At 53.2% G+C, this 57671-nt stretch carries 48 protein-coding genes (2 of these 48 only partly in view); 24 read left to right on the top strand and 24 right to left on the bottom strand.

The genetic code is table 11. The features are described 5' to 3' along the window. A protein-coding gene (locus Pr1d_RS12765) for an aldehyde dehydrogenase family protein (protein WP_148073891.1) crosses the window boundary here: on the bottom strand, positions 1 to 1456 show its 5' portion. 29 nt of this gene lie to the left of the window's left edge; only the first 1456 of its 1485 coding nucleotides appear in the window; it begins with the start codon at positions 1454 to 1456; its stop codon lies beyond the left edge, outside the window. Between the two features lie 812 nt (positions 1457 to 2268). Between Pr1d_RS12765 and Pr1d_RS12760 the strand changes: the two genes are divergently transcribed. Continuing rightward, positions 2269 to 3654: a vanadium-dependent haloperoxidase gene (locus Pr1d_RS12760; protein ID WP_148073890.1), complete on the top strand. Its 1386-nt coding sequence runs from the start codon at positions 2269 to 2271 to the stop codon at positions 3652 to 3654. Between the two features lie 133 nt (positions 3655 to 3787). Here Pr1d_RS12760 and Pr1d_RS12755 read toward each other — a convergent pair whose 3' ends face one another. The 5 genes from Pr1d_RS12755 to Pr1d_RS12735 all read right to left on the bottom strand — a co-directional run bounded on the left by Pr1d_RS12755 (position 3788) and on the right by Pr1d_RS12735 (position 7625). Continuing rightward, on the bottom strand, positions 3788 to 4789 hold the full coding sequence (locus Pr1d_RS12755; protein ID WP_168205209.1) for a GNAT family N-acetyltransferase: 1002 nt from the start codon (positions 4787 to 4789) through the stop codon (positions 3788 to 3790). 140 nt (positions 4790 to 4929) lie between these two features. Next, a complete protein-coding gene (locus Pr1d_RS12750) occupies positions 4930 to 5871 on the bottom strand; it encodes a lysophospholipid acyltransferase family protein (RefSeq protein WP_168205208.1) in 942 nt (313 codons plus the stop codon). 160 nt (positions 5872 to 6031) lie between these two features. Continuing rightward, positions 6032 to 6340 (bottom strand): hypothetical protein, encoded by a 309-nt coding sequence (locus Pr1d_RS12745; protein WP_148073887.1) that lies wholly within the window; start codon positions 6338 to 6340, stop codon positions 6032 to 6034. Beyond that, positions 6337 to 6543, bottom strand: coding sequence for a DUF433 domain-containing protein (locus Pr1d_RS12740; protein WP_148073886.1), 207 nt, complete (start codon positions 6541 to 6543; stop codon positions 6337 to 6339). Before Pr1d_RS12740 ends, Pr1d_RS12745 begins: the two co-directional genes overlap by 4 nt. 35 nt (positions 6544 to 6578) lie before the next feature. Further along, on the bottom strand, positions 6579 to 7625 hold the full coding sequence (locus Pr1d_RS12735) for a Gfo/Idh/MocA family protein (RefSeq protein ID WP_148073885.1): 1047 nt from the start codon (positions 7623 to 7625) through the stop codon (positions 6579 to 6581). 143 nt (positions 7626 to 7768) lie between these two features. Between Pr1d_RS12735 and Pr1d_RS12730 the strand changes: the two genes are divergently transcribed. Then, complete coding sequence (locus tag Pr1d_RS12730) at positions 7769 to 8233, top strand: tRNA (cytidine(34)-2'-O)-methyltransferase (protein WP_148073884.1); 465 nt, start codon at positions 7769 to 7771, stop codon at positions 8231 to 8233. Positions 8234 to 8849: 616 nt separating this feature from the next. Here Pr1d_RS12730 and Pr1d_RS12725 read toward each other — a convergent pair. From Pr1d_RS12725 to Pr1d_RS12715, 3 genes are all read right to left on the bottom strand, one after another. After that, entirely contained in the window at positions 8850 to 9773 is a 924-nt protein-coding gene (locus Pr1d_RS12725; RefSeq protein WP_148073883.1) for an SUMF1/EgtB/PvdO family nonheme iron enzyme, read from the bottom strand. 479 nt (positions 9774 to 10252) lie between these two features. After that, positions 10253 to 11833 (bottom strand): IS110 family transposase, encoded by a 1581-nt coding sequence (locus Pr1d_RS12720; protein WP_148073882.1) that lies wholly within the window; start codon positions 11831 to 11833, stop codon positions 10253 to 10255. Between the two features lie 121 nt (positions 11834 to 11954). Then, positions 11955 to 12935 (bottom strand): transposase, encoded by a 981-nt coding sequence (locus tag Pr1d_RS12715; protein ID WP_148073881.1) that lies wholly within the window; start codon positions 12933 to 12935, stop codon positions 11955 to 11957. 1210 nt (positions 12936 to 14145) lie between these two features. Here Pr1d_RS12715 and murB point away from each other — a divergent pair. Next, a complete protein-coding gene (gene murB / locus Pr1d_RS12710) occupies positions 14146 to 15024 on the top strand; it encodes a UDP-N-acetylmuramate dehydrogenase (RefSeq protein ID WP_148073880.1) in 879 nt (292 codons plus the stop codon). Between the two features lie 37 nt (positions 15025 to 15061). Further along, positions 15062 to 16054, top strand: coding sequence for a cell division protein FtsQ/DivIB (locus Pr1d_RS12705; RefSeq protein ID WP_148073879.1), 993 nt, complete (start codon positions 15062 to 15064; stop codon positions 16052 to 16054). Positions 16055 to 16132: 78 nt separating this feature from the next. On the opposite strand, the gene Pr1d_RS12700 is transcribed toward Pr1d_RS12705, so the two are convergent. Next, on the bottom strand, positions 16133 to 16369 hold the full coding sequence (locus Pr1d_RS12700; protein ID WP_315853135.1) for a carbon storage regulator: 237 nt from the start codon (positions 16367 to 16369) through the stop codon (positions 16133 to 16135). Between the two features lie 223 nt (positions 16370 to 16592). Between Pr1d_RS12700 and Pr1d_RS12695 the strand changes: the two genes are divergently transcribed. The 3 genes from Pr1d_RS12695 (at position 16593) to Pr1d_RS12685 (ending at position 19746) form a co-directional block, all read left to right on the top strand. Further along, on the top strand, positions 16593 to 17534 hold the full coding sequence (locus Pr1d_RS12695; RefSeq protein WP_148073878.1) for a thiamine-phosphate kinase: 942 nt from the start codon (positions 16593 to 16595) through the stop codon (positions 17532 to 17534). Then, a complete protein-coding gene (gene tsaE / locus Pr1d_RS12690; RefSeq protein WP_148073877.1) occupies positions 17531 to 18028 on the top strand; it encodes a tRNA (adenosine(37)-N6)-threonylcarbamoyltransferase complex ATPase subunit type 1 TsaE in 498 nt (165 codons plus the stop codon). The genes Pr1d_RS12695 and tsaE overlap by 4 nt, the downstream gene beginning before the upstream one ends. A gap of 215 nt (positions 18029 to 18243) precedes the next feature. After that, entirely contained in the window at positions 18244 to 19746 is a 1503-nt protein-coding gene (locus tag Pr1d_RS12685) for an MFS transporter (RefSeq protein WP_148073876.1), read from the top strand. Between the two features lie 12 nt (positions 19747 to 19758). On the opposite strand, the gene hslU is transcribed toward Pr1d_RS12685, so the two are convergent. Beyond that, positions 19759 to 21105: an ATP-dependent protease ATPase subunit HslU gene (hslU, locus tag Pr1d_RS12680; protein ID WP_148073875.1), complete on the bottom strand. Its 1347-nt coding sequence runs from the start codon at positions 21103 to 21105 to the stop codon at positions 19759 to 19761. Beyond that, the gene (gene hslV, locus Pr1d_RS12675) at positions 21102 to 21635 is read right to left on the bottom strand and encodes an ATP-dependent protease subunit HslV (RefSeq protein ID WP_148073874.1); all 534 of its coding nucleotides are present in this window, start codon (positions 21633 to 21635) and stop codon (positions 21102 to 21104) included. Before hslV ends, hslU begins: the two co-directional genes overlap by 4 nt. A gap of 420 nt (positions 21636 to 22055) precedes the next feature. Between hslV and Pr1d_RS12665 the strand changes: the two genes are divergently transcribed. Further along, positions 22056 to 22619 (top strand): isochorismatase family protein, encoded by a 564-nt coding sequence (locus Pr1d_RS12665; RefSeq protein ID WP_238476697.1) that lies wholly within the window; start codon positions 22056 to 22058, stop codon positions 22617 to 22619. Between the two features lie 7 nt (positions 22620 to 22626). Here the strand turns inward: Pr1d_RS12665 and Pr1d_RS12660 are convergent, their stop codons facing one another. Beyond that, a complete protein-coding gene (locus Pr1d_RS12660; protein ID WP_148073871.1) occupies positions 22627 to 23451 on the bottom strand; it encodes a dimethylarginine dimethylaminohydrolase family protein in 825 nt (274 codons plus the stop codon). A gap of 42 nt (positions 23452 to 23493) precedes the next feature. After that, the gene (locus Pr1d_RS12655) at positions 23494 to 24753 is read right to left on the bottom strand and encodes an ornithine cyclodeaminase (RefSeq protein WP_148073870.1); all 1260 of its coding nucleotides are present in this window, start codon (positions 24751 to 24753) and stop codon (positions 23494 to 23496) included. A gap of 273 nt (positions 24754 to 25026) precedes the next feature. Here Pr1d_RS12655 and Pr1d_RS12650 point away from each other — a divergent pair, with 273 nt between their 5' ends. From Pr1d_RS12650 to Pr1d_RS12630, 5 genes are all read left to right on the top strand, one after another. Further along, on the top strand, positions 25027 to 26151 hold the full coding sequence (locus Pr1d_RS12650; RefSeq protein WP_148073869.1) for a hypothetical protein: 1125 nt from the start codon (positions 25027 to 25029) through the stop codon (positions 26149 to 26151). 39 nt (positions 26152 to 26190) lie between these two features. Next, a complete protein-coding gene (gene ade / locus Pr1d_RS12645; protein ID WP_148073868.1) occupies positions 26191 to 27825 on the top strand; it encodes an adenine deaminase in 1635 nt (544 codons plus the stop codon). Between the two features lie 4 nt (positions 27826 to 27829). Next, positions 27830 to 28267 (top strand): nucleoside deaminase, encoded by a 438-nt coding sequence (locus Pr1d_RS12640; protein WP_148073867.1) that lies wholly within the window; start codon positions 27830 to 27832, stop codon positions 28265 to 28267. An 84-nt stretch (positions 28268 to 28351) separates the two neighbouring features. After that, entirely contained in the window at positions 28352 to 29401 is a 1050-nt protein-coding gene (locus tag Pr1d_RS12635) for a type II secretion system F family protein (protein WP_148073866.1), read from the top strand. A 122-nt stretch (positions 29402 to 29523) separates the two neighbouring features. Then, positions 29524 to 30090, top strand: a complete 567-nt coding sequence (locus Pr1d_RS12630; protein WP_148073865.1) for a nucleotidyl transferase AbiEii/AbiGii toxin family protein — start codon at positions 29524 to 29526, stop codon at positions 30088 to 30090. A gap of 10 nt (positions 30091 to 30100) precedes the next feature. Here the strand turns inward: Pr1d_RS12630 and Pr1d_RS12625 are convergent, their stop codons facing one another. Both Pr1d_RS12625 and Pr1d_RS12620 read right to left on the bottom strand, forming a co-directional pair. Then, complete coding sequence (locus Pr1d_RS12625) at positions 30101 to 31219, bottom strand: WD40/YVTN/BNR-like repeat-containing protein (protein WP_148073864.1); 1119 nt, start codon at positions 31217 to 31219, stop codon at positions 30101 to 30103. A 75-nt stretch (positions 31220 to 31294) separates the two neighbouring features. Continuing rightward, positions 31295 to 31564, bottom strand: coding sequence for a ubiquitin family protein (locus Pr1d_RS12620; protein WP_148073863.1), 270 nt, complete (start codon positions 31562 to 31564; stop codon positions 31295 to 31297). A gap of 103 nt (positions 31565 to 31667) precedes the next feature. On the opposite strand from Pr1d_RS12620, the gene Pr1d_RS12615 reads away from it, so the two are divergent. Further along, complete coding sequence (locus Pr1d_RS12615) at positions 31668 to 32513, top strand: hypothetical protein (protein WP_148073862.1); 846 nt, start codon at positions 31668 to 31670, stop codon at positions 32511 to 32513. 21 nt (positions 32514 to 32534) lie between these two features. Here the strand turns inward: Pr1d_RS12615 and Pr1d_RS12610 are convergent, their stop codons facing one another. Then, positions 32535 to 33326: a DUF1570 domain-containing protein gene (locus tag Pr1d_RS12610; RefSeq protein WP_148073861.1), complete on the bottom strand. Its 792-nt coding sequence runs from the start codon at positions 33324 to 33326 to the stop codon at positions 32535 to 32537. A gap of 395 nt (positions 33327 to 33721) precedes the next feature. Here Pr1d_RS12610 and Pr1d_RS12605 point away from each other — a divergent pair, with 395 nt between their 5' ends. From Pr1d_RS12605 to Pr1d_RS12595, 3 genes are all read left to right on the top strand, one after another. Beyond that, a complete protein-coding gene (locus Pr1d_RS12605; RefSeq protein WP_148073860.1) occupies positions 33722 to 36055 on the top strand; it encodes a mechanosensitive ion channel domain-containing protein in 2334 nt (777 codons plus the stop codon). 35 nt (positions 36056 to 36090) lie between these two features. Next, positions 36091 to 37239 carry a magnesium/cobalt transporter CorA gene (corA, locus tag Pr1d_RS12600; protein WP_148073859.1) on the top strand — a complete coding sequence of 383 codons (1149 nt, stop codon included), beginning with the start codon at positions 36091 to 36093 and terminating at the stop codon, positions 37237 to 37239. A 99-nt stretch (positions 37240 to 37338) separates the two neighbouring features. Beyond that, the gene (locus Pr1d_RS12595; RefSeq protein ID WP_148073858.1) at positions 37339 to 38670 is read left to right on the top strand and encodes a dihydroorotase; all 1332 of its coding nucleotides are present in this window, start codon (positions 37339 to 37341) and stop codon (positions 38668 to 38670) included. Here the strand turns inward: Pr1d_RS12595 and Pr1d_RS12590 are convergent. Beyond that, the gene (locus Pr1d_RS12590; RefSeq protein WP_148073857.1) at positions 38649 to 39911 is read right to left on the bottom strand and encodes a hypothetical protein; all 1263 of its coding nucleotides are present in this window, start codon (positions 39909 to 39911) and stop codon (positions 38649 to 38651) included. The two genes, Pr1d_RS12595 and Pr1d_RS12590, sit on opposite strands and share 22 nt — an antisense overlap. Positions 39912 to 40218: 307 nt before the next feature. On the opposite strand from Pr1d_RS12590, the gene Pr1d_RS12585 reads away from it, so the two are divergent. The 3 genes from Pr1d_RS12585 to Pr1d_RS12575 all read left to right on the top strand — a co-directional run bounded on the left by Pr1d_RS12585 (position 40219) and on the right by Pr1d_RS12575 (position 42926). Next, positions 40219 to 41118 carry an SDR family NAD(P)-dependent oxidoreductase gene (locus tag Pr1d_RS12585; protein WP_148073856.1) on the top strand — a complete coding sequence of 300 codons (900 nt, stop codon included), beginning with the start codon at positions 40219 to 40221 and terminating at the stop codon, positions 41116 to 41118. A gap of 22 nt (positions 41119 to 41140) precedes the next feature. Further along, positions 41141 to 41716 (top strand): tRNA-(ms[2]io[6]A)-hydroxylase, encoded by a 576-nt coding sequence (gene miaE, locus Pr1d_RS12580; RefSeq protein WP_148073855.1) that lies wholly within the window; start codon positions 41141 to 41143, stop codon positions 41714 to 41716. A 142-nt stretch (positions 41717 to 41858) separates the two neighbouring features. Next, complete coding sequence (locus Pr1d_RS12575; RefSeq protein ID WP_148073854.1) at positions 41859 to 42926, top strand: 3-isopropylmalate dehydrogenase; 1068 nt, start codon at positions 41859 to 41861, stop codon at positions 42924 to 42926. Positions 42927 to 43009: 83 nt separating this feature from the next. On the opposite strand, the gene Pr1d_RS12570 is transcribed toward Pr1d_RS12575, so the two are convergent. Next, complete coding sequence (locus tag Pr1d_RS12570) at positions 43010 to 43765, bottom strand: SGNH/GDSL hydrolase family protein (protein ID WP_148073853.1); 756 nt, start codon at positions 43763 to 43765, stop codon at positions 43010 to 43012. Positions 43766 to 43818: 53 nt separating this feature from the next. Further along, the gene (locus Pr1d_RS26490) at positions 43819 to 44349 is read right to left on the bottom strand and encodes a prepilin peptidase (protein WP_261343818.1); all 531 of its coding nucleotides are present in this window, start codon (positions 44347 to 44349) and stop codon (positions 43819 to 43821) included. 134 nt (positions 44350 to 44483) lie between these two features. Here Pr1d_RS26490 and Pr1d_RS12560 point away from each other — a divergent pair, with 134 nt between their 5' ends. Next, entirely contained in the window at positions 44484 to 47981 is a 3498-nt protein-coding gene (locus Pr1d_RS12560) for an acyl-[ACP]--phospholipid O-acyltransferase (RefSeq protein WP_148073852.1), read from the top strand. Positions 47982 to 48417: 436 nt separating this feature from the next. Here Pr1d_RS12560 and Pr1d_RS12555 read toward each other — a convergent pair whose 3' ends face one another. Together Pr1d_RS12555 and Pr1d_RS12550 are read right to left on the bottom strand one after the other, a co-directional pair. After that, positions 48418 to 48936, bottom strand: a complete 519-nt coding sequence (locus Pr1d_RS12555) for an REP-associated tyrosine transposase (RefSeq protein ID WP_210417970.1) — start codon at positions 48934 to 48936, stop codon at positions 48418 to 48420. A 1187-nt stretch (positions 48937 to 50123) separates the two neighbouring features. Next, positions 50124 to 50933 carry a hypothetical protein gene (locus Pr1d_RS12550; protein ID WP_148073851.1) on the bottom strand — a complete coding sequence of 270 codons (810 nt, stop codon included), beginning with the start codon at positions 50931 to 50933 and terminating at the stop codon, positions 50124 to 50126. A 499-nt stretch (positions 50934 to 51432) separates the two neighbouring features. Between Pr1d_RS12550 and Pr1d_RS12545 the strand changes: the two genes are divergently transcribed. Next, positions 51433 to 52587, top strand: a complete 1155-nt coding sequence (locus Pr1d_RS12545; RefSeq protein ID WP_168205207.1) for a HEAT repeat domain-containing protein — start codon at positions 51433 to 51435, stop codon at positions 52585 to 52587. 70 nt (positions 52588 to 52657) lie between these two features. Here Pr1d_RS12545 and Pr1d_RS12540 read toward each other — a convergent pair whose 3' ends face one another. Further along, positions 52658 to 54148, bottom strand: coding sequence for an SH3 domain-containing protein (locus Pr1d_RS12540; protein WP_148073849.1), 1491 nt, complete (start codon positions 54146 to 54148; stop codon positions 52658 to 52660). A 235-nt stretch (positions 54149 to 54383) separates the two neighbouring features. Between Pr1d_RS12540 and Pr1d_RS12535 the strand changes: the two genes are divergently transcribed. After that, positions 54384 to 56285 (top strand): serine/threonine protein kinase, encoded by a 1902-nt coding sequence (locus Pr1d_RS12535; RefSeq protein ID WP_168205206.1) that lies wholly within the window; start codon positions 54384 to 54386, stop codon positions 56283 to 56285. An 11-nt stretch (positions 56286 to 56296) separates the two neighbouring features. On the opposite strand, the gene Pr1d_RS12530 is transcribed toward Pr1d_RS12535, so the two are convergent. Continuing rightward, complete coding sequence (locus tag Pr1d_RS12530) at positions 56297 to 56533, bottom strand: hypothetical protein (protein WP_148073847.1); 237 nt, start codon at positions 56531 to 56533, stop codon at positions 56297 to 56299. Between the two features lie 404 nt (positions 56534 to 56937). Between Pr1d_RS12530 and hemL the strand changes: the two genes are divergently transcribed. Beyond that, a protein-coding gene (gene hemL / locus Pr1d_RS12525) for a glutamate-1-semialdehyde 2,1-aminomutase (RefSeq protein ID WP_148073846.1) crosses the window boundary here: on the top strand, positions 56938 to 57671 show its 5' portion. It continues 565 nt past the right edge of the window; 734 of the gene's 1299 nt are visible here — the first part of the coding sequence; it begins with the start codon at positions 56938 to 56940; its stop codon lies off the right edge, out of view.

Raw genomic sequence — 57671 nt, 5'->3', positions numbered from 1 at the left:
ACTCGGTATAAGCAGCCAAACCGGCTTCGCCCAGTTCGCGACCTAGGCCGCTCTCCTTAAACCCACCGAAAGGTGCGGCTGCGTCGAACACGTCGTAGCAATTTACCCAGACCGTGCCGGCGCGAAGTTTATTGGCAAAACGGTGAGCCTTACCGATATCGCGAGTCCAGACAGCGGCGGCCAGACCAAAATTGGTGGCGTTGGCTCGATGAGCAATCTCGTCAACATCGCTGAATTTCAGCACGCTGAGGACGGGACCAAAGATCTCCTCTTTGGCAATCCGCATGTCGTCCTTCACATTCGTGAACAAGGTTGGCTCGATGAAGTACCCTTTGTCGCCGTGCCGTGATCCGCCATTGACTAATTTCGCTCCGTCCTCCTTGCCATATTCAACGTACTGGAGAATCTTGTCGAACTGGGCCTGGTCGACCTGTGGACCTTGCTCTGTTTCAGGATCGAATGGGTCGCCCACGCGACGAGACTTGTTCATATCCTGGAGCCGGTCCACAAATTCATCGTGAATCTTGTCCTGAACAAACAGTCGACTACCGGCACAACAACATTGCCCCTGGTTGAAGTACAGGGCAAAGTGGGCACCGTTGATCGCCGCGTCCAAGTCGGCATCGGCAAAGACCACGTTGGGGCTTTTGCCACCTAGTTCGAACGTAACCCGCTTCATCGTCTCCAGGGCTGTGCGCTGAATGATCTTGGCAGTTGTTCCCTCCCCTGTGAATGCAATCTTATCGACGCCAGGGTGGGCTACTAACGCAGCGCCGGCAGTTGGACCATAGCCAGGAACGACATTGATTACCCCATCAGGGATTTCAGCCTTCTGTGCCAGGTAGGCCATCCGCAAACAAGTAAGCGGTGTTTGCTCGGCGGGCTTCATCACGATGGTGCAACCAGCGGCCAGCGCCGGGCCCCACTTCCAGGCAGCCATCAAGGCAGGAAAATTCCAAGGAATGATCTGCCCTACGACTCCAACAGGCTCTCGTCGCGTGTAGCAAAAGAAGTCGCCATTGATGGGGATCGTGGAACCCTGAATCTTGTCGGCCCAGCCGGCATAATATCGAATGCATTCGATCACAAGTGGAATGTCGGCCGCACGCGAATCGCTGATTGGCTTACCATTGTCCAGTGTTTCCAAGGCGGCCAATTCTTCCGCTTCCGCTTCAAGAAGATCGGCCAGCTTGTACATCAGTCTACCCCGCTCGCGGGCATCCATTTGCGACCACTCGCCCCCATCAAATTGCGCCCGAGCGGCATCAACAGCCAGATCAATGTCGGCCTTGTCCCCCTCGGCAACCTTGGCTATCACTTCCTCGGTTGCAGGATGGATCGTGTCAAAAGTCTTCCCGCTGGCCGCGTCGAGCCATTTACCCCCGATGAAACACTGGGTTTGCTGTACTTTAGGACGCGCAACTTTCTTCGCCGGTTTTTCAGTGGCAGTAGCCATATTCAGGTTACCTCCTGCAAGAACGAGTGATTTGAGAAGCAACCGGCGGCGAGCCTAGCAGCCGCGTGCGCCGGCACAATTCTTATTGTAACCCTCTAAAGCAAGGATCGCCTAGCGGGGATTTCCACATCGACCGGCTAAAGGTTAGGCTCTTGCTTCAACTGGATACCCAATTGGCCACGCATAGCCGATACTAAATTACTCGGCATCAGACACTTCCCATATCTCAGTAGATTGAGTCGTTCCTAGATCCAATACTTATTGTCATTGCCTCCCGATAGGGACTGGATTGCAACTGGCTCGGAAATGAAAAGGAAATCAGGCTGTACGATTTCATTCGCTAGATACTGCAAGCTCTAGACCTCGAAATGCCCCTACGACCCGCATATTGCAACCGTCTCTCCCGCAGGCATAGTAGGTTTCTACGCCAAAACCGCGAGTTGAGATAGAAATGGCTTGTGATACCGTATGTGTGAATTTATACTAGAGGCATAGTATTTGATGCCTGGGAGTAAGTTCCTTTTTGTTGGGACATCTTGGGTTCTTTACTCTTCGATCGGTCAAGTTATCGCGAGTCTACGATTTTCTAGCTAACAAGTTATGAAGGAACGCTAAGAAGTCAATCTGCCTGACATCCTGGTTTGTTCGCCTCTTAACTTTCTCTGTCTCCTTCCTGTAGCATCGCATGACAGGAAACTTTCCTCTATCTACTCGCATAGAGGCTTTTCCCCAAAGAGACTAGCCCAAAGGGACATCTGTCAGGCAGTTGTACTGAATGCACCACACATTGTTCATTGCAAAGGCCCCCTCTGATGAATCTCACTTCCATTGCACGAAACTTCATGGTTTTCGTTGTTACAGCACTCCCAGCACATGCCGATGTCGTACTGGATTGGAACCAAGTCACCTCCGACGTGCTGGTTGCCAATAGCAGCCTTCAAAACCCTGGGATGGCATCCAGAACGATGGCCATGGTGAATCTTGCCATGTACGATAGCCTCGCGATGATGAAGCCGGGGGGAACGATGTTCTATGACCATGGAAACGGCCACGTTTCTCCGGGCATGACGGCCTCAGGAAAAGCAGCGGCAGCCAAAGCTGCTCATACGGTATTGAGTGCGATCTACCCTGACTTACAGAACTCTCTAGACGCCAGCCTGCTATCGAGCCTTAGCAACATTAGCGACGGTGCAGACAAGTCAACTGGCATCGCTATGGGGCAAACAATCGGACAGTCAATTCTACAACGCCGCGCGAATGACGGTTATAATGCCTCGTCTCAATACTTGCCCACTAATGCAGTGGGGCATTGGCAGCCGGATCCGCTCAATCCGGGGCAGGAGGCTTGGGGGCCTGCCTGGGGAGAAATGAAGACATTCTCTTTGCACTCCAATACTCAGTTTATGCCGCCCCCCATGCCTGATCTTACCAGCCAAGCGTACGCTGATGCTTTCAATGAGGTCAAAGAATTAGGATCGCTCAACAGTAGCACTCGAACTACTGAGCAGACGAACATTGGCCTCTTTTGGGCGTATGACCGGGTTGGCATGGGCACACCGATGCGACTCTTCAACAAAGTGCTTCGCACGATCGCCATCCAACAAGGCAATTCGGAAAAGGAAAACGCAGAACTCTTCGCAAAAGCGAGCGTTGCTATGGCCGATGCCGGAATTGTTGCCTGGAATTCAAAATTTGAATTCGATCTCTGGCGACCAGTTACTGGGATTCGACAGGCGGACCAGGATGGAAACCCACTTACCGAAGCAGATCCTAACTGGATACCGCTCGGGGCTCCAGCGGGAGGTGGCAATGATTTCACGCCCCCCTTCCCAACCTACCTTTCTGGCCACGCTACCTTTGGAGGAGCACTGTTTGGCACCCTGATCGAGTTTTACGGCACCGACAACATCAGCTTCGAACTGACTTCCGAGGAAGTGCCAGGAATGACTCGCACATTTTCATCTCTGAGCGAAGCGATGGCTGAAAATGGTCGTTCTCGTGTCTATCTAGGAATTCACTGGAACTTCGACGATACCGTAGGACAAGCCACGGGGCAACAAATTGCTCAATTCATCAGCGGCAGCCCATTCATTGCGGCTGTCCCAGAGCCTTCCATGGCGATGCTCTCGTCGATGGCAATTGTCTTCTTCGTCGCGTCGCGCCGCAGAGTTCGCTTGGAAAAAAGTCCTTGGGCTTGATGAATCTGGCATGAAACCATTTGGTCACGATATGCCATCTGCCCAAGAACATCTGCCCGAGATGTCGCCGCTTCATGCATATGGGTTTGATTCGTCAAACCACTCGACAGCGATCAGAACTGATTGCAGCGGGCTATCCAACAACTGATGATAGCATTGAATCTGGGGAGTTGCTGAATTGTACGGCATTCTTACGGAAGACAAATCCGTGATCGACTTCAGTAAAGCCGAGACTCCCGTAAAGACCGAGGGCCGCCTCATTAGTCGACATCGTTTGCGCTTCGATTGTGGCTACTCCCCGCCGGCGTAAGAGGCGAAATGCTTCGCCAAGCAGATAACTCGCGCAACCTTGTCGCCGCCAACCGAGGTCGACCTGCAGATCGAACATGCCGGCGGTGCAGATGCCCCAACATGCTGACAGAGGTTGCACATCCCAGAAGGAGGCCGAGGCAATGACCTTTCCGCTGGACTTGTCATACAAGCGGAAGCGGTCTCTTTGCTGGGAGCCCCACACACATGCTTCCCACCAATTGCAACTCAAAGGATCGACCGTCTCTTCGAATCGCGTTTGCCGACCAAGCTGTCGCACCTTGCGAGAGACAGGCAGACGGAAACGGACTAAATCACACTGCAAAATCGAGATCTGCCCGCACTCGGAATAATTGCGACGCAAACAAGCGTCGCGCAAGAGTCGGTTCGACTCGAGTACGCCGGGAATTTCGCTGCCACCGTACAAGCCAAGGTAAAACGAATTGAGCGGTTTCACGCCACCGGCATAGATGACCGTAGCTCCCGCGGACCGGAGATAGTCCTCGCTGGCTTCCAGGAGTGCATCCACCAGGGCCTCGTCTTCGTAGCCCGAGCGAATCATCAAGAGATGTGTGGTCCCCATACTTGTATCGAGACCCGTCCCGTCATCATTGGGACCAAACCCAGCGTGAACAAAACCGACGGGAAGCCCGTCTTTGGTGGCGATGATCAAGCCCTCACGATCAAAGTGGGCCTTCGAAAAAACGGCAAACTCCAAGATCGGCGCCGAGATCGGTTGCAGAACACCCCGTTGAGGAGGCTGGCTGCGCCAGATCTCCGCCAAGTGGGGAGGATCCGTGTTGCGAAAGGACCGAAGTTGATACACGCTTTTAACCGTCGTGTCAGGAGGCGGGAGGGGGAATATGGCGGGAACACTACCAATGACGATTATGGCAGGCTTGCGCAATTCGGCAAGTCTTTTGCCCTCAGAACTTGCTGCTTAGCATGATTTTTTCTCGTTTGTGACTAGGCTGCTTGTTGCTGAACCCGTGGCTTGCGATTTCTCCGTCGATCCGAGGGATCCCCCTTCCAGCGTCGATGGACCCACCAGTATTGATCGGGATGCTGGCGAACCATCATTTCCAGGTTGTGTGTGTACCAATCTGTCAGCAGAGGCACTGTTGGCAATTGGAAATCAGCGGCTGCCGGATCGGCAATGGCCGCGATTTCCATGCGGAATTCGAGCGGGTTCTCCCCGCGCAAGGCAGCACTGACGGCCGTCGGCGCAGAACTTCCTAGCGAAAAGACGGCAACTGCTTTGTGGGTCGATGCTGGTTTGCCAAAGAATTCAACCCAACACCCCCCTTTGCCAGCAAACTGGTCTCCCAAGAGGACCAGAGTCCCCCCCTGCTGGAGGAGTTCGGTAATTTGCGGGCCGCTTCCGTGCTTGGGAAGCATGTACTGGCCGGTCGCTCCGCGGAACCGATTCACGAACTCGTCGAGAAAGACATTATCCAGCGGCCGGGCAATTGTGTGTGTCTCGAAACCATGCAGGGCCAAGAGATAGCCACCCAACTCGAAGTTCCCCAAATGGCCCGAGATGATCACCATCGGCCGCTCAGAAATCAGATGGCGAACGATGTCTCGCATGCGCGAAATTGAGGAATGCTGTCGCCAATTGGTGCGGTGAAGCTTGCGAGGCGCATGGGCGATTTCGCAAATCATCAAGAACAAGTGTTTCCACATCGCCAGGGCAATGCGGTCTCGCACTTCTTGAGGGGCGTCCGGAAACGCAATGCGGAGATTCTCTTCGACGACTCCACGACGCAGCTTCAGTCCGTGCCAGCAAAGCCAACCCAATTGAATTGAGAGGGTCTTCAACGTGCTCAGTGGCAGCGCCTGCACAGCACAAATCAACAGCCGCACAACGAGGTAGAGGACAAAATCGATAGTCAGCTTTTTACTCACCTGGGCGCCTCCTTCCTTGTTTGCAGGAGGAAGCATTGTGCAGGAAAATGTCCGATCGATGAAGGCCGATTTGACAGGCACCATTCCCAAGAGACAAGCTAGCACATGACATGATAGAGCGCATGAACTAAAATTGCTGACTGCATGACCTTACGTCATTTCAACTTATGACATAGCTTTCAGTAAGTGCTCCGTGAACTGCTTCGACGACTTTAGACCCTAGCGGCTCAAGAATTGGCCAACAGTTCGTGGGCAATTCGACAAGTGCAAGTCTTCGAGCTGAAAGATTCTGCTGATAACGCAAATTCTTGTCGGCAAGGATGAGAACGTCAAAGTCCGCATCGGCACGGGAGACAAGTTCACCGTTTTCTATGCCGGTCCAACCGAGTCGCTGGATGGTAGCAACCTGATCGTCTGGGAAAAACTTACACAGAGGCGCAGGCACATTTTCGTCGAATAGAATTCTCAAGAATCTCGACGTCCTACGAGCCTTAGAAACTGCTCGGCATCCTCGCGGCGCACTGAGGGAAAGAATTCGATAAATGTCTCGATAGAGAATCCGTCATCTAGATAATCTAAGAGCGTCTGCACCGGAACTCGCGTGCCATGGAATACTACGGCACCTCCCATGACGCTAGGGTCGGAAGAGATAGGGCTTTCAACAATGCTCATAGTTCAATTCTAGACCCGTCTCCTGCACACTGCAACTATAACGGCAGCTTCACCGTCTTGCCTGATTTGGCAGCTTTGTAGATTCCAACAACGATCTCTACCGAGCGGCGGCCCTCAGGGCCATCCACGGCGGGGGACCGGTCCTCTTTGATAGCACTCACAAAATCGCGAAACTGGGCGGCATGGCCATGATGTCCAATGGCTGAAGGGTCAGCAGCCCCACCCCCGGTACTACGACTCTCCTTCATCGCTTTGAGAATAGCGGCATCTGCACGAGTTTTCTTCGCGAAGTCCCAGACTTTGAGGTCTTCTTCCTCAAGCACAGCGGTTCCCTGATCGCCATGCAATTCAATCCGTTTTAGATACCCGGGATACACTGCCGTGCTGGCCTCGATAACTCCTAAGGCCCCATTGGCAAACTTAAGCGTGGCTGTTGCCACATCTTCGACCTCAATTCTCTCGTGGGCCAAGGTCGCTATCTGGGCTTGAATCTCCGTCACTGGCCCCATCAACCAAGTCAGCAAGTCCACCGTATGAACAGCCTGATTCATTAGCGCCCCGCCGCCGTCGAGCTTCCAGGTCCCCCGCCAGGCGCCGCTATCGTAATACTCTTGCGTACGAAACCATTTAACGTAGGCATCGCCTAGCGTCAGCCGGCCGAATCTGCCTTCGTCCACAGCACGTTTCATTTTCACCGAAGAATCATGGAACCGCGAGGGAAAAATCGTTGCCAGTTTAACTCCGCTCTTTTCACACGCGTCAATAATGCGGTCGCAACGCTGGAGAGTTATCTCCAGGGGCTTCTCGACGATCACATGTTTTCCTGCCTTCGCCGCAGCGACAGCCGGCTCCATATGGGCCCCACTGGGCGTGGCCACGCTCACGGCATCGACTGCCGGGTCGGCGAGCATCTTCTTAAGATCGCTGTATGCTGTACACCCTACTTCACTCGCAAATGCCTCGGCTCTCTCAGCTATTCGGTCGCAACACGCGACAAGTTTTGCGCCTCGGACTTCAGCGATTGCGCGGGAATGAAACTGACTGATCATGCCGGTGCCGACGATGGCGATACCAAGAGACATGGGCAAGGCTCCTTTGCGGGTATATTATCTAGACTCGAACAGAACTATTTCCAGTGAGGTGGATAAGATAGCACATGGTGGCTCTTCCTTCGAGTCGTTAGGGCCTTATCGGAACTCAATAACTTTTTTTCAGAGTTTAGTCGGTGTCCTACGAACCCAGATTTCACGTCGTCCTCCACCAGCCTGAAATACCCTATAATACTGGTAGCGTGGGACGGACCTGTGTCGCTGTCGCGGCAAAACTCTGGTTGGTGAGGCCCTTGGGCTTTCGAATCGACGACTACTATCTGAGACGGGCTGGACTTGATTACTGGCAGCACCTCGAGTGGGAGGTCGTCGACGATTGGCCGCAACTCGTCGCCAACATCCCGGAATCCCGCCATTGGTATTTCAGCAAGAAAGCCACTCACAGCTACACTGAAGTGCAATATCAGCAAGGAGACGCTTTGGTGTTCGGCTGCGAGTCCCAAGGCCTCCCGGAGGAGTGGATCCACGGAAAGTCAGATCGCTGCCTGAGAATCCCCACCCGTCCCGAAGTACGCAGCCTCAATCTCTCCAACGCCGCCGCAGTTGCCAGCTACGAGGCCCTCCGCCAGTGGGAAGCTTAGCCCTCTACTCGTTCCCAAGCTCCGCATGGTAACCCACCGAATTCGAGGCTCCGCCTCTCTCTCCCAAACTCGTCTCCATGCTCCGCATGGCGACGCCTCTCCCACCGTCCTGCGGTACTTCCCCGCAATGCAGGTTACTCAAGTAGGAAAAGTAAATGGTGATTCTGCACACTGCGGTTAAAGAAGAATGGTCCCTGATATTGTAGCATGCCTCTGGCGAGTCGTATTTTTTGATTTCCCATTGTTTTCCAGTTAGAAATCTGCAACGAATCCGACTCCCCCCATTGTAGCACGTGTCTCCGACGCGTAATTCCTTGTTACACCCTTGCTGTGAGTCACAACGATACGATTCGGAGTGCCAAGCATCACTAAGAAATCACGACTCAGCAGAGGCGTGCTACAATCAGATCCCGACCCTCAAACAAACCGCTACACAGTTTGCCCAGTCACATTCGGAGATAGGAACCCATAAGAAAGAGAACCGAACGCAATCGCCAGTTATCGGACGGTTTTATCTAGCGGCGGTCGATAAAACCGCTGTACTTGTCGGGTCCGCGACAAAGCACCATTGGGAGCGAGGAAGCGGGCGGGTCGGGAAAAAGCCAGGACGAGAAAATTAATTACGCCTTCTCCACACCAACAATCCTCCTGCTGCCAAAGCCCCCATCACCAACGTACTCGGCTCAGGGATACTTGCAACACGGAAACCACGAGATGAGGATTCGCTAGCCGGGGATGATCTTTGCAGAGTTGATGCTTCTAACCTAAGGAAATCATTGATCCAAGCCCCTCCTTTCCGCATACGGGCAAACGATGGCGAAGTATTTGCAAGGCCAAACTCATTTTCCAGCCATTCGTAAACATTTCCACCTTGGCCCATTGTGCCATAAACACTTAGTCCTCCCGCTTGCGTGATGTCAGCAGGACCTATCGATAAGTTTTGAAAGAACACGGCAGTTCCTTCGGTGGTGCCCCTAGCAACGGGAATGGGCGGAGTATCGCTGCCCGTAGCGTAGTCGTAGTAAACTTCGCCCTTGGGATCGTAGTAGGCCGCTTTGTGCCACTCATCCACACTCGGCAGAAAGTATCTGGCATTTCGGTTGCGGAATAGATTATTGGGGTCGTAACCTACGTCACCAACTGCCCAGAGTTGCTGATTGCCATTTGCATCGAACTTGTAGGCAGGCGTGTTGCCGGTGCTCGTGTTCAGCCAGTTGACGAAGCGGGCAGCATCAAACCAACTAATCGATGTCGCTGGTTTATTTGACCCGCGATCGTCATGTGTGAGGCCAAGGCCACCTAGGGCGTTGGCCTTGTTTATCATCTCCTCAGAGATTTCGAACTTTCCGATGCGATAGATGTGGTTCACCATACCAGATAGTCTTGGAAAGCCAGTGATATCACCGGGATTTCCAGGATCACCGATTGTGACAAACTCAATAACGAATTCATTTGCTCCACTTCCGAAGGAATCGGCGTGCAAAGAGATTGCGAAGCAGAAGGATAGCGATAGAAAAGTCGAAGCTGTGGTAATCTTCATTAGACCTTCCTGTGCGACTGGGTCAGAAGAGCAACCCTCAGTATAAGCGGCCCATTTACCTTTTCCAGCAGCAAATTGCACTCCCAAAGTACCGATATGAGTCACTCCTCAGCCGTTTCGAGAGAATCCACACCCGATCGTTACCGATGGGATCGGCCGCTAGATACGGCAAAGGCTAGGACGCGTCGGTGACTGCCATGGGGATTTCAAGTCCTGATTAAAAAGTTCTCTGAGTGCGAACGATTTACGCACCACGCTAAGCGTGGTTTTTTTTGAACGTTCTGGAGGAATCGATCCGTCGACCGGTCCGGTGAGGATCCTCTCTGTCGTGTTCGTGATCATGTTTCGCCAAACAGGTAATCCATAAGAGGGTCGGCCCCAAACTGCCTTATCAGGCGGTAATGATCCAACAGAGCGCCATGCACCGCTGAGGCAGGGTTGCCGTCGTGCCAAGAGGCGGTGTGGATCCTCACGCTCGTTCAGGACCGATCCCCGTTTTTGTGTTCTTTTGTTGTTCTGAGCTCCAAGCGGGCCAGGACTGCCGGGAGTAACTCACCAATTGCGACTCCCCCTTTGCGACGGGCTGTATTCTCTTCGAGTACCTTGGCAACGAGTTGCTGTTCGTGCCCACACGTATTGTAGGGCAACTGCTCGACCGTTGTCTGGAGGTCCACTAACACGCGATCCAGGGAAGTTTGATGCAGGTAATGAAACTCTCGCAACTTCTCCAGAATTGAATCGGGCTTGCGAAAGCAAGGATGTCGCATCGGCTGGTCTCCCGCTACACAGGCGAGTGCCAAACGACTAAATCGCTTGGCAATCTTCACCCGGCAGGCCCTGGTATCCACGCCGCGCGTTTGATCCATGTCAGCTTGGCCACGGTAGTAAGCGCAGTGGCAGGCCAGGTTGTCTGCGATCCGCATCAGCACGCACCTGAGCCGGCGATTGGCCTGGCGGATGATCGGTCCACTGTCATGATCGGTTTGATCGCTTTGGTGGCGTGAAGGGTAAAGCCCTGCCCGGCCGGTGATTGCATTGGCGTTGGCATACCGCGTCATCGGCCCCATCTCTCCTGCCAACTCGGCCGCTGAGACGACATTGATGCCAGGAATTGCCAACAAGCGAATATATGGAGTTTGTACCAGGTCGTGGGCCAGTTCTCGCTCCAAGACAGCGATTTGCCTGTGATAATGCTGATAAAGCTCATACAGATCGGTCCAGATCGCATGGTGCAGGGGGCCATCTTGGATGGGGTCGTTTGCCGCCTGGGCCGCCCAGGCGAGTACTTTGTCAATGGTGCGAACTTGATGGCGGATGTTCTTCTTCCGCAGATGCTTGCTGAGACCCGCCTGACCGAGTTGGAGCAGTTTGGCCGGTGAGTCGCATCGGCTGGCAATCGCCAGTGGCGCCTGGCGTTCCACCAGGCGATCGAACAGACTGGCAAAGCCGGGCATTGCCAGATGCAAGTGATCACGAATCTGGCAGGCAATCCCTGCTCCCTTCTCGACGAGGTTGCGGCGATGCCGCTCCCGGAGTTGGAGTTCTCGATAAGGGGATTCCAGCTCGTACTCGCAGAGTCCAAAGCCGGCCACGGCCGCGCGGTGTTGGGCATGCAGATCTGTTTTATCTGTCTTGTTGCCCGGATTGGCAGGAACCCGATATTGCTTCGTCGCAAACGGATGGACGACACGCGTTTCGAATCCGGCCCTGGCAAAGGCCCGTTTGGGAGGGAGGTGGTAGTTTCCCGTGCGTTCCACGACCACGATCGTGTCTTGGATGTCATGCTCTGCCTGGGCCTGCTGGATCCGTGCCACCGCCGCTTGAAAGAACGGTCCTTGATGCTCCAACGTTTGCGGCTGGATGAGTACGTTCCCATAATAGTCGGCCATCATCCACTCGCTGCGGTGTTTGGCTGGATCGATACACACGATAGCGAATTTTTCCCCTCCCACTTTCTGAACGCGAGGGCTGATCACGCCATTGGGTTTTTGCAAGGACGGATTCTTACGCGGGTTCAACTTGCGACTGGTACGCTTCCTGGTACTAACTGAGTAAGGCATCGGGATTCTCCTCAATAGGGGGGTGGAAGGTGTAACTCCATCCCAATAGCATTCCAGATTGCCGAAGTTCTCCAGAAGAGTAATTCTCTGAGATCAAACCATCATACCTGAGATCAAACCATCATACCCGTGCTAAACCGCTGTACTTAGCCGTGGCTTCCGTCAGGAGAGAAAAACGGGGCAGAACGGCTCTGTAGAAAACCTCAACAAGCACAAGAATCATGATGTTGTGGGTGAGTGCGATCAATCTTAGGTCTCGACATTGGCTCCAATATTTGTGCCCACGTACGTGGGATCCCTGCCTTCTCTTGATCATCGACATCACGGTCTCGACTTGCACCCGATTTCGATAGATTTCTCGATCAAAGCGGGTTTGCATTAAGCGACGGTAGTGACCTCTGGCTGGCTTTTTAGTCGGCCTGCCATGCTTGGGAGGGATGACCGTACGGATGCCGTGTCCATCGCGGGCGAATTGGTGATTGGGCTCCGAATCGTAACCGGCGTCGGCAGTCATCAGAGAGAGCCGCACTCGTTTCAAGGCATCAGCAACTAGCGGACGGAACTCGTCTATGTCAGGTCGTGGTCCGCGACCAGCTTGGAATGCCAGGATGAAGTGATTGCTGGTGTCACAAACAATGCCCAACTTGGGATAGTTGTGATAAACCACGGTTTTCCAGGGACTTTCGACTTTTTTGCGACGGCGAACGAAGTAGGCGCTTGCTGTTCCGCATTGCAATCCAGTGGAATCAATCGCCGCCGAACTTACCCGCTTCCGTCGCCCCATTTGTTGTCGGACGGTGGCGTCCATCAGACGTTTGGCTTTGTCAGCCGCCAAGAGTCGACGCGACGCCTTTTGAAGTGTCGTAAAGTGAGGAATCCTGGTTAATTCTAGTAACTCCACCAGATTCGAATGATCGACTAAATGGTCAACCACGCCTCGATAGTCGGTCTTAAGGAAGTTCTTCAGAACAAGGCAGGCAAACAGCTGATGCTGGGTGAATGTCTTGGGGCTACAAATGTGAGAATAGGCAGGCAGCCCACGACGCGCAGTAGCAAGCGCGGCCAACACGACTTGAATCGGAGACTTACTGGTAACTGACATGCACTCTATACGAGTGCCGCCTGCGTCAATGTTTAGCTAGCACGGGATGTTTTCTACAGAGCCGGGCAGAACTGTTTTTGAAAAATAGTTCTTCCGCGTTTTCTTCCCAGGTTGCCGTCGGTATCTTCATCTTGCAATCGCATGGCAATCGCGTCCACAAAATCCGAATGACACATGCGGCATCCATAGATGGCACAAAAACCGTTGTGGAATTTCTTCCTGGCAGTTTTATAATGGAGCGTGCGATCCGTGATAGGAACTCGCCACCGCCCGCAAGGTCTTGCGGGTTTGCTCTGGCTAGGACTGCGCGCTGAACGAGTTTGGCGATTTGGACGAGCAAGTAGCGGCTAGTTCGGTGGAGTTGTGTTTACAAAACCCCGCCGCGCGGCAGGCAACATGATTCGTGTAAGTCTTGATCGGCCAACGAGTTGAAGCCCAACGAACCGGAGCAACGAGAGGGGGTTTTGTTTTGTGAAAAAAGATTGCGACAGAATGTGTGGTGCCAAGAGACCACCTTCGGTGCGCAGGACCGAGATAGAATCGTGAACTTTACACTGCACGCGCAACTAAGGAATGACGAATTTCCAATGCCCAATGAACATGAGCGTCACCCATGTCCTGACCCAAAATCGCTACCACGCCACGTTAGTTCCTCCCGCATATTAACTCAAAGTGAAAAGCAAAACTACGGAAACCACGGATAGCACGGATTTCTCGGATAGAGCAAGTCCCACGAAAACGGGACGAAATTCATTCGATTGTTCAAAATCACACCCACCATCTGCTCAAACCTACTCGATGAATAAATGTACGGTTTCGTCTCAACTTATCCGTGAAATTCGTGCAATCCGTGGTTCTCCTTTTCAGTTTGAGATATCTATAAGTGTAGACGGGACCTGTAGGCACCCTCGAAGAACTTGCTTGGCTCACTCCCAAGCCCGGAACCACTAACTTCCCCATCGAGCGGGGCGATTTCCCACCCCTTGAGCAGATTCGGCAAGTTCCGACAAAAATTTCGCCTCGTTTTGGCACTTGTTTTACCTGATCGGCTCCAAATTGGTCAGGTTTTATGCCAAACCTGTCGAATTGCCGAAGATAGTAGGAGAGTTCCGAGCCGATCGGGATTTCTTGGCAGGTCCGCCTGGAACGAATTGACGAACAGCGGCAAATAAGTCACCATAAAGCCAGCTTTTTTAAGGTTTAATCTGCAATGACACTGGTAAGTGGTTTCGAAAAAATCGTCCGTACGAGTGAGCCGATTGCTCACCGTACCTGGCTCAAGATTGGTGGACCCGCGGCTTTTTTTGCCGAACCGAGCTCGGTCGACCAATTGGCAGCCCTCGTGCGCCGTTGCCGCGAGGAGGAAGTCCCCATCCGCATACTTGGGGGCGGTTCCAATATCTTGGTCCGAGATGACGGCGTTCCCGGCATGGTGCTCAGTCTCGCCAAGGGCGACTTTGCCGAGCTAAGTATCCGCGGCAACCAGCTGACCGCAGGTGGCGGGGCGAAGTTGGCCCATGCAATTAGCGAATCGGTACGTGCTGGACTGGCCGGTTTGGAGCCCCTGGTAGGCATTCCTGGATCGATAGGGGGTGCCCTGCACGGAAACTCTGGCAGTCGTGCGGGAGATATTGGTCAGTGGGCGTGTCGGGCGACCGTGATGACGCGTGCTGGAGAACTCTTTCAACGAGATCGCGAAGATTTAGTCTTCGCCTACCGCCAGAGCAGCTTGGACGAGTTGGTAATTCTCAGTGCTGATTTTCTGCTCGAAGAGGATGATCCGGAACAACTCACCAAACGAATGCAAAAGCAGTGGATCGTCAAGAAAGCAGGCCAACCGCTATCGCATCAGAACGTGGCTTCCGTGTTTAAGAATCCGCGAGGGATGAGTGCCGGTATGTTGATCGACCAGGCGGGCCTCAAAGGAACCCGAGTGGGTGCCGTCGAAGTGAGCCAGCGCCATGCAAACTTTATCGTCGCCGGAGAAGAGGCCACAAGCCAGGATGTGCTGCGCCTCATCGACACGATCCGCAGCCGAGTTGCCGAACGGCTTGGCGTCGAGTTGGAGACTGAACTGGAAATCTGGTGAGTTCTACACCAGCGACCGAGCGCAAGGAGGTGTTCGAGTGGCCACTGTCAGGAAAAAAAGAAAAGCTGCCAATCCAGCCGATGCTACGGCTTCCCGATCCCCTTTGGTTCGAGTCAAGACGCTCTTCGTGTCCCGGTTACGGGTCGTAATTGCTCTGTTGGTTGTGGGTCTCATGGGATGGGGAATGACCAAAGTCTGGCAGCAAGTTGCGCCATCAATCATTCATCGCCCGCCATATTTGCTCAGCGCGGAACGGATCACGGCGACTCCTCCCCCCGAATGGATCGCTGCCGATGTCTGTTCCGAAGTAGTACACAATACCGGCCTGAACGGGCGCCTCTCGACCCTGGACGATTCGTTCATGAGTGTCGTGGAAGATGCCTTTGTCTTGCATCCATGGATCGCTTCGGTTGTAAAAATAAGAAAACTCTATCCCGATGGGGTTCATGTCGAAGTCACCTACCGTAAACCGGTTGCCGTCGTGGAGATGTCGAGTCCGCAAGGAATGCTGCTGGTTCCGGTAGATCAGCAGGCGGTCCATCTTCCTAGCAAAGATGTACCTGAATTATACAAACGGTATTTGCCCCGCATCCAAAACGTAGTGGAGCGTCCCCCCGTCGGACAGCGCTGGGACGATCTGAGAGTGACCGGCGCCGCGGATCTAGCTATGCGTCTGTCGGATGTTTGGGAACAACTCTCACTCGTCGACATCCTCCCTTCAACACGGCCTGAAATCCTGGATGAGCATCGCTACTATGTCTATGACTTGATGACGCGCGGTGGAACGCGAGTCGTGTGGGGTGCGGCGCCGGCCCAAGCGCCACCAGGGGAAGATGACTTCACTGCAAAACTTGAGCGGTTACGATCCTGCGTTGCCGATATCGGTCCCCTCGACTCAGTACATAGTCCCGAGGTTGTCGATGTGCGCAATCAACTCTCGGTCACACCTCGAACGGTCAGGAAGGAGGTAGAACCAAGAACGGTGAAGAAAGAATCTCCTGCTACGGAAGAAACACCGGTCGTAAAATGACCAACGACTAGAATCGAATGCCCAAGAATGGGAACGAGACTTAGTGTTCTATGGAGAATTGAGCAATGAGATTAAGGTTTAAGACTCGCTATCCCCTGCCAGCTGGCGGGCATTTTCAATAGCCAATTGCTCAGCCTGCTGTAGTTGAATCGCGAGTTCTTCGCGCACCACCGGTAGCTCTTTCGGAGCTTCGATGCCGATGCGAACTCCGCCGCTGCCGACCTTGATCACCGTGACGGCAATTTCGTCGCCGATCAAAATCCGTTCGCCAACTTTTCGGGAAACGACCAACACGCGCGCTGAATTCCCTTTCACTTGCTCCTTCTCAGCAGTTGCAAAGGAGAACGTTTCGCTGAGAATAGGAGGAGGTTGCGAAATCTAACTGGCGTTTCGCTCGCCCCGATATGCGTCACGTTAATACCGCCCTCGGCTGTTTGCAAGCAGTTGAAAGTAAGGTTGGCTGATAATCTGACAGGAAACCTGCAAAACATTGTTGATTTAGGTAGTTTGCGTGCTTTGGAAGCGAGGTAGGTATCCCATGTCCTTAGAAGCGGATCTTTTTGACTGGTTGGAGGAAAACCTGCCGGCTGGCCTCTGCTGTGAGATAGGACTGGGGGACGACGCTGCTGTACTAAAGCCAACCAAGACACCACTCGTGGTGACCACCGACTTACTCACCGATGGCGTCGATTTTCTCATCGATGAAGTGGACCCAAAGTTGGTCGGGCACAAGGCATTGGGAGTCAATCTAAGCGACCTGGCAGCGATGGCTGCCAAGCCGATTGCCGCATTTGTGTCCATAGTCTTGCCGCGAGCCGGGACGAAAAACAACTCGCCGCTGGAATTGGCAATCGAATTGTATCGTGGAATGTTGCCGCTTGCTGAGAAACATGGCGTGACCATTGCCGGTGGTGACACCAATACCTGGGAGGGCGATCTGGCAATCAGCATCACGGCAATTGGAGAGGCGACCTCCCAAGGACCTCTTGCTCGCTCAGGCGCTCAGATAGGCGACAAGTTACTCGTTACTGGCTGTTTAGGAGGCAGCATCTTAGGAAGACATCTGCAAGTGGAGCCGCGTGTGGAGGAAGCCCTGCTGCTCCATGATCAGTACGAACTCCACGCGGGCATCGACATCTCCGACGGACTAACGCTAGATGCCTCTCGCCTCGCAACTGCCAGTGGTTGTGGCATTGTGTTTGATATAGATCAGATTCCGATTTCACTCGCCGCCAATCAGATGAGTAAGACCTCAGGTAAGTCGCCTTTAGAGCATGCGCTTGGCGACGGCGAGGATTTTGAACTCTTGTTGGCCGTTCCGCCTGCTGAGGCCTCAAAGCTGCTTGCTACTCAGCCCATTGCTGTGCCGATAAGTTGCATCGGGGAGTTTGTTGACAACCCTGGTTTGTGGAAGGCACAATCTGATGGAACGTACACAACTCTTAATCCCCTCGGTTTCCAACACGAGGCCAACAATTGACCGAATTTCGCTTTCTCGCACAAAGTGAAGCAGACACCGAGCGATTAGCCCAGCAGCTTGCCGAAGTGTTGCCGTCCGGTTGTGTCGTTGCGCTGATAGGGACCCTAGGCGCCGGCAAGACACGCCTGGTCCAGGCAGTAGCCGCGGGGATGGGTGTTCCACCTGATGCGGTCACCAGCCCCACCTTCGTACTCGTAAACGAATACCTCGGTGGTCGAGTCCCCATCTACCACTTCGATACCTACCGACTACGCGACGAAGACGAGTTCCTGGAACTTGGCGTCGAGGAATACTTTGAGGGTAATGGAATCACCTTCGTCGAATGGGCAGACCGGTTTGAAAGTTGTTTACCTGCGGAGAGGTTGAATGTACAGATCGAAGTCTTGGGGGAAAACGAGCGGGAATTCGTCGTCTCGGCGAAATCACCAAATCAAGAAATGATGGTTCATGTCCTCAGAAACCGGTTGTCTGACAAGCAGGAAGAGCTTAATTGATTACTTGCGGAATCGAAGAGAATTTCCTGCGAGATTTCACGAAGGTCTTCCCGTGGAAAAGCTCGGCAGGTAAGATTGCCAGCCAATCATTGCCTAGGGAGCCAATCCTGTTTTTCTCCTTATGGCCAGGATTATGACAATACTCGCCTATCTGAAGATGGCCGAGCTTATCAGTATTCAATGAACGACCAATTCTGACTTATCTGGGAGAATTCATGGCCGAGAATCGCGGGAAATTACTGTTGGCAGGCTTCTTGGCGATTGCCACTGCTGGTATGGGGTTTGGCGTACGGGGAGCCTTACTGCAACCGTGGTCCGAGCAATATGGATTTACCTTCACCGAATTGGGCGAGATCACCGGGGGTGGGTTGCTAGGCTTTGGTCTAGTGATTCTGATCGCCGGATTCTTGCTTGATGCACTTGGTTATCGATTGCTGATGATCTTGGCGGTCGCTTGCCAGGTGGTGTCAGCCGTGATGCTTTTCTTTGCCACTCCCGTATTCGAGTCGGCTGGCAAAGACGCAACCTATCAAGTGCTATTCTGGTCGGCATTCATCTTCGCTGTGGGCAATGGCATTGCTGAAGCCGTAATCAATCCGCTTACCTCTGCCATTTATCCGGAACGCAAGACGCATTACTTAAATATTTTGCATGCCGGATGGCCAGGAGGTTTGGTTTTAGGTGGATTAATCGGCTTATTGGTTGGAAGCATCCAGTGGGAGATTCTCCTCGCCTTGTACTTGATCCCCGCTGTGATCTATGGATACATCGCTTTGGTTGAGAGGTTCCCCCAGACAGCAGCGCAGCAAGGCACGATCTCTTATGCTGGCATGCTTAGGGATTGTCTTGTGCCGTTCTTCTTCTTCATGATCGTCGTGCAGGCCATGGTCGGATATGTCGAATTAGGCACCGACAGCTGGATCGCGAAAATTACTGGCAGCATTTTGGATGATCCCAAAAAGGGAATCATGCTGTTCATCTACACCTCTTGTTTGATGTTCGTCTTGAGGTTCTTTGCTGGTCCGATCGTGCATCGCATCTCCTCCCTGGGATTGCTGTTCGTCAGTGCATGTATCGGAACTTTGGGGCTCTATCTGATCAGTGATGCAGAAGGAATTCTGTTGATGGTCATTGCTGTTACCGTCTACGCAGTGGGTAAAACCTTTCTTTGGCCAACCATGCTGGGGGTCATCGGCGAGCAGTTTCCTCGCAGTGCTACTCTCGCCATGGCACTCATTGGGTGCGCTGGGATGACTTCGGCTGGTCTGCTTGGTGGTCCGGGGATTGGATACAAGCAGGACCGCTTTGCCTCGCAAGAGCTGGAAGAGACCTCAACCCAAGCTTTCCTACGCTATCAAGCCGAAGGGAAGCAAGGGTTCCTGTTCTTCAAGCCTATTCAGGGTCTCGACGGCCAGAAGGTTGGTGTGATTGCTGATCAAGGCGCTCGGCTGGAACACGACAAGCAAATCGCAATCGAGCAGGGAGAGTGGGATACCGATAAATTCGCTCAACTACGCAGCTTGGATGCCTGGTGGCAAGACGCTAAACAATATTCCGACCAGGACGGTCCAGCAGTGGCTGAAGCAGGCTTAATGGGTAGTCGCATGGCCATTCGTTTCACGGCACTTATCCCAGCTGCCATGGCTGTTTGCTATCTGCTTATGATCCTCGGTTTTAAAGCCAAGGGAGGATACAAACACGCAGCAGAGGAAGAATAAGCAAATTCACGACTAAAGAATGTACTTGCTCTGGTCTTCGTCCTGCACGATTTCGTCGAGTCGTTCACGGACGTAGCCGGCGTTGATTTCAACTCGACCCATTTTCATGTCGGGGGCCTCAAAGCTCAGTTCTTCAAGCAGTCGTTCCATGATCGTGTGCAAGCGACGGGCACCAATGTTTTGAGTCGTTTGATTCACTTGGTAGGCGTAGCTGGCCAGCGATTCGATCGCGTCGTCGAGGAAATCAACTTCGACTCCTTCTGTCTTCATCAGGGCAACGTACTGTTTGGTAAGTGCGTTGTGTGGCTCCGAAAGTATTCGCACAAAATCATCCTTTGACAGTGCTTCAAGTTCTACGCGGATCGGAAAACGGCCTTGAAGCTCTGGCATCAGCTCACTCGGTTTGGCCGTGTGGAAAGCACCAGCCGCCACGAAAAGTACGTGATCGGTGCGCACATAGCCATAGCGGGTCTGCACGGTCGTTCCCTCGACGATAGGAAGCAGATCTCGCTGCACTCCTTGCCGCGAAACGTCGGCACCACGCCCCCCCTCGCTCGCTACTACTTTGTCGATTTCATCGACAAAGATAATCCCCGTGTTCTCAGCAAGTTCCACGGCCTTGGCGTTGACCTTATCCTGGTTGATGAGTGCTTCGCATTCCTGGTCGAAGAGTACCTTGCGAGCTTCAGCAACGGTCATCTCACGACGTACGACATTCTTGGGCAGGATTTTCTCTAGCATGCCCTGCATGTCAAAATCCATGGTATCGCCACCCGGGCCACCCATACCTGGGATCATCATCGCTTGAGTACGTTGCTCGATGGAAATCTCGACGTTGCGATTCTCTAGTTCGCCGCCGACTAGCATCGCCCGCATTTTCTCACGGCTACGCTCATACCGCTCCGGCGAATCATCCGTACCAACACCCACATCGAAGGAAGAGGGAGCAGGAACGAGTAGTTCCAGCAGCCGGTCGGTCACACGCCGCTTGGCCTCTTCCTCGACATTGGCCAATTCGCTTTCCCGCACCAGTCCAATAGCATTTTCTACCAACTCGCGGACCATGCTTTCCACATCGCGGCCGTAATAGCCTACTTCGGTGTACTTGCTGGCTTCGACCTTGATAAAGGGAGCACCGGTGAGATTTGCCAACCGTCGGGCGATTTCAGTCTTACCAACACCAGTAGGGCCGATCATCAGAATATTCTTCGGTGCAACCTCTTTTCGCATATTCTCGTCGAGTTGCTGTCGGCGCCAGCGGTTACGAATCGCTACGGCGACGGCCCGTTTGGCATCGGCCTGGCCGACGATGTGACGATCTAGATGTTCGACGATTTCGCGGGGAGTGAGACTCTTCACTTGATCTCTTCGATAACGATGTTTTGATTGGTATACACGCAGATATCTCCGGCAATTTCGAGGCTCTGCTTGACGATCTCGGCCGCGGAAAGGGAAGTCTGCTTCACGAGCGCACGCGCGGCGGCAAGGGCATAGTTCCCACCCGAGCCAATGCCGATGATACCGTCGCTAGGTTGAATAACGTCTCCCGTACCGGAAACCAACAGCGAATGTTCGGCGTTTACCACGGCCACGAGTGCTTCGAGCCGCCTGAGGGCTCGGTCCATGCGCCAGTCTTTAGCGAGTTCAGTACAGGCCCGTGGCAAATTCGCCGGATGATCCTTGAGTTTGGCTTCCAAACGCTCCATCAAGGCAAAGGCATCAGCTGCCGCCCCTGCAAATCCCACGAGTACTTTGTCATTCATTAGACGGCGAAGCTTGACTGCGTCGCCTTTCACCACGGTCTGACCCATAGTGACCTGTCCATCGCCCCCAATAGCCACTTGGCCGTTGTGTCGAACTGTGAGAATCGTGGTAGAGCGGGTCTTCATGGCGGGCTACAATGGGGAGCGATTGGTGGTGAGTCCGCTCATTTTCGCTTAGAAGTTTGCCGCTGGCTAGGGGGCACCTGCAATCAAGAAGAACGTCATCGAGTTGGCAATTTTTTTGGCTTACAAAGCCATTTCTTCTGATTCGCCGCGCGACAGCATTTTGTACAGACAAAGTTCGGCTCCCCCACGATCCACGCTAGTAACTCGAAATGCTCTCGGATTTGATCTTTCGACCAATCGCACAGTTCTTTCGTGGGCTCAGACTTATTACTCATCGACTTCACTGCTAGATTGGCACAAGTGGGGCATCTGGTGACTATTGTACCCAGCACCTATCATAAAGTCTCACAAAAACATTTTTCTACCAACCTTCCCTACTTAACTTCCAACCTCCTCGCAATGTCACGCAGTCCAGAACTAATGAATCCCAATGACACAGGGCTCCTGGTGGTCGACGTCCAAGATCGTCTGGTCGCCGTGCAACCTGATGAACAGCGCATTGTATGGAACATCCGCCGCTTGCTAGATGGCGCCAAAATCCTGGGCGTGCGCGCCGCGGCAACCGAACAATACCCCGAAAAGCTGGGTCCCACCTCAGCAATTCTCGCCGAGCGACTCGATACTCCCGTGGTCAGCAAACTCGCATTCAGTTGTGCAGATTGCGAAGCGATTTTCGATACATGGCGTGCCGCTGGCATCCATCGTGTGCTTGTCGTAGGAATTGAAACACACGTTTGCGTGCAGCAAACGGTTCTCGATCTGCTTGCCGCCGGGATGCAAGTGATCGTGGCCGCTGACGCAGTTGGAGCACGGCATGCGATTGATCACGACATCGCCTTGCGCCGAATGGAAACTTCCGGTGCACTGCTAACAACGACCGAAGCGGCGCTGTTTGAATGGTGCGGCGTGGCAGGGACGCCGGAGTTCAAGCAGATTAGTGCGCTGGTAAAGGAAGTGATGAGCGAAGGAAACTCCAACGCGTAGCTCCATTTTACCCCTTCCATCCTGCTGCTTCCTCACCATCGAGACGTAGCGTCAGACACTTCGCACTCCCTCCCGCTTTGACGAATTCACTCAGCGGTGTCTCAATTGGGTCAAAACCGATAGATCTCAGCATCGCATGCAATTCAGGGCATCCTATGTTTGTGACCACCGTTTTCCCCACCACGACCGCGTTGCAGGCGAAACTTTTTGCTTCGTCCTCCTCGACGGAGTGCAGTTTGGGAATTGACTCGGCAAGGACACGCTGGCCGTAGTCGTCGAATGCAGCAGGGAGATAGATGGCCTCGTCGGGGGCAAGGGGGCAGAAGCACGTGTCGAGGTGGTAATAGTAGGGATCAACAAGCTCCAGAGGTAGAACGCGGACTCCAAGCATTTCGCCTATCTGTTGATGACCGCTGGCGTCGCTGCGTTGGCGGTAGCCAGCATAGAGCGTGTCGCCGCAGAAGAGCGCATCTCCGGCACCCTCGAAAGAAAAGTCTGCCGGCGGCTCGTCGACTTGCCAGCTATGGGCTTCCAGCCAACGACGGAAATGAGGCTCTTCTCCCTGACGTTGCTCGTGCTTGAACCTTGCCAATACGGCCCGCTTGCCGAAGACGATGGCCGAGTTGGCAGTGAATACCAGGTCGGGGAGTCCCGCGACAGGTTGCACATCAGAAATCATTGCCCCCGCGTCGAGCAAGATTTGCCGTAGCGCTTGCCACTGATGGTTGGCAAGCCCGTGATCCGCCTGCCGTTCGGTACTCATCCAGGGATTGATTTCGTACTCGATGCCGTAATGAACGGGCGGGCACATTAGAATGTGAGGTTTATTCATGTAAGTTTCTCGGGGCGCTTACACTTACGGCTCGCCTGGGAATCATTCGAGACGTTTGACTTCTTCGACCAGGGCTCGCAGGAAGGGTTCGACGTCGGTCACCAAGCCCACAGTCTGAAAGCTGCCCCGGTCGTTGAGTTTAATCACCGTAGAGGGGTTGATATCGACGCAGACTACTTTCACACTTGCCGGCAGCAGGTTGCCAACTGCAATAGAGTGCAGCGTGGTGGCGATCATCAGGCAGAAATTCACATCGCGAATGCTTTCTCGCATGAGACGCTGGTTTTCGATGGCGTCGGTGATCACATCGGGCAGCGGGCCGTCGTCACGGATGCTTCCAGAGAGGATGAAATCGACATCGTTCTTCACGCATTCGTACATGATGCCGGATCGTATCACTCCTTGCCCGACGGCCGCATGGATGGAGCCTATGCGTCGAATTCGATTGATTGCCCTTAGATGGTGCTCATGCCCCGCGTCAGCGAGGCTCCCCTCGTGCAAGTTGACCCCCAGGCTCGTGCCGAACAAGGACTGCTCGATATCGTGGGTAGCCAGAGCGTTTCCTGCAAATAGTTTGTGGATGTATCCCCCTCGAATGAGTTCGCAAATCAGGTTGCCGCTCCCGGTGTGGACAATGGCCGGGCCTCCTACCAGCAGCGACTTCCCCCTCCCCTGGCGATTCTCGAAAAGCATCTGAGCAATCTGCCGGATGACTACCCCTTTGGGTTTCTCGGTCGAGACGGCACTGTTCATGAAGGCAAAGGCGTGATCTTGATTGGCCCGCTCGAGCGGAAAGACTCGTACCCCTGCATGCCCCACGACAATCGGCATACCGACTTCCACATCAGACATGGCAATGCATCTCGCAGCAGAGGTTTGCAGATTAACGGTAATGCCGCAGTCCATTTCCTGTTCGGTCACGGCGTACCATTTGCCGTCGAGGCGAATTTCGGTCTCTTGATTCGTAGTGCTGTAAAATCCTTCGGGAAAAGCCCCGGCGATATCCGCATCGACTACGCAGCAATCACTTCCGGCAGTGGGGACTGCTCCATGATCTGCAATCTGGGCAAGGATTTCTTGCAGTTGTTCTTCAGTCTCTGCTCGAACTTCGACCAGAGCAAAACTCGGATCGATTCGTTCTTGGCCAATACTGATGTTCTTGATCCGAAACGAGCCACCGCCTGTCGTAATGCAATCCAACACTTTGGGCAAAATAAGACTATCAATGATATGGCCACGAACTTCGACGTCTTCGACGGGACCGTGCTCGGCAGGGTTGCCAGAGGTAGTTCGCTCTTCCATGGTGTCACTCGATTTGCGTGGTTCAGAATGGCTAGCAGACTAGCTATAAAGTCTATCCCCACTGCAAATTCTAGGGGAGCCCAAGTCGCGTCGTGGTGTAGAGACTTGCAGCCTGTATTTGTAGTGCATGTCCGCCAAGATGGCTGTCCCACGACTGCATCTTCGCGCACTCACGATTTAACCGTATATTGCACTTCCAAGGAGAATCGCTTCCAGCACTAAATTCCCAAGAGAAATGCGATCTCCACAACCTCCTTAATGCGACAGAGACATATGAGTGAAGAAAACGAAGAAAAATCCACTTGGGACGAACTAGTAGGCGAGCTTGGTGTGAATGTCACCGATGATGCCTTGGAGCGTCGTCAGCCCCCCCCCAAGGAACTTCCTACCCGCCGTCGCGAACAGGTTGAGGAGGTTGAGGCGACCCCCAGCGACTGGGAAGGGTTAGCTTCCTCGCTTGGGATCGATGTGCCACCCGTTGCTGAAGAACCACCGGTCAAAAAACCTACCGCCAGTCGCACCGAGAAACCTGCTCCAGCTGTGCCACGCGCCGAACTTAAGCCGCGTGACGAAGAACCCAAGATCGAGATTGAAGTCGAATCCGTACGCGTCGACTCCTCCGAGTTCGTAGAGCAAACCGACGATTCAGAAGACGAAGCCAATGAGGCGCCAACTATTTCCGGTGAAGCCGCCCGCAGTGCCTTCGATGCCTTGTTCGCAGCTGACGCAGCCTCTTGGGGGAGTGCTTTTGTCTCCGCGCGCACGAACGTCGAGTCCTCCTTTCTGTTTACTGAAGGGGAGGAGGCTGTCTTTGCGGAAGACATTAGCGACAAATCCGCCGATGATGATGAAGATGATGAAGACGAAGGCGAGCAAAAGAAAGGACGACGTCGGCGGCGGCGAGGCGGCAGAGGCCGTGGACGCGGAGGTGTTAAGACCGGGACAAGCTCTGAAGAAGAAAACAAGGATGGTGCAGAAGGCGACGAAACTTCGGAAACTGTCAGCGAGGAATCATCCGATTCAGAAACCACTAAAGATGAGGCCGCACCTGAAAAGCGTCGACGTCGGAGGCGATCCCGAGGTCGTGGCCGCTCGAAGGACGATAAGGAATTGACGCCTGAAGAAGAAGATTCTCGAATCAAACAGCGTCTAGCGTCCCAGCTTGGTGAGGATGATGACGATGACGATGATGATCTGGATGATGAGTTGTTGGACGACGATGGCTCCCCCTCGGCAACGGGAAGCCGTCCCAGCCACCGCAATCTGCCCACTTGGGATGAGGCTATTGGCGTAATCGTGGATACGAATCTGTCTCAGCGCAGCAAGCAACCAGCAAGGCAAAGTTCTGGTTCATCGAGAGGTCGCGGTCGCGGTGGTCGTCGGCATAAGAAATCTTGAACCAAGTCAAACTGACACCGCCTCCCAAGGAAATAGGTCATGAACACTGGCAGTGTCGTTGGAAACGTTGTCGATATATCTGGTCGTAGCACTTTCCCGGCAAAGATCGCTATTTCCGACGGACGAATCACTGCGATTGAACCGAGCGAAAGTAGCCCTTCGACTTATCTGCTGCCAGGATTCATCGACGCCCACGTGCATGTCGAGAGTTCCATGCTCGTGCCGAGCGAGTTTGCGCGGGCTGCTGTTATTCATGGCACGGTAGCGACGGTAAGCGACCCTCACGAGATCGGCAACGTATTGGGCGTGTCGGGCGTCGAATACATGCTCGACAACGCAGCGAATTCACCGTTCAAGTTCTACTTCGGTGCCCCCTCCTGCGTACCAGCCACCACATTCGAAACAGCCGGAGCGGCAATATCCGTTGCCGAAGTGGAGAAACTGCTAGCCGATTCACGGATTGTATACTTGAGCGAGATGATGAATTTCCCTGGCGTCTTACACGGAGACCCAGAGTGCCTAGCAAAAATTGCCGCGGCAAAAGCAGCCGGCAAACCCGTCGATGGACATGCCCCAGGCCTGCGTGGTGAAGAAGCCGCCCGCTACATCGCCGCGGGAATTACGACCGATCACGAATGTTTCACCAAGGAAGAAGCTCTCGACAAGCTCGCCGCAGGCTGCAAGATCTCTATTCGCGAGGGATCGGCGGCGCGCAACTTTGCGGCACTTTATACGCTACTAAGCGAATTCCCCCAACACACGATGCTCTGCAGCGATGACAAGCATCCCGATGAATTAGAGCACGGCCATATCAACCTGCTTGTACGTCGAGCCGTGGAACACGGGATCGACGTCTTCGATGCCTTGCAGGCGGCATGTCTCAACCCGATCGAGCATTATCAACTCAACGTGGGCCAGCTTCGAGTTGGCGATCCGGCCGATTTCATCGAAGTCGATTCGCTGAGTAAGTTCAATGTACTCCGCACTTGGATCGATGGCCAATTGGTCGCTGAGAAGGGCGCAACCTCTATCCCACGTGTTGAACCCAAAGTGGTGAATCAATTCGTTTCAACCACGATCGAATCGGCAGCTTTGTCAGTGCCGGCCGAAGGTGAAAGTTTGAAGGTAATCGAGGCCCTCGATGGACAATTGATTACCAACTCCCTTCAGCATCCGCCCAAAGTGGAAAACGGACAGGTTGTCAGTGACACCGGTCGTGACATCCTCAAGCTTGTGGTCGTAAACCGCTATGAAGCTGCAACCCCGGCTATTGCCTTTATAAGCAACTTTGGACTTAAACGTGGAGCGATGGCATCGAGCGTAGCCCATGATTCGCACAATGTGATTGCAGTCGGCACCAACGACGACGATCTGGCCGCTGCAATCAACGCCGTTATGGAGGCGGGAGGCGGCTTGTCTGCTGTTTGCAAGCCAGAAGATCTACGACTTGTCCTGCCTCTGCCCGTCGCAGGCCTCATGGCAACTGGAACCTGTGTGGAAGTTGCTGCCGCATACAAGAAGCTCGATCAGGCAGTAAAATCCTGGGGCTCTCCATTGCGGGCTCCCTACATGACACTTTCTTTCATGGCTCTGTTGGTAATTCCGTCGTTGAAACTGAGCGACCGAGGTTTATTCGATGGAAGCCGTTTTGAATTCACACCTTTATTGAGTTAGCAAAATGGACCCTTTTCTCCAGGCAGCCATTGAAGAAGCCCGTGCAGGACTGGCTGAGGGTGGCATCCCTATCGGCTCAGTATTGGTACTTGGAGACAAGATAATTGGCCGAGGGCACAACCGTCGCGTACAAAAGGGAAGCGCGATTCTTCACGCTGAGATGGATTGCTTGGAGAACGCTGGGCGGCTCACAGCTAATGACTATCGACAGAGTACGCTCTATTCTACACTGTCTCCCTGTGATATGTGCAGTGGCACGGCCCTGTTGTATGGCATTCCCCGAATCGTAATCGGCGAAAACCGCACATTTCAAGGGCCTGAAGAATACGTCCGCTCTCGGGGCGTGGAATTGACTCTCGTTGATGACCCAACGTGCGTAGAATTGATGAAGCAGTTCATCGCCGCCCACCCGGAACTCTGGAACGAAGACATTGGGAAGTAGTCAGTTGCCATTGGTCCGTTGTCAGTGGTGTGAGTATTGAGTCTTCTACGACCGACAAAGGACCACTGACCAACCACCATTTTTATGTTCTTCTCAAAACGCATCTCCCTGAAGCCCCTTGTCCAACTCTGTCACCGCTTGGCGACAGCGACCAACGCGGGCATTCAAGACCGCAAAATCTGGACCGACGAAGCAAGACGGGGCTCTGCCGCCCAACGCCAGATCGCTGAGACAATTCGCAATGAATTGGCCCTGGGCAACTCGGTTACTGAAGCGATCCAAAAGACAGGCGATTTCTTCCCACCGATGTTTCGCAAGATGATCGAAGTGGGCGAAGTCAGCGGCCGCCTCGGCGAACTCTATAAACGGCTTGGCCAGCACTACGAACGCGTTCTGACAGCTCGCCGGGCGTTTTGGCAACGCCTCGTCTGGCCATTCTTTCAATTGGGAATTGCCCTGCTGACGATCGGAATCTTAATTTATGTCATGGGCATTTTACCGGGCAATTCCACCTCGGGAGGTTCCCGCATCGACATCCTCGGATTTGGGCTGATTGGCACGCCGGGCTTGATCAAATACTTGATCATTTTGCTTTTCATCGCCATTGTGATTTTGCTGATAGTTCAATCCGTCCTCCGCGGGGCGAGCTGGGCACGAAAGCTGCAGAGACTCGCACTGCAAGTTCCTGTACTCGGGGATGCCTTCAAGACGCTTGCTCTGGCAAAGTTCACCTGGGCTTTGCAGTTAGTGCTAGATACGCCGATGGACCTTCGCAAAGCTTTGCCGCTGGCACTCCGTGCCACGGGCAATGACTACTATAGCGAACATAGCCAGGAAATCGTGCACCGCATTGAGCAGGGGCAAAGCATTACACATTCTCTTGCATCCACCGGCGTATTCCCCAGCGAACTGCTCGACAATATTGCCGTCGGAGAAGAAAGTGGCCGCTTAGTAGAAACCATGCAACGGCAAGCCGCCGAATATGAGGAACGCTCCGGTTCGGCAATAGCCCTCTTAGCCCAATTCGCCGGCTACGTCATTTGGGCACTCGTGGCTGTGTTCATCATAGTGATGATTTTTCGGTTATTTTCGTTTTATGTGGGTGTGATCAACGATGCGTCGCAGCCTATATAGTAAAATTGAAGTAGACGAATCAACTTTATTAAGAGCGGACACTTCACACGATGCCCCTGTCAACCGAATTACTTGCCGAACAACTGCAAATAGCCGACGCCTTGTTAGTCGGGAGGCAAAACATGTTTGAGCCCCAAGATCTGCCTGGCCGATACGGTCGGGTTGTAAAGGCCCTCGATCAGGCCCTCATTGCCTGCCAGTGTGAAGCAGTCGTCGGAGGAGGATGGGCCGTATGGCGTCACGGCTATCTTGGTCGCGTGACGCAAGATATTGATATTGCTCTGCCGAGCAATCGCATTGATGACTTTCTACATACGGCAGCGGTCAGCGGATTCGATGTACTCAATACACCCACCGGGAATTGGCCGAAACTGCTCCATCGAGAAACAGGTATCGAAGTCGATATTCTCCCCGAAGGAGGACGCCCCGGCACCGCCAAGCACCCCGCCCCCACCACGATTTCTCATCCTCAGGTCATGGGAGCAACTCCGGGAATGCTTACATACATTTCATTGCCGGCACTAATCGAACTTAAACTTGCCGCCGGTCGCCTACGCGACGAAGCCGATGTGGTGGAGTTGATCCGCGAAAATCCGGACTCTGTTGAGGAAATCGCTGCGCATCTGGCCGCTGTCCATCCAGATTACGGGCGTCGGTTTGCTGAACTTGTAGAACGAAGTGAAGAGTGAACCGGGCGCCTCACTCAACAAACCGAACGGCGTACACTGGCGGCAAGTGGGTAGAAACGGCCTGCCACGACTCGCCGCTGTCTTCCGATACCCAAACGTTGCCCGTCGTACTCCCCATGGCGAGCAGGTTGCCCGTTTGATCGATATCAAGTGCATGACGTAGGACAATATCGTAAGCGTCCTCGGTAGGAAGTCCCTCTGAAATCTGGCGGAAGTTCTTCCCTCCATCGGTGGTTTTGGTAACAACGAAATTTGCATCTTTCGGTACGCGCATTTCGTCCTTCACACCGGGCACGAACCACGCCGTACCTGGCTCATGAGGATGCACAGCAACCGCAAAGCCGAAAACGGCGGGTTCTACATCGGTAATTTCTTCCCAATTCTGGCTGTTGTCAGTTGAGTGAAAGATGCCGTTGTGGTGCTGGATCCACAGATGATCGAAATCGCTTGGACAGGCGACCATACGATGGGGGTCTTGCGCGTTCGGGTCGTACGCCTGATCGGGGGGCATGTACTCGGCACGAAGTCCATTGCTGCAGCATTCCCAAGTCGAGCCACCATCTCGCGTTCTCCAAACACCGCCGCAGGAAATCGCCACCAGCACATGCTGCGGATCGTTCGGATCGACCTCAATCGAATGAATCCCCGGATCGTCTTTGCCGCCACCGAACCAACTCATCCGCTCTTCGCGATTCCACAGCCCCTCGACCAACTGCCAACTATCACCGGCGTCGTCGCTGCGAAACAATCCCCCCGGAATCGTGCCACACCATAAGGTTCCGTCCCCCGTGTTGGCAGCTTCCAAAGCCCAGATTTCTGAGAGCGCTGCCGGCTTCATTTTCGGCGTCTCGGACTCGCTTGCCATCCGCTCGGGTAGCGTCGCACCCTCAGGAAACACCGGCGCAGCCACCTCAGTCCACGTAACACCTCGATCACTGCTGCGATGCAGATGCGCACCAAAGTGTCCCAGGTTCAGCGCGGCATACCAATTCCCATCCCGAGGATCAGCCAGTGACATGCTCAGCGGAGAACCAAGAAACGACACATTGACAGTTTCCCACTGCCCTGTCGACGAACGCCCAAGCGTAAACAACCCCTTCCGGGTAGAAACGTGAATCGTGCCAGTCATCAGATATATCTATCGCCTCAAGTTTGGTCGATCAAAACATTCCGCAATCCACACTCCACATTTCGCATTTTTCCCTCATCCCCCGGAAAGCGCCTGCATTACATACACTTCAGATGCTTCCGTTACAGGATCAGTCAAATTCACGCGATCTTCGACCATCTTACCATCGACGAAAAGCATGATATGCCTCCGCAGGCGTCCATGCTCGTCCATCACATAGCTTCGCAGCTGTTCTCTACCCTCAAAGGCATTTTCGAGTGCCATGGCTACATCCTTTGCCGCGACAACGACCGGTTCGCTGTTGACGAACGCCTGCAAGTGACTGGTAAAATGGACAGTGGCCATAGAACTCGATTATTGCTGGACGCAACGCCGTTGAAAAGATACTCCTTACTGTCATTTCGAGGTACTCCGAGAAATCTGGCCAGATCCCTCGGAGTACCTCGGGATGACAATTTCCGCTCGGCATGCCATGCCTACCAACATAAACATTTCCGGCCCTCTCAAGCGTTTGGCTAGTGGATTGCTATCGCGACAAGCGGTGTGGGCATATTGGATATTCAATCTTGCCCTACTTGTCGGGCTGATAATCTGGGTTGGACTGGATGGCAGGTTTTCTCAAGCGGCTCGCCTGCTCGCCCTAGTGGATCCCAAGGGAGCGTCGAACCTAGATATAACTCAGCTACCTCATACTCATTATCTGAGTTCTAGAATTCAGCTACTACACTTGACCATAATCGCTGGGTTCGTATCAGCAGGGTGCATAGTCATAGCACTTTTCTTCGGCGCGCACTCCAACCGTAGACTGCGATCTTGGTTTGCAGTCATGGTTGCGCTGGCAGCCTGGCTGACATTTTATGAAACATGGCCAGATCTCGCGTGGCGCGCGCAAGCGCTGAGGGTAGCTCCAAGCTTGCCTGCGATGGAAAAGGTCGCCCAATCGCTGCTCAAGAACTGGCCCAACCAGGATGGAGTTCTCCCAGATGTCGGCCCGTTCAACGCTTACCCTATTGGCAAGCCACGCACCCTGATGATGTTAAAAAGATCCAATCCGCTCCACGTTTCCTCCATCGAACGTGGAACTGAGAATGATCTCTATTTCCAACTTACAGGCAATAACGAAGGAGCCACATTGGCTAGGTTGCCGCAGGAAACTGAGCCTCTTGCCTATTACAGTGGCTTGGAAGGTAGATATGAGCCTTTTCGTTTTCAAGCTTTGGGACAGAATTGGTTCTTGGTAGAGTTCTTATATGCCCCCATAGTTGATGGCCTTAACCAACGCTCTCTACGTTGAGCAAAAGATTAGTATCACTCTCTAGCGCAATGTTAGCACATGCTCCGCCAATGCGCTCTGCGGCACGATGAGTCGGCGACCTATGCGCGTGCTGAGTGGCTCGGTGGGATTCCCATCGGCGAGATCATGGAGATAGCTCGTGAGTACTTCAGCCCGTTCATCCGACTCAAGCAAATAGTGTACCCAGGCCCAGGACTCAGCGTAGTCCTGCTGAGTCATGTCGGCGGCAGAGTCGAGTGCTTCGAGCCGCGTCAGTTCTGGTAACCAGTTGTTAGATTGTGCCTGAGCGGCGAGAAGCTGGACGTGAGTTATGTTGTATCCTCGACGACCTTCCCCCACTTCAAAGTACTCGGCCAATCCCTCATCAAGCCACAAGGGCAGCGTCGGAACAGCGGCGTGCAAATAGCCATGAGAGACTTCGTGTCGTAAGTCCTCGGCTACATGGTCGCCCCAATAGGCATAGACGGAAAGTTTCTGATCCGTGCCGACAAAAATTGCTCTTCGTGATGCCATTTCTGGAAAGCGCAGATTCATGAAAGCCGTGTAATCAGATTCATCACCATAGAGATATACATGAATCGGAGTCTCTGTGGGGACGAGACTCAATTTGGAATTGATTAGTCCGCGCTGCTCTGCCAATTCATCAAGTAGGCGTTGTTTGCCTGAGAGCGGGGCATCGCTATGGATGACCAATTGACTGTGAAAAGTTTCGTAAGGAAAAGGCTCCCAGTGCTGAGCGGGTCGCACCAGCATGCAACCGGTTAGGGCAACTCCGGCTGTTATAAGTCCCAAGAATATTGAGCTGTGCCGCATAAACTATCGCGCCAGGGCGAGCCACTGAATGAGGGTGCGGATGCACATTGTGGCGGCACCCAAGAGGGGCGGATTGTACTGGACCGCTAGCAATTCCCGAAGGCCAAATCCCTCGATAGAAACCGCCGTTGTGAGACATTCTTTGTGGAAAACGATGGCATTATCGATGTGATCTCTATGATCTGCCCTCTACCGCATAGATCAGCAAACCTGGCTGTTTCTCGTGACTTACTCTGGTTTAGAGACTTTGTGTAGATGAACTAGGTCATGAGGGGACATCGACAAGAGGACTAAGCCGTCCCAATGCAGCAAAGTTGCTGTTTGAGCCATAAGAGTGGTGGCCTATCTTGTCGGAAAAGCAACCACCTTGCTAGGTAATAAAAACCGAATTCTCAATGACATTTCATCCAACGAACCTGTTTCAGCAATCCACCGGCAGACGCCTACTGCTGTTGCTCGTCGCTCTAACCTGGATCGAAACTACTTTTCATCCAGAGACTGTGACCGCGCAGCTTCCCGGTCCAACTGAGATCTTGGAAAACACTGATCCACCGAAAGTAGAACAGGTTCGACCTATTTCGGAGTGGATCGAAGGAGTTAAGAAGCGTCTGGCAAGTGCTGAATCGTTGGTTGCTAAAGCAAAGCAGGCCAATGAGGAGCCGGCGTCCGCACTCCTTCAGCAAGTTGAATTGCTTGGTCGATTAGAACTTTCTCTTGGCCAAGTTGCTTTGGCAGAAGCAGACGCTGAATCAGCAGCCGCCAAGCGCGACGAGATGCATTCCGATTTGGACGAATTCCTGCTGCAAGGGCTGCCTGAATCAGAGTCATCTTCCTTTCTTCTCTTGGACGAAACTCGCGACCAACTCGATGAGGCGAAGAATCGGCTAAAGCGACTCAAAGATCGCGAAAAGGCAGCGCTCCAAGAGCTGGAGAATGCTCGCAATGAATTCAAAGAACTTGAGAGTACTCGCCGAACTGCCAAGGACTCTTTGGATGAGAGCGACGCAGATGCTAAGAGAATTCCGCTAAATCAAAAACTCGCGGTTGCCACGCTTGCAGCTGAAGTGGCGGAAGCCACAGTTCGTCGACGCGAAGCAGAACTCATGAGTGTTCGCCTCTCACGGGAGGCTCAAGCGTTTCATCTCAAACAACTTGAAGAAAAGGTTCAGCTCCTAAACGACAATGCACGATTCGATCAGGTCGAATTGAATGCACAACTGGCAAAGTTGGCTGAGCAGGCAAATGAATTGAAGAATTCCTTAGCCGAAATGAAAGGCAACGATACTCGCCGCAAATATCTAGAAGAGCAGTGGATGAGCACCCAACGGCAATTGGACGCCTCTACGGGTGACAAATCTATGCTACAAGAAGAATTGCATGCCTACCATTTGGGCCGTAGCAATCTCGATAAACGTGAGGAGATCTTAAAAACCGCACTCGACCGACTCGTTGATTCTCAAGAGATCTGGAAGCGACGGCACCAAATAATCTCTCAGCGCCCAGCAAAAAGCCTTCTCTCTGAATGGGAAGATGACAATGAGCAGGCACTATCGCAGTTGAGAAGTGAACAACGCATCGCCAAGGGTGACCTGGAAGATTTTCGCAATCAACTTCTCGCTACCAAAGTGAAACTCGACAAAGCTGCCGAGAACTCGCCCGAAGCAAATTGGTATGCCCAGCAAGCAACTGCATTGCAGGGAATGATCCAATCGCAGGAACTGAATCTGGATAGCATTCAGTCGGCGCTCCAGTTGAACGCAAAAATGCAACGGCAACTCTCCTCTGACTCCCTTACAGAAAACGCCCGTCAAAAGCTTGCCGAGTTCTGGGAAACCGTGGAAGGGATCTGGAATACCGAAATCACCTCCTCCGAAAGCGGAAGAGTTACTGTCGAGAAGGTAGTCAAGGCATTGCTGCTTTTCTTTGTGGGATTTGTCTTTGCTCGAATTATCAGTCGATGGCTGGGAAGGCATCTATTAGGCCGGATGGACATCGATGCCAGCGGCGCAGCAACTGTGCAAAGCTTGTCGTTCTACTTGCTCTTAGTGCTGTTCTCGTTATTAGCTCTTAACGTGGTAAGGGTGCCCCTGACGGCATTTACCGTATTGGGTGGTGCCGTTGCGCTGGGAATTGGCTTCGGCAGCCAGAACATTGTCAATAATTTCATTAGTGGACTGATTCTTCACGCCGAGCGTCCGGTCAAGATTGGTGACCTGATTCAGATTGGTGAACTTTATGGCAATGTCGAGCATATTGGCGCCCGAAGTACCCGCATACGGACGGGGGATAACTTGGAGATTATCGTTCCCAACAGTAAGTTTTTGCAAGACAACGTGGTCAACTTTACGCTGTCTAGTGACAAGATGAGGACACATGTGACCGTCGGAGTCGCCTACGGATCACCAGTAGTTGAAGTCGCTCAACTACTGAAACGAGCGGTTGTCGGAACGGGCCGTGCGTCCAAGGAACCTCCGCCGATTGTGTTATTCAAGAATTTTGGCGACAACTCATTGGAATTTGAGGTCCACTTCTGGATTCGAATGAGAACTATGATGGACCGTCGGCAAATTGAAAGTGCCGTCCGATATCAAGTCGCCCAGCTATTTGCCGAGGAAGGCATCACAGTGGCATTTCCCCAGAGGGATGTCCATCTGAACACGAATTCTCCCTTGGTGGTTCAAATGGCTGACAGTGACCACAATTTAACACAGGGCCCGGACGCTCTCTAATTCCTTCAACTTGCAGATTCAACCTAGGACGAATCATGAAGCACAACTTGCACAATGGCGGTACGAACATGTTCTCCAAGGGCTATCGGCGCAAAACGAAGCCGGCAGCTCGTCCCGGATCCATACTAGTTCCTGATGGGGCAATCCCACCCACAATTCGCATGACCTGCTATAGCCCGACCGAATTGGAGGACAATCAGAACTGCGCTATTGACCAAGTCCGCCAAATGCGTGGCAAGTATCCCGTCCAATGGGTTGATATCGTCGGCATGGGTGACGAGGCCCTTTTTGAGCAGATCGGCCAACTTTTTGGCATCCATCGCTTGGCACTCGAAGATGTTGTGAACATCCCTCAACGAGCCAAGGTCGAGACCTTTAAGGACCATCTCTTTATCGTGTGTCAGTTTCCCCGCCATGGGAGAAAGCATACGTTTGAGCAGGCCAGCTTCTTTATCGGCAAAGACTTCGTAATCAGCTGGCGGGAGCACCCAAGCGATTGTTTCGACACGATTCGCGATCGTTTGCAATTCACTGGCCGCGCATTGCGAGACTCGGGAACGGACTATTTGATGTACGCGTTGCTCGACGCGCTAATCGACAGTTACTTTCCTTCTCTGGAGAGAATTGGCGAAGCCATTGATCGAATTGACGTTGAACTGGAAGCAGGGCCCTCACGCCCCTTGATCATCCGCCTGCACGGATTGAGGCACGACCTAAGGCTCCTGCGACGAATCGTATGGCCTCTTCGCGACGCGGTCGATTCGCTGACGAACCGACACGACTGGCTTATTGCTCCTGAAACAAGTATTTATCTTCGGGATTGCCACGATCATGTCATAAGAATCATTGATTCGCTAGAAAGCTATCGCGAAGCCTGTTCCGATCTGCGCGACTTTTACTCAACAGAAGTTGGCAACCGCATGAATGAAGTGATGAAGGTGCTGACAATCATCTCGACGATCTTTATTCCTCTGAGTTTCCTGGCAGGTTTGTACGGCATGAATTTCAATCCAGAAGTCTCCGGCTGGAACATGCCCGAACTAGAATGGCGATTTGGCTATCCGGCGATATTGTTCGTCATGGCGGCTATGTCAATCGGCCAGTTGCTTTTCTTTAAACGAAAAGGCTGGTTGAGCTCTTTCACGACAACAAATCATAAGTCAAATGGGAACAGAACTGACTAACGAGATTTCCATCTCAGGAAGGTGGGTCGACGATTGCTTCAACTTCGGCAAGAATGATGGAGTTCTTTCCCAATGAACTCGAATCAGGTTTGATACTGCGTGAAACTCCTCATAAAAAACGCCCAAGTCGTCCTACCCTCGGGCATTGAGTCGGTAGCTGTGTTGGTCGAGAACGATCGTATTGCAACCGTGGATGCTGCGGTTCAGACTCTTGCTGACGAAGTCGTCGATGCAGCAGGTTTACATTTGATCCCGGGCGTGATTGATGACCAGGTGCATTTTCGCGAACCTGGGCTAACCCACAAAGAGGATCTCAGCACTGCCTCACGAGCCTGTGCTAAAGGAGGAATAACGACCTTCCTAGAAATGCCAAACACTGTACCGACGACAACATCGCGACAACGGCTTGCAGAAAAACGGGACCTTGCCGCCGGGAAGTCTCTGGTCAACTATGGCTTCTATATCGGGGCGACCCCCGAGAACATCGACGAACTTCGTGAAGCCATTGACACACCTGGCATCAAGATTTTTATCGGCTCTAGTACCGGAGATCTCCTCGTTGACTCTCAAGATGCCTTAGAACGTATTTTCGCGGAAACCACACTGCCACTGACAGCCCATTGCGAAGATGAGTCAACCGTCAAAGCAAATAAAGCACGATTCGCTGGGACCAGTGACGTGGCCGATCACTCACGAATTCGTGATGTGGATGCCGCTGTCACAGCCACTCGCCGTGCCCTCGATCTGGCGCGCCGGCATCACCATCGGTTTCATGTACTGCATGTTTCCACGGGGGCAGAAATTGAATTGCTGGCCAATCACGGTGGGCTCATCACGGCCGAGGCATGTCCACACCATTTGTTCTTGAACAGCGAAGATTACCCACGATTGGGAACTTTGTTGCAGACAAATCCCTCCGTCAAGTCAGCGCAAGACAATGCTCAGCTTTGGCAGGCATTGAAAAGTGGTGCCATCCAGGTGGTTGCCACAGACCATGCTCCCCACACACTCGAAGAAAAGCAGCAACCTTATCCGCAATCCCCGTCGGGAATGCCATGCGTCGAGAACAGCTTGGCGCTGCTCTTGAATCAGGTCCACCTGGGAAATTGCACTCTGCAGCATGTGGTGAATTGGATGTGCGACGCACCGGCCCGCGTTTGGGACATCGTCAACAAAGGGCGTGTCGTTGAGGGATACGATGCGGATCTTGTATTGGTCGACCTGAAACTCACTCAACAGGTGCGAAACGAGGAGCAACTCTCGAAGTGCGGTTGGAGTGCCTGGCATGGCGAAACTCTGACAGGTTGGCCCGTGAGAACTTGGGTAAATGGTTGCGAAGTCTTCAGGGCTGGTAAAATCAACGACAATTACCGAGGACGGGCTGCCCAATTCGATCATGCACGAGGCGGCTATTGGGCGACTGAAAATTGATCGACATAAATGCCTGGATCAGCGAGAAATTTTTCCATCAGAGCTTGTGACGAAAAGCGAAAGCGGAGTCCCTGATGATCCGTTTCAAAGTCAGGCAAACCGGGCACTTCCTGTTGCTCGTCCAAATAAGACACGATACAGTTTCCGCCAAGTGCCAAATCGGCGTCTTCGTAGAGTTCTGGATTCTCTTTGAATTTCTGCTTTTCGACTGCATCGGCAAACAAATAGAGCCTCCCTCCAGCAAGCAGCGGGTGATAAGCACTTCCGGGGATCCGTTGCGCCTCATCGGCGAAAGCTACGATGCTATCCCCACCTAAGGCCGGCAGGAACTCACGAGGATTCTCTCGAAACACGGCCAATTCTTCGTCGCCAGCCATGTGATACACTTTGCCATCATGAACGGCTTTAAATCGAGACTTGCCACGAACCCAGAACCCATCCTTTTGGATAGAAACTGGACAATATCCTGAAATGGCTGGGCGAGAGTAGACGTCTGAACTAGTTTCGTCCTGCTCGGGGGCCGTTTCTTTTGATCCCTCTTCCCTTTTCTCTCTTTTGATTCCATAACGATTGAAACCCTTATCTTGATCTACTCCTGCCCTGATTTGCATATCTTGAAAAGTAGCCTCAGTTGTATCCACATATCTTCTGGGGTGGGCCATAAAAATCCGACGATGTCCCGTCGATGCGAAGAAGTACCGCATCCCATCCAGGGTCAGCACGGTCTCCGGGATACCTGGCACCAGCTTCTGCTCTTCGATCTTGCTTACCAGACAATTGCCCTGGTCGACCAAATCGGCATTCACATATCGCTCTGGCTGCGACTGAAACTCTGACTGCTCGCCGGCGTTCCGGAAAAAATAGATTCGATCTCGGTAAGTTAGCCCAAATTCCAGATTACCTGAAACTCGCTGACCGGTCTCTGCAAAGGCAACTATCGAGTCGCCCTCTAACACGGGGAGATAGTTCTGAGGTCCTGCAGAAAAAATATCTCTCTGACGATCACCGGCGAATAGGTATATCTTGTCATTGAGAATGATTTGTATTTTTGGATCACCATGTACCCAGGTTTTTTCATCTCGCAAACTTACAAGGCAGAACCCGCCCGCAACGATAGTCGATGGTGAGTCGTTGGGATTCTTGGGTTGAAAAGCGCCGCTTCCTGCTACACCGTTTGGAGACGAAACCCTAGGACGATTTGCCAAGCTGATATCAGAGTGTGGCGATCTAGGTTGCTTCATCGACGAGCTACTACTCTGGGCGGATGTGTGCAGCGGTAAGTTAGCTCCAAGCACGAACGCCGAGATTAGAATCAGGTCGAATCGATATCTGATGGGAAACGAAATCACGAAGTGTCCTTGAATCTATGTGGTCGATGGATTCCCGATATCGATTTCGGTAAAGGCAGCGGATTGTAATAGGTGTATGCCTGCTCGGCGACGCCGATCTAATGCATAGCAGCCCCCTATTCGCCACAGGAAAACTAGCTAAATAGGTAGTTTGGAGAAGTGGCCTGCGGGGATTGGGAAATCTAGCTATCATGATTCCATGAACGAATCGCAGAATCATCGACTTGCGCTGGTAACTGGCGGTGCCAGCGGACTGGGCAGAGAATTCTGCCTGCAGTTGGCTGCACAAGGCTGGCATGTCATTGTGGCAGACGTCGATCAAGCAGGATCTCAAGAAACTCTCGCCGAAATTGAACGTGCTGGTGGACGGGGACAGATTGAGCACCTCGATGTAACCGATCAAACCGCCTGGAACAATCTGATGCTAAGGCTACGCGCCGAGTGGCCTCGGCTGGATTTGCTCATTAATAACGCAGGAATTTGCTCCGCGGGAAAAATTGGAGAATCGCCACTCGCCGCTTTTCGCCGTGTCTGCGAGGTGAATCTGTTCGGCGTGATCAATGGTTGTCATGCGATGGTCCCCTGGATGCGAGAGACTGCTCCGGGTGGTGCGATCGTGAATATTGCCTCCGTCGCTGCTCTGCTGAACGCGCCGGCGATGGCAGCCTACAGCGCGTCAAAGGCGGGAGTCGTTTCTTTTTCAGAAACGCTCTTCGGTGAACTTCGCAATCTGGGAATTAGTGTTACCGTGGTGCTTCCCGGCTTCTTTGCTTCTCAACTTTTGAGGCGTGGCGATTTCTGCGACGAGTTGTTTCGACGTATCGCTCAAGATTATACTAATGTCTCAACAACGTCTGCGGCAGAGGTAGCAAAGAACACTCTCAGGGCAGTCGAGAAAAAACAACTCCACGTCCCTTTGGGGTGGCGAGTACGAATGGTCTGGCTGGTCAAACGACTAGTGCCAACATTGTTTCAGCGAATGGTCGCTGGAAAGTGTGCCAGCGATGAGCTGAGCCACTCAGAGCCTGAGCACCTTCAGTCAGGCCAACACATTGATCCGGGAGCCGCGAAGGCAAGTGTGCCTCCGGCTGAGACTTGAAGATTAATCGATTTACCTAAACATGCTGCACCTCAAGTCCCCTACCGACGACAGTTGGCTCGCTCAAGTCGATTCCAACCTCGAAGAAGTCCTCATTGACCACGCGCATTGCGAGAAGAAGGCAGCGGGGACGGCGTTGAATCTCATCTTCCACTATGTCGAGGACCGCGAGCTTTGCCAGGAGATGACTGAGATCGTCAATGAAGAGCTGGAACATTTCCATATGGTTCTCGATCTCTTGGAGCGTCGCGGTATTCGGTTTCGGCGACTCAAGCCAAGCCAATACGGCAGTCGCTTGCATGCCTTGGTTCGAAAGAGTGAACCTGAAAGGGCCGTCGATCGACTGCTGGTCGCTGGTCTAATCGAAGCTCGAAGTTGCGAACGATTTCAAGCCCTGGCAGAGCATGTCTCCGACCCTGAGTTGGCGACCTTTTACCGCAGCCTATTTGAGAGCGAAGCCCGCCATCATGCGACCTACACGCGGCTGGCGAAACATTTTGCAGCCGAAGACGTCGTCGAAACACGTCTCGCGGAATTGTACGAAGCTGAGGCCGCGATAATGGCCGAGCGGGAGCAATTTCCCCGAATGCATAGCTAACCGTGGGGCAGACATCCTGCCTGTCTCTTCCATATCACAGGCTAGAAGCCTGCGCCATGCCCCCCTACTCTGCCGCGAATTCTCCACTACAATGGGTGGTTTCTTGCTTTCAACTTAACCCGAACGAGTAGCGGAATAGTCGATGAAAATTGCGATAATTGGTGGGGATGGAACAGGTCCAGAGGTAGCAGCTGAGGGAGTCAAAGTACTCAAATCCATTGCGAAGATCGAAGGCTTTGCCGATCAATTAGACCTAACAGAACTCGACTGGGGTGGAGATCGCTATCTCAAGACCGGCGAAGCACTCCCTGCCGACGGGCTTGACCAACTCCGCCAGTTTGACGCGATTTTGCTTGGTGCTGTGGGCCATCCGGACGTTGCTCCCGGAATTCTCGAACGCAAACTTTTGTTGGATCTCCGATTCGGCCTCGACCAATACATTAACTTGCGACCTGTAAAATTGTTCCCCGGTGTGGAGACGCCGCTTAAAGACAAGGGACCCGATGACATCGATTTCGTCGTTGTGCGTGAGAACACGGAAGACCTCTATTGCGGTGCCGGCGGCTTCATGCACAAAGGGACACCCAACGAGGTCGCCACCCAGACGGCGATCTATACTCGCAAGGGTTGCGAGCGGTGCATTCGCTACGCCTTCGAGTACACCCAAAAGCGAAACAATCCCAAGGGGAAGAAACTAACCTTAGTCGCCAAGACCAATGTACTGACAACCGGTCACGATCTGTGGTGGCGAACCTTCAACGAAGTGGCAGCCGACTACCCAGACGTTGAAATCGACTACAACCACGTGGATGCCTGTTGCATGTGGATCGTCAAGAACCCTGAGTTCTACGACGTGATCGTCACCACCAACATGTTCGGGGACATCATCACTGATCTGAGCGGTATTATTCAGGGAGGCATGGGAGTCGCCGCCGGCGGCAACATCAATCCCGAGCCAGGCGGGGTGAGCATGTTCGAACCCATGGGTGGGAGTGCCCCCAAATACACCGGCACGGGTAAGATCAACCCAATCGCCACCATCAATGCGGTAAGTATGATGCTCGAACAACTGGGGCAATCTGCAGCAGCGGAACGTGTGATGAGCGCGATCATGTACGTCACCGACACTAAAATGAAGAGCCAATCCGCCGGCAAAATGGGTTACACGACCAGCGAAATCGGTGATCTGGTCCTCGACGCCCTGGCGTAAGATTGAATCTGTTGAGTAAACACTACGTTGATAGCCATCGGCTCCAAGGTCAGGTTTCTATGTTCTCGCGTAGCCTCAGCTACTCACCCCACGACACTCTGCAGCCACGTGTAAGCCATCAGCGATGCACCAAACGGAGTCGGATGAACACCATCCGCTGCCCAGTACTCTGGTGGAGCATACTCCACGGCACGGTCGAACATCGCCTGAAACGGCACAAACCGAGCACCCGCTTCATCTGAAACTCGTCGAGCAGCAGCACGATATTCGTCGAACTCTGGGAACCATGCGTCGGTCACTGCGCCACACTTGAGCACAAAAGGCTCGCAGACGACCAGCTTGACATCGGGCAACGCCTCCTTGGTTCGGGCGAGCAAAGCGTTGTAGTCCTTTTCGTAGACTTCGACCGTACCGTCGTACTGGCCATTTAGCTTGTGCCAGATGTCATTGACACCGATCAAGATGCTAAGCAAGTTTGGTTTTAGGTCGAGGCAATCGGTCTGCCAGCGCTCGGCAAGCTGATAAACCTTGTTTCCACTGATACCCCGGTTGTAGAACTTAAGATTATCCTCTGCGTGACCAACCAACATTTGCGAAGCCGCCAGGAAGGCATACCCATTGCCGAAAGCCGACTGCTGATTGACTAAATCAGTCTGCTCCTTATTCCGACCGGCATCCGTAATGGAATCTCCTTGAAAGAGGATCGTGTACCCAGGTTGCACAAGGGACACAGACGAAGATTCCTCTGCAGCAGTGGCTGTAGAAGAGAACGCTGCACAACTGGCAGCAGTCAGGCCAGCAGAGGAAAGTAGAAAATCACGTCGGTTGTTGGGAGTCATGGCTGTAAATTTACCTTGTTGATTGAGAATTATGGATAAGAGTCCTCGAAATATTAGTTTATGCGAGATAGAAACCATGCCAATGGCCACAGGAAAACTACCATGAACGCCCCTAGGATGAATTTTCGGAGAGAAATTGACTTATCCATTCGCATCAACAAGATTGCCATAAGGATGCTCGCGAGGAGGCAGTGATAGGCGTAGAGTCCAATTGCTTTCCATTGAGGGTCCCAGACAACATCCATGGCACCAGTAAGCTCAGATACTGGGCTTCCTCTTAAGAGCTCAAAATAGGCTAGGGTAAAAAACACGAGCCCCATCACCCCTTCCACAACCGCATAGCGAGGTGAAATCGTTGCCTTACAATCTCGACATTTTCCCCCAAGCCAAAGCCAACCAAGTATGGGGATATTGTCACGAGCACGGATTGGGTGATTACATTTGGGGCAGTGAGACGGCTGCCACACGACCGACATCCCCCGCGGCAAACGATATGCCACGACATTGAGGAAACTACCGATGCACGCTCCGATAAAACCAAGCCAGAGGGCTGTGACGAAGTCGATTATGTTGTCGGCGTTCACGCTGAACTTCACCTGGATAGGATAAATGTTGTAAGCTACAGACCCTTCAACCCAAAGGAACTGAGGTTGGTGCCATCGCCTTCATGTAGCTAAAATAGCCTCTGTTCTAAACTCTGCCCACCTCAGCAAACTCCATGACCAGCCCTACGCCTTCGAGCGATTCTGATTATACCGTGGGCGGGGGCAGTCGCAGCCTGTTGTCGGCGAGCTTTGTCGGCTTGTTGGTTACCCAATTTCTAGGTGCCGCCAATGACAACATTCTTCGCTGGCTAGTGATTGGCATCGGCAAACAGTACGTAGCACCGGAAAGCGTTTCATGGATTCTGGCCGCAGGGAGTGCTGCTTTCGTGCTGCCTTATGTGCTACTTGCTGCTCCATCGGGGTATCTGGCCGACCGTTTTAGCAAGCAAAAAGTTATTGTGACCTGCAAAATGGCGGAGGTTGCGATAATGATCACGGCCGTCTTGGCTGTTTATTTAGGAAGTGTCACTCTCATGCTCCTGGTGGTCACCGCGATGGGAGCCCAAAGTGCCCTTTTTGGTCCCTCGAAGCTCGGCAGCATACCCGAGATGCTTAACGAGTCGAAGATATCTTCCGCCAATGGAGTCCTGGAGTTGACCACTGTGGTTGCGGTCACAATCGGTATGGTTGCGGGCAACTGGCTTACGACCGCGACGGGAGAGCGAGGAAGGGAACATCTCTGGCTCTCGGCTCTGGTGATGATCGGATTTGCTGCGGCAGGCCTGGCAGCAAGTCTCTTAATTCGCAGATTACCAATAGCCAACGCGCGGAGAAAATTTCCTTGGGACGCCGCCAGGCAAACATGGCGAGATGTGTCCACGCTCGCCGCGGATCCAGCGATGTTCCGAGTAGCACTGGGCATCATGTTCTTCTGGTCGCTGGCGATGATGGCCCAATTGAACATCGACCAATTTGCCTTTCAGGGTGGGGCAACCAAACAGACTCAGGTGGCCATGCTGCTCGTGCCATTGATAGTCGGTGTAGGACTAGGAAGCATTCTTGCCGGGGTGTGGTCAGCAGGACGAGTCGAGTTGGGAATTCTTCCTCTGGGAGCTGGCGGATTGGCCTTCAGTGCCGTGATGCTCTACACCGTCGAAGGGGAACTCTACGATCCTAGTAAACAGTGGACGATAAGCTACATCGGCGCTGCTTTTCTCTTGTTTCTACTGGGGACTTTTTCGGGGTTGTTCAATGTCCCCTTGGCAGCCTATATGCAGCGATATAGCCTGCGCAAGAATCGCGGATCCATCTTGGCGGCCTGCAATTTCCTCACCTTTGGAGGTATGCTCGTCACCTCAGGGTTGTATTGGTTAGCAGGCAGCCCCTACCTGCAGTTGAGCGCGCGAGACGTGTTTCTCATATGCGGGGTGGTTACCCTTCCGGTCCTGATCTACATCGTGGCGATCATCCCCCAGGCCTCGATCCGTTTCCTGGCGTGGCTTATCACACATTCCTTTTACAAGATACGAGTCCATCAACGAGAAAACTTGCCCGAAACGGGAGGAGCCCTGCTGGTACCCAATCATGTCTCTTGGATCGACGGATTGCTCTTGGTTGCCGTCTCACCTCGCCCGATTCGGCTTGTCATCACCGGCGACCTGCTCAAGACTTGGTGGGCACGGGGGTTGGCAAGGATTATGGGAGCAATTCCAATTTTTCGCCGCACCCCCAAGGCAACTCGTTCGGCAATCGAAACTGCCCGCGAGGCGCTCAACAACGGGGAATTGGTGTGTATCTTCCCTGAAGGAGGCATCAGCCGCTCAGGGCAATTACAAACTTTCAGCCGCGGCACGATGGAAATCCTCAGAGGGACCTCGGCCCGCGTCATTCCCGTCTATCTCGATGAGCTATGGGGGAGTATCTTTACCTTTCGTGGCGGGCGACTATTCCGCACATCGACGGGAACCCTATTTCGTCCCGTTTCCGTTTGGTTTGGCAAACATATCGAAAAAGTCAATAACATTCATCAGTTGCGACAAGCGGTTCAGGATCTGGGAGCCGACGCCGTATCTGGACGAAAGGAACGTATGATGGTGTTGCCTCGCTTGATGCTTCGCAAGTGTCGCAAAAGTTTATTTCGGTTCAAAATCGCCGATTCCAGTGGTGCAGAAGCGACCGGTGGCTCGCTGTTGATGCGAACTCTCATCTTACGCAGGCTCTTGCTGCGCGAAGTGATCGAGTCCGATGAGAAATATGTGGGAATTCTCCTGCCTCCGTCGGTCGGCGCAGTCATCACCAACGCAGCCGTTACCTTGGCGGGGCGGGTATCAGCCAATCTCAATTACACCGTCACCAACGATGTGCTCAACGCTTGTATCCGCAAGGCGGGCATTCGGCACGTACTCACCAGCAAGAAGGTCATGGAAAAGCTCGACCTCAAGCTCGACGCCGAGATTGTGCTGCTCGAAGATTTTAAGCCCAAGGTCTCTCTCGCCGATAAGTTAGCCGGCGTCACGCAAGCCTATGCAACTCCGCTGCCCGTCTTGGAACGCATCCTCGGCGTGCATCGCATGACGAGTGACGACGAACTGACAGTAATCTTCACATCTGGTTCCACAGGGGAACCCAAGGGAGTAGTGCTTACCAACCACAATGTCGGCTCCAACGTCGAGGCCATCGACCAAGTAATCCACCTCCGGAGCGATGACACGTTGCTGGGGATCCTGCCCTTTTTCCATTCGTTCGGCTTCATGGTCACTCTCTGGACTGTGCTAGGACTCGACGTCCGCTGCGTGTATCACTTCACGCCGCTCGATGCGAAACAAGTCGGCAAACTGTGCGGCAAATGGGGCGTCACGGTGTTGCTCTCCACCCCCACTTTTCTACGGTCCTATCTGCGAAAGTGCGAACCAGCAGACTTCTCGAAACTGGAAATCGTGGTCGCTGGTGCGGAGAAACTTCCGGTTCCTCTCTGCGACGAATTCGAAGCCAAGTTCGGTGTCCGCCCCGTGGAAGGCTACGGAGCAACCGAACTATCTCCGCTGGTATCGGTCAACGTCCCTCCTAAACGTTCTCAAAGTCGTGAGGAAGACTGTCGAGAGGGGACAGTCGGTCGACCCATTCCCGGCGTATCGGCAAAGATCGTCGACCCCGACACGGGCGAACCGCTCGATGTTGAGACCCCCGGCATGTTGCTGGTGAAGGGCCCCAATGTGATGAAGGAATATCTGGGCGATCCCGACAAAACGGCTGGAGTCCTCCGCGACGGCTGGTACGTGACGGGTGACATCGCGCTAATCGACAAGCAGGGATTCATTCAAATCACCGGCCGGCTGAGCCGCTTCTCAAAAATCGGCGGCGAAATGGTCCCCCACATCAACATCGAAGAAGCCATCCAAGGTCTCGTGCAGACTCCTGAAGACGAAGTAGTGAAGGCTGTCGTGACCGCCGTCCCCGATGAAAGAAAAGGGGAACGGCTTATCGTGGTCCACACCAAATTGGATCACACCCCCCAAGATATCTGCGATCACCTGGCCAAGCTGGGCCTACCCAATCTCTGGCTCCCCAGCACCAACAGCTTCCTGGAAGTCGAACAAATCCCCGTCCTCGGCACCGGCAAGCTCGATCTCAAAGGACTGAGCGACCTGGCCAAAAAGCATTTTGCCAAGTGACATGTTAGCCGCGATGCACAGCGCCAGCGCAGCAGAACGCGTCCGCGCCGCACAACCCTTGTACCAACCGCGTCATACTTCTTTGTAGGTCCACTCTACCGGAGTGGAACTCTTCAGTTCGAATCGTAGCCGGATTTGCAAGAATTCGGAGATTTCCCAGCTTTTCGTTTTTTCGTCTGAATTCTTGTGAATCCAGCTACAATGAGAGTCTCATGCCGTTCGGCTGAAATGATACTTTTCGAATAGAATAAGATGATAAGGAAATTGATAAGGGGTCGAGGTAAAAGGGGACATTCTACTTTTTCAGCTTACGGGGTCGGCCGCGGGGCCGAAGTGAGGATTCCAGCCCCAGGGACTTGGCGGTGCGAACTCGCCATTTCTCCTCCCCAAAGGGGGCACCCCGGACCGTCGACTGGCGCAGGGCGGCAAGCTCCGCTTAATTTTCTACTCCGTTGACATAATTCGTCCAACCACGATATTTGACCAACGGCCCCTCCGCCAGCAAGCCCGGCGGATTGCTTATCGGCTTCAAACTCGACCAGTCCCAGTCCTGGCTACGCCGAACCAGGCCTGCCCGCAATGGATTCCGTTCGACATATCGCAACACGGTCCAGAAGTGTTCGTCGTCTTGCACGGGAAACGCCTTGAACCGGCCCTGCCACACATGCCCACTGCCAGGGTAATGGCGATGGTAGCGGCGTACGTGCGAAGTCATCAGCCACTGCATCCAACGACTGAGGTCTCCATCTTCTAACGGCCACAGCAATAAGTGGAAGTGATTGGGCATCAGGCAGTAGCCGACCAGCCGCATGGGCAACCGCTCGTTGGCCGCAACCATCAGATCGACGAAAGAGGAGTAGTCGCCAGTCTTATGAAAGACTTCTTGCCGGCCATTGCCCCGGTTGAGGACATGGTAGAGATACCCACCGCACGACGCTCTGGCAGTTCTTGGCATAGAAGCATTCTAGCACGAATCACCACGAACGAAAAGTAGAATGTCCCCTTTTACTGGACCGGTCACTAACGTTCGCGGCTAGCCAATGGTCGCTGCGCGGCTGTTTTCAGCTTGGCCCAAAAATTGTTGTGGAATTTCTCCCAGGCATCCTGATAATGGTACGTGCGATATGTAATAGGAACACACTATCGCCCACAAAGTCTTGCGGGTTTGCTCGCGCTAGGTCCGCGCGCTGAACGAGTTTGGCGATTTGGACGAGCAATTAGCGGCTAGATTCGTGGGGTTTAGTTTTCAAAACCTTACCGTCCCCGAGGCAACGTGATTTGCGTAAGTCTTGATCGGCCAACGAGTTGAAGCCCACCGGACCGACAGATTGAGAGGGGGTTTTGTTTTGTAGAGAAGATTTGCGACAAAATGTGCGGGGACAAAAGACCACCTGCGGTGCGCAGGATCGAAAAAGAATCATGAGCTTTCCACCGCTCGCACGGCCTGACAAGTCTGGCTTTCGACTTTAGAGGGGGTTGGGAGTCAGGGGCTGGGGGCTGGGGAAGAGTAGTGGTTACGTACTGTTTACACTTATCCAAGTTCTTAGCCCCAGATCCCAGTCCCCCACAAACTGGCACAAGAATCGTTGTAGATTTCCTCCCTGGCATCTAGATAATGGAGCATGCTAGAAGTCCTAAGAACGCACCAGCGCCCGCAGAGTCTCACGGGTTTGCTCGTGCTAGGTTTGCGCGCTGCATTACTTTGGCACGATTGAAGACTAAGCAGCGACAAGTTTGGTGGGGTTCTTTTTCAAAAACTCCAAAAACGTGAGAAGGAGGCGTTTTCGCAAGTCGCTACTCCACAACGATTTGTGGCAATTCGTGGCTGGCGAAATGAATTAATTCTTTTTTGGATTTTCGATTTCCGAGAAACGCAGCAAGACAACAACACCCCAACGGTGCGCAGAAATGAAAAAGATTCATCCAATTTCCAATGACCGCTTGCTCACCACTCACCACTCACCACTCACCACTCACCACTGACCACTGACCACTGACCACTGACCACTGACCACTGACCACTAACCACTAACCACTAACCACTAACCACTAACCACTAACCACTAACCACTAACCACTAACCACTAACCACTAACCACTAACCACTAACCACTAACCACTAACCACCTGACGCAGAGCGATTCAGCGTGTTACATGCTCACTATGATCAGCCACCCGCACCCGGGTTCCCGCTTCGTTTTGCTTCCCCGTCTGATACGCGATCCGTACCAATTGCTGTTGGCGATCGGGTGTGATCCGCGGCAGGTTGACGGCGAGCCGCTCGATCTGCTCCGGACGTATTTCCGAGGCTTGCGAGAAACCACTGAGAAACGTCATGGTATCGGCAAAATTGCGGTCGGCGGTTCTCCCAACTAGGGGCTGGATTGCCTTGGCAAATAACTCCAGGCTGGTTCGATCAATCTTGAGAAAGGTATCCAATTGTGCTGCGACATAAGTGCGTCCGTTCGTTTCTACCATCGAACCACTGCGGAGCAAGAGGACCGATTGCGCGTGAACCGGTTTCGAAAAGGGCTTCCCCTCGTAGGCTCCTTCACCGAACATCACGATGCGATTCTGAGCATCCGCTTCGCATGTCTGCTCCACGATAACCAGCTTGCCCGTGGTTCCGACTCCGTCGGCCATGCTGAAGGTGTTTTCGCCGGTGCGTTCCAGACTCACTCGCGAGATACCCAACTGTTTCCAGATTTCGACCAAGGCGTCTGGGTTCTGGGCCATGAAGGTGAACATTGCTGGGTCGCAATCGACGATCTGCGTCGGCAGGCGCCGATACAGAGTGCAATCGTCGATCACCTTGGTCATGGGCCCGCGATAGCGAACAGCGATCTTGGCGAACGGAATTGCCGAGACAGCCGCCTCGCGAGCTTCACTCGACGTACTCGCTTCATGAGCTTCGTTTGCGGAATACGCTATTTCTGTGATAGCTGCATTCATGCAAGTGACAACCAACACAGCAATCGGCATACGCCAAGCACGACACCAGCAGGGTTTTCCCCTGGATCCGAGCGCAGAAGCGCACAATATGCGCAGACAACCAACCATGCATTCCCCCCCCTAAACATTCCGCAGTGCTTGAGAAGACCTGCGGGTCGTAGGAATTATTCGGCTAGAGAGCCGCCCGCTCGTCAGCATTTCTAGATTTGACCACTGGAATGCTAGCAAGAACTCGTATTGCTGCCCTTGTTCCCAACCGCGCCATCCGGGACAATTCGCCCCTCCATGCTTCTATGAAAACCGTCAGACTTCTCTTTGCTAGCATGTCATGAAATACACTCAACCACTAAATCGAACAGCACTTCTCCTTGTGCTGTGCGCAGGCTTGATCGGAGCAGTAAAGTTTGCGTGGCCACACGTTGCAGCCAGGCAAGAGCGTTTACTCGCACAACGTCTGATCCTGGAAATGGAGCAATCTAATCCTTCGAAAAATCTTATCTTGCTAAGGCAAATCGCAAGCTTGGGAGATTCGGCGCTCGAAGCGTTGGTGGTGGCCGCAGCAGCCGAGCAAGCGAACGTAGCCCTCCAAGCCCGTCAGATCATCGAAGAGAAACTTGGCACGTGGAAAACAACGGTCGAAGTCGATCCTTCTTTTGATTTGAGCCAACCAACACGCATGTTGGCCAGCACCTTGGCCACACACATTCAGAAGTTCGGCCCGCTTGGCCAACAATGGTCAGGCAGCCTGGCATTGGAGTTAGTAGTACTTGCTGACGCCTTGCCAGCAAAGGATGCTGCCCACTTATTGACCGATTGCGACAAGATTCTGGCACAAGTTCCTGCACTGGGCCCACGGAAGCGAACGCTTAACCAGGGCAAGTATGCGGAGCCGACAAGAAACTTACAAGTTTCAACGGAGGGTCAACCCAAACCAGTTCTACTCAATATTCCTAGTGAGCGCGCAATTTCGCTGAAACGCAGAGTTCCAAGTTCACCTGCCGATAAATCACTTCCCGAAAAGATCGAAGCGAAATCAACGACCACGATCAAACTAGCCGAAGAGCCTTTCAAATCGCTCTCGACGACATTGGAGTTGGCTCAAGACTTGGCTTACGAGAAGCATCCTGCAAGCCCATTAGTTGCGTTAGATGCACCGGCAACCATCGAGCAACGGACAGAAGATCAGACGTCAAGCGACTCGCAGAGAGAAAACTCGACGACCTCACTGATCGACGTTCCTGCCCCAGATGAAATGCAAGCTACCATCGCCGCGTTGCATAAGGAAAGCACAGGTGCCTTGTTAAAACGATTACCCTCAACAGACTTCTATACTGCTGGTGCGATTCGAATTGTTCTGCGTGAACGCGGAATCACCGACGAAGAACTTTCGGTCCTTGATCGATTGCTATCTTCCGATCCTGCCGATCGGTTGCGGCTGGTAGGCGAACTAAAGGTGCTGCCTGCCCGTTCAGCGCGTCGCTGGCTGCAAGTCTTGCTCGGAGACAAAGACGCCCAAGTGCGGCTCGAAGCGCTAACCGCATTGGCCACGACCAACGATCCTCATCTTGTAAAGTTTGCCAGAGAGATAGCTGTCCATGATCAGGATTCTCGCGTCTCAGAATTAGCAGCCCGTATCATGCGTGAGGCGAGGTGAATATCCGTGGGGCAGGCATGTTGCCTGTCAATGATTGCAAGGTAGGCAAGATCCCTGCCCCACGAACTAGCTACCGCCGAATCCGGTCCTCGATCAAAGTAACCCGACCCGCGGTGACATGAGCCTTGCGGAATTCAGGGATAAAACCACGTGACCCATTCACCCCAATACGCATTCCCAAATACGGTTGCAGATTCAAATCGGGAGTCGGGGTGATGAACGAAATGACTGCCCCCTTGTCGTCAACGAGAGCATAGCTGGGGGCATCTTTCCCATTGGATGCAACTGGCTTCAAGCGGCCGACCGCATCGTAACGCGGCTCATTGGGACCACCAGATTTCGAATCAAACGGATCGTCAGATTTCAAATCGAGCTCGGCCAACTCTCGAACTCGAGATGTCTGGCCCGTGAACTGACCGTTCTCCGGATTCGGGACCGAGGAACCTTCCACGGGCGGTGAACTTGGCAGCCCCGCTTGAACGTGTTTAAATTGAGCGATCCGTTCTAATAACTCGTGCAAATGCTCGTGTTCGGACACAGAATCACTCTTTTCCATGAGTACCTGAATCTCGGATTCAATTTGGTCGAACTGCCACTCCTCTTTGGGGTGAACCACCACTTGGGAGAGTCGCAATTGCAATTCCTCTACACGTTCCGTTTCAGGCCCCAAGACCGAAGGGGAATTGCCAAATCGAATTCTTGGAGAAGTGCTCACTCGAGGTACTGCGTGTGTCGGAGGAGAGGAACCATCCGCATTCCTTCCAGAGAATTGCGACACCTGTGCTGCTGCGGGGGATCCCGCCACAATTTCAACTTTGTCTGCAGTTCCAGCTGAAAGCAGTGGTGGACTACTTAGAGCTGAGGGCATCGGTGTCGCGGTTGCAATATCCGATTCAGAATTGGCCGACTGAATGGGAACTGCATTTTGCACAAGGTGGGTAAAGCCTCGATTGTTGTCCTTTGAGACTCCTGTGACCAGCGATTGCTTCATCCAACCGGAAGCCTGTTGTACCCCTGCAGAATGCTCCAATGGCGGTGTTCGAGAGACACTCTCCGCAGCAACCCAACGAAATTCTCCTGACGGCGGAGCGATGCGAACCCAACGCGGGTCATCGGTAGCTGCCGCAGGCAACAAGCGGACTCTTTCGTCACGATGTAACATCACTTGCACGGCACTGCGGGCTGGCGAGACACTGCTCCCCACGCGGGCGATTGCGCTCTCAACGGCGATCTCCGCAGTGTGTTGATCAAGCCGATGGATCTCGTGCGCAGCGATCCAACAGAAACTACCTTCCGGTGGGCGGATGGCACACCAGCCTTCACTATCGTGACGATAGACCTCCAAGGCTAAACCCTGAGGTAATTGCTGAGTGGGATAGTACTGCTGACCTGGACCACCACGCGCAAAAGTCTGAGGTGCGCTTACATACGCCACATAGGGGAAAGTAACCTCACAAAGCGCAGCACTGGTCAGCACCGCTACAATTGCAATGCTGGAGAAAAGACCTATGAGAGTCTTCGAAATTCGGCAGTCAGTTGGTACAAAGAACATCCGATCCATATGCTTGCCCTCGTCAGAGCGTGAGTAGATTTTTACTTGTGCAATGGGGAAATGAGTAAGATTGACCGTGGCTTATAGATAATTCGAGCCACCCGCTCAAGGTCTTCCAGAACGCAGCATCTGCTAGCAGCAAGACAAGTACGTTGGTAGGATGGTAATAGAGCGAATACCGTCGGCGCGACTCCTCGAGTCGAGAATAGCCAACTTGGAGATTCGGACCATATTGGGACAACTAATGAAAATAGAGAAGCTGGGTCCCTATCACATTGAACGCCAAATCGGGAAAGGCGGGATGGGTGCTGTCTATGAGGCGACCTACGAAGGACCGGGGGACCCCACTGGTGCTCATGTAGCAGTCAAGGCACTAGCACCTCAGCTAGCAATGGCCGAGGGCTTCCGTGAGCGTTTTGAATCGGAAATCGACTCTCTCAAGAAGCTCAAGCACGACGGGATTGTCCGACTCTACGGCTACGGCGAACAGGAAGGAATTCTCTTTTACTCCATGGAACTTGTCGAAGGGACGAGCCTCGAGGAGGAGATTAACTCCGGCCGTCGATTCAATTGGCAGGAAACCCTATCCATTGGCATTCAAGTCTGCCGCGCACTCAAACATGCCCACGACCATGGGGTGGTACATCGCGACATCAAGCCAGCGAATCTCTTGCTGACCAAAGAGGGCCAAATCAAAATTGCCGATTTTGGCATCGCACGTTTGTTTGGTGGCACTCAACTTACTACCGCAGGGGGAGTACTCGGCACCGCCGACTACATGTCTCCCGAGCAAGCGGATGGCCGACCCGTCACAGAGAAATGCGATCAATACAGCCTCGGTGGAGTGATGTATGCACTACTTGCCGGACGGCCTCCTTTCCGAGCCAAGACGATGCCTGAAATGCTGCAAATGCAGCGGTTTGCTGAGCCAGAACCAGTCCAGCGATTCGCCCCCGACACGCCCGACCAACTCAGTCGTCTCATCCAGCAACTACTGTCGAAGGATCCGGATGAAAGATTTCCTAACATACTGGTTTTGAGTCGGCACATGGAAGCGATGCAGAGAGCTCTTTCTCGACCAGCAAAACCAGAAGAGCCTCAATCAAAAGCGGCACCTTCTGAACACAATGAAAACGACCTGGGAACCAAGGCGACAGATTTAACTTCGGCAATGAAGTCGGATGCAACCAACGGTTCTAAGGAACCAGAATATCTGGTAATGGAGGAGGAAGAGGTAGGCGATCCCAGTAACCTCTTCGATGCTCCCACAATCGCTCAACCAGAATCCATCCCTTCCGTTTCTTCGCCTCTTACGCCGACGCTTGGCCCGGTGGATCCACAAGTTCCAGGCCGGCCAACTGAGACGCGCTTTACTACCCTCGACGAAGAAAACCAGCGTCGAAAGCACCAGGAAGATTCTGATGGCAACCTCTCGCTCTTAGCTCGTTGGACAGCCTTGATTCTCTTACTGGGCACTATTGGTTGGTTGGGCTGGACTCTAACGCGGCCCCCTACTGCCGACGATCTATTCGACACGATCGCGGCCACCATCGAGCAAGAAGGAGATAGTGACTTACGCGCGATCTCAGCGGAGTTATCTGAATTCATGGCTCGCTTTCCGGACGACCCTCGTACGGCAACCGTTGCTGGGTACCTTGAGCAGTTGGAATACCAGAAACTAGCCCGACAAGCCCGTGCAAGAAGTCGATTCAGCGATGCAGGCCAGCTGGGACCAATTGAGCAGATTTATTTGCAAATAATGAACATAAGTGAAGAGAATCCTTCTCGAAGTGAGCTGATGCTCGACGATCTGATCGCTCTATACGATCCCACAGATGCGACTGTCGAAGGGGCGACCGAAGCAAAAATTCAAGCCAGTAATCTATCTGAGGATGAACGTCGTTGGTTGGTTCTCGCGCGACTAGAACTGGAAAAGCTTCGTCAATTAAACGAAGAGCTCGCCGAAGAATTACTCCCCGCACTGAGTGAACAACTACGTTTGGCTGGGACGATCGCACAGCGCAATCCACATCGCGCCGCACAGATGTACCGAGCATTGGTGAACCTGTATGGCGAGCAAGACTGGGCAGCCGAAGTCGTTGCCGAAGCAAAACAAGCGCTAGCCGACCTAACTACAAACCACTAACCGCTACTCTTCTACCAATAACGATAGCGGTATCCGCCATTCCAGTACGGGGTCATCACATGGTAGGAACCATAATTGCCATAGATGTTCCCGTAACTGCCTGGATACCACCCACCGTAGTAGGAATAGGAAGGAACGGCATACGGATAGATTGCAGGACCGCGACCATAGTAGATCTGGGCGTCGGCTACACTTGCCAACAACCCGCCTACGAACAACATCGCACCAATTAACACAAGCCTTCTCATCACATTTCTCCTTACTCTTGAATCTGCCGAAGCTGACTCTCTGTTCTATAAACATGATAGCAAATGATGCGCCAATTGGAGAGGTATCGAAAAGCTCGCCTTTCTCGGCGAAATCTTACTTTCTCACATCCACTTGGCAGCTCATTTCGATCCAGTTGTACTCGAATTGATAACTCTTAGGCCAGCAGTATGGTCGGCAAGCTATTTGATGACCGAGGGAGTTGGATGTTTTAGAAATATCTCCGTTGCTTACTATCCGTCTACTGAAGATTTTGGATCTTGTGCTTCAACCAACGCGGATAGACAAATGACAGATGAGCATGTAGACCTCTGGAGGTGTCGCTTCATACGAGTCGGCAGCTATAATCACGAAATCAGACACCTCCACGCACGCAGGATCTCATATGACCCTACCGAAGAAATCTCGCCCCCAAAGCGAGGCAGCCTTTGAAAAAGCAATGGACCTCATGCCAGGAGGCGTCAACAGCCCGGCTCGTGCATTCGGTGCCGTTGGCGGGACGCCAATCTTCATCGAACGGGCAGAAGGAGCCCATCTGTTCGATGTGGACGGGAACAAATACCTCGATTACATCGGCTCATGGGGACCGATGATTCTGGGGCATCGCCATCCGACAGTCATTGCGGCGTTGGAAGAGGCACTATCCAAGGGAACTAGTTATGGTGCCCCCACCGAAGCCGAGAGTGAACTGGCCGAACGGATTATCGATGCTGTGGCCTCCGTGGAAATGGTGCGGCTGGTCAGCTCGGGCACGGAGGCCACGATGAGTGCCGTACGGTTGGCCCGCGGATATACTGGCCGAGATGTGATTATCAAGTTTGCCGGGAACTACCATGGCCATGTCGATAGCCTCTTGGTGGCCGCGGGAAGTTCGGCGGCGACGCTGGGGACTCCAAACTCACCAGGCGTTACGGTCGGAACTACACGGGACACATTGGTTCTGGAATACAACGACGTATCTGGCTTGGAAAAGGCTTTTGCCACACATGGCGACAAGATTGCTGGAGTAATTCTCGAACCCGTGGTTGGCAACATGGGAGTCGTGGTTCCCACCCAGGAGTTTGTTACTGCACTCAACCGACTCACGAAGGCGCATGGTGCCTTGTTGATTTGCGATGA

Source organism: Bythopirellula goksoeyrii, from assembly GCF_008065115.1.
Lineage (GTDB): Bacteria > Planctomycetota > Planctomycetia > Pirellulales > Lacipirellulaceae > Bythopirellula > Bythopirellula goksoeyrii.
Note: the sequence above shows the minus strand (reverse complement) of the source record. Positions and strands in the feature narration are given on the sequence as shown.

Bases quoted from the DNA above. Each gene is read 5' to 3' on its own strand.
- Pr1d_RS12760 (WP_148073890.1), top strand. From the start codon at position 2,269: ATGAATCTCACTTCCATTGCACGAAACTTCATGGTTTTCGTTGTTACA.
- Pr1d_RS12740 (WP_148073886.1), bottom strand. From the start codon at position 6,543: ATGAGCATTGTTGAAAGCCCTATCTCTTCCGACCCTAGCGTCATGGGA.
- Pr1d_RS12735 (WP_148073885.1), bottom strand. From the start codon at position 7,625: ATGTCTCTTGGTATCGCCATCGTCGGCACCGGCATGATCAGTCAGTTT.
- Pr1d_RS12725 (WP_148073883.1), bottom strand. From the start codon at position 9,773: ATGAAGATTACCACAGCTTCGACTTTTCTATCGCTATCCTTCTGCTTC.
- Pr1d_RS12720 (WP_148073882.1), bottom strand. From the start codon at position 11,833: ATGCCTTACTCAGTTAGTACCAGGAAGCGTACCAGTCGCAAGTTGAAC.
- Pr1d_RS12715 (WP_148073881.1), bottom strand. From the start codon at position 12,935: ATGTCAGTTACCAGTAAGTCTCCGATTCAAGTCGTGTTGGCCGCGCTT.
- murB (WP_148073880.1), top strand. From the start codon at position 14,146: ATGACACTGGTAAGTGGTTTCGAAAAAATCGTCCGTACGAGTGAGCCG.
- Pr1d_RS12695 (WP_148073878.1), top strand. From the start codon at position 16,593: ATGTCCTTAGAAGCGGATCTTTTTGACTGGTTGGAGGAAAACCTGCCG.
- Pr1d_RS12685 (WP_148073876.1), top strand. From the start codon at position 18,244: ATGGCCGAGAATCGCGGGAAATTACTGTTGGCAGGCTTCTTGGCGATT.
- hslV (WP_148073874.1), bottom strand. From the start codon at position 21,635: ATGAAGACCCGCTCTACCACGATTCTCACAGTTCGACACAACGGCCAA.
- Pr1d_RS12665 (WP_238476697.1), top strand. From the start codon at position 22,056: ATGAATCCCAATGACACAGGGCTCCTGGTGGTCGACGTCCAAGATCGT.
- Pr1d_RS12660 (WP_148073871.1), bottom strand. From the start codon at position 23,451: ATGAATAAACCTCACATTCTAATGTGCCCGCCCGTTCATTACGGCATC.
- Pr1d_RS12655 (WP_148073870.1), bottom strand. From the start codon at position 24,753: ATGGAAGAGCGAACTACCTCTGGCAACCCTGCCGAGCACGGTCCCGTC.
- Pr1d_RS12650 (WP_148073869.1), top strand. From the start codon at position 25,027: ATGAGTGAAGAAAACGAAGAAAAATCCACTTGGGACGAACTAGTAGGC.
- ade (WP_148073868.1), top strand. From the start codon at position 26,191: ATGAACACTGGCAGTGTCGTTGGAAACGTTGTCGATATATCTGGTCGT.
- Pr1d_RS12640 (WP_148073867.1), top strand. From the start codon at position 27,830: ATGGACCCTTTTCTCCAGGCAGCCATTGAAGAAGCCCGTGCAGGACTG.
- Pr1d_RS12635 (WP_148073866.1), top strand. From the start codon at position 28,352: ATGTTCTTCTCAAAACGCATCTCCCTGAAGCCCCTTGTCCAACTCTGT.
- Pr1d_RS12630 (WP_148073865.1), top strand. From the start codon at position 29,524: ATGTTTGAGCCCCAAGATCTGCCTGGCCGATACGGTCGGGTTGTAAAG.
- Pr1d_RS12625 (WP_148073864.1), bottom strand. From the start codon at position 31,219: ATGACTGGCACGATTCACGTTTCTACCCGGAAGGGGTTGTTTACGCTT.
- Pr1d_RS12620 (WP_148073863.1), bottom strand. From the start codon at position 31,564: ATGGCCACTGTCCATTTTACCAGTCACTTGCAGGCGTTCGTCAACAGC.
- Pr1d_RS12615 (WP_148073862.1), top strand. From the start codon at position 31,668: ATGACAATTTCCGCTCGGCATGCCATGCCTACCAACATAAACATTTCC.
- Pr1d_RS12610 (WP_148073861.1), bottom strand. From the start codon at position 33,326: ATGCGGCACAGCTCAATATTCTTGGGACTTATAACAGCCGGAGTTGCC.
- Pr1d_RS12605 (WP_148073860.1), top strand. From the start codon at position 33,722: ATGACATTTCATCCAACGAACCTGTTTCAGCAATCCACCGGCAGACGC.
- corA (WP_148073859.1), top strand. From the start codon at position 36,091: ATGAAGCACAACTTGCACAATGGCGGTACGAACATGTTCTCCAAGGGC.
- Pr1d_RS12590 (WP_148073857.1), bottom strand. From the start codon at position 39,911: ATGAAGCAACCTAGATCGCCACACTCTGATATCAGCTTGGCAAATCGT.
- Pr1d_RS12585 (WP_148073856.1), top strand. From the start codon at position 40,219: ATGAACGAATCGCAGAATCATCGACTTGCGCTGGTAACTGGCGGTGCC.
- miaE (WP_148073855.1), top strand. From the start codon at position 41,141: ATGCTGCACCTCAAGTCCCCTACCGACGACAGTTGGCTCGCTCAAGTC.
- Pr1d_RS12575 (WP_148073854.1), top strand. From the start codon at position 41,859: ATGAAAATTGCGATAATTGGTGGGGATGGAACAGGTCCAGAGGTAGCA.
- Pr1d_RS12570 (WP_148073853.1), bottom strand. From the start codon at position 43,765: ATGACTCCCAACAACCGACGTGATTTTCTACTTTCCTCTGCTGGCCTG.
- Pr1d_RS12560 (WP_148073852.1), top strand. From the start codon at position 44,484: ATGACCAGCCCTACGCCTTCGAGCGATTCTGATTATACCGTGGGCGGG.
- Pr1d_RS12555 (WP_210417970.1), bottom strand. From the start codon at position 48,936: ATGCCAAGAACTGCCAGAGCGTCGTGCGGTGGGTATCTCTACCATGTC.
- Pr1d_RS12550 (WP_148073851.1), bottom strand. From the start codon at position 50,933: ATGAATGCAGCTATCACAGAAATAGCGTATTCCGCAAACGAAGCTCAT.
- Pr1d_RS12540 (WP_148073849.1), bottom strand. From the start codon at position 54,148: ATGGATCGGATGTTCTTTGTACCAACTGACTGCCGAATTTCGAAGACT.
- Pr1d_RS12535 (WP_168205206.1), top strand. From the start codon at position 54,384: ATGAAAATAGAGAAGCTGGGTCCCTATCACATTGAACGCCAAATCGGG.
- Pr1d_RS12530 (WP_148073847.1), bottom strand. From the start codon at position 56,533: ATGAGAAGGCTTGTGTTAATTGGTGCGATGTTGTTCGTAGGCGGGTTG.